The 57,126-nt window shown below is 46.5% G+C and carries 56 protein-coding genes and 1 pseudogene (2 of these 57 cut by a window edge); 26 read left to right on the top strand and 31 right to left on the bottom strand.

Going from position 1 to position 57,126, the window contains the following annotated elements:
* Window positions 1-456, top strand: partial view of a CsgG/HfaB family protein gene (locus L865_RS0101080; protein WP_028771528.1) — the 3' portion only. Its footprint begins 345 nt before the window's first position; only the last 456 of its 801 coding nucleotides appear in the window; its start codon lies off the left edge, out of view; the stop codon is at window positions 454-456.
* A 66-nt stretch (window positions 457-522) separates the two neighbouring features.
* On the opposite strand, the gene L865_RS0101075 is transcribed toward L865_RS0101080, so the two are convergent.
* Both L865_RS0101075 and L865_RS0101070 read right to left on the bottom strand, forming a co-directional pair.
* Window positions 523-1,098, bottom strand: coding sequence for a TetR/AcrR family transcriptional regulator (locus tag L865_RS0101075; RefSeq protein WP_028771527.1), 576 nt, complete (start codon window positions 1,096-1,098; stop codon window positions 523-525).
* A 33-nt stretch (window positions 1,099-1,131) separates the two neighbouring features.
* Window positions 1,132-2,550 (bottom strand): coniferyl aldehyde dehydrogenase, encoded by a 1,419-nt coding sequence (locus L865_RS0101070; RefSeq protein WP_028771526.1) that lies wholly within the window; start codon window positions 2,548-2,550, stop codon window positions 1,132-1,134.
* Between the two features lie 232 nt (window positions 2,551-2,782).
* Between L865_RS0101070 and L865_RS0101065 the strand changes: the two genes are divergently transcribed.
* Entirely contained in the window at window positions 2,783-3,214 is a 432-nt protein-coding gene (locus L865_RS0101065) for a universal stress protein (RefSeq protein WP_028771525.1), read from the top strand.
* Window positions 3,215-3,216: 2 nt separating this feature from the next.
* Here the strand turns inward: L865_RS0101065 and L865_RS0101060 are convergent, their stop codons facing one another.
* Window positions 3,217-3,804, bottom strand: coding sequence for a TetR/AcrR family transcriptional regulator (locus L865_RS0101060; protein ID WP_028771524.1), 588 nt, complete (start codon window positions 3,802-3,804; stop codon window positions 3,217-3,219).
* Window positions 3,805-3,934: 130 nt separating this feature from the next.
* Here L865_RS0101060 and L865_RS0101055 point away from each other — a divergent pair, with 130 nt between their 5' ends.
* The 4 genes from L865_RS0101055 (at window position 3,935) to L865_RS0101040 (ending at window position 7,198) form a co-directional block, all read left to right on the top strand.
* Window positions 3,935-4,990 (top strand): alkene reductase, encoded by a 1,056-nt coding sequence (locus L865_RS0101055; RefSeq protein WP_028771523.1) that lies wholly within the window; start codon window positions 3,935-3,937, stop codon window positions 4,988-4,990.
* Between the two features lie 251 nt (window positions 4,991-5,241).
* On the top strand, window positions 5,242-5,688 hold the full coding sequence (locus L865_RS0101050; RefSeq protein ID WP_051484369.1) for a hypothetical protein: 447 nt from the start codon (window positions 5,242-5,244) through the stop codon (window positions 5,686-5,688).
* Between the two features lie 88 nt (window positions 5,689-5,776).
* Complete coding sequence (locus tag L865_RS0101045) at window positions 5,777-6,472, top strand: HupE/UreJ family protein (protein ID WP_028771521.1); 696 nt, start codon at window positions 5,777-5,779, stop codon at window positions 6,470-6,472.
* Between the two features lie 30 nt (window positions 6,473-6,502).
* The gene (locus L865_RS0101040; protein ID WP_051484368.1) at window positions 6,503-7,198 is read left to right on the top strand and encodes a hypothetical protein; all 696 of its coding nucleotides are present in this window, start codon (window positions 6,503-6,505) and stop codon (window positions 7,196-7,198) included.
* Between the two features lie 103 nt (window positions 7,199-7,301).
* Here L865_RS0101040 and L865_RS0101035 read toward each other — a convergent pair whose 3' ends face one another.
* From L865_RS0101035 to L865_RS22810, 4 genes are read right to left on the bottom strand one after another with little or no spacing between them, the layout of a single operon-like run.
* On the bottom strand, window positions 7,302-8,060 hold the full coding sequence (locus L865_RS0101035; RefSeq protein WP_028771519.1) for a sulfite exporter TauE/SafE family protein: 759 nt from the start codon (window positions 8,058-8,060) through the stop codon (window positions 7,302-7,304).
* A 19-nt stretch (window positions 8,061-8,079) separates the two neighbouring features.
* Window positions 8,080-8,634: a DUF924 family protein gene (locus L865_RS0101030; protein ID WP_028771518.1), complete on the bottom strand. Its 555-nt coding sequence runs from the start codon at window positions 8,632-8,634 to the stop codon at window positions 8,080-8,082.
* Window positions 8,635-8,644: 10 nt separating this feature from the next.
* On the bottom strand, window positions 8,645-10,159 hold the full coding sequence (locus L865_RS0101025; protein WP_037470263.1) for a PH domain-containing protein: 1,515 nt from the start codon (window positions 10,157-10,159) through the stop codon (window positions 8,645-8,647).
* Complete coding sequence (locus L865_RS22810; protein ID WP_051484367.1) at window positions 10,140-10,874, bottom strand: PH domain-containing protein; 735 nt, start codon at window positions 10,872-10,874, stop codon at window positions 10,140-10,142. Before L865_RS22810 ends, L865_RS0101025 begins: the two co-directional genes overlap by 20 nt.
* A 199-nt stretch (window positions 10,875-11,073) precedes the next feature.
* On the opposite strand from L865_RS22810, the gene L865_RS0101015 reads away from it, so the two are divergent.
* From L865_RS0101015 to torR, 4 genes are all read left to right on the top strand, one after another.
* The gene (locus tag L865_RS0101015) at window positions 11,074-11,379 is read left to right on the top strand and encodes a winged helix-turn-helix domain-containing protein (protein ID WP_037470332.1); all 306 of its coding nucleotides are present in this window, start codon (window positions 11,074-11,076) and stop codon (window positions 11,377-11,379) included.
* A gap of 223 nt (window positions 11,380-11,602) precedes the next feature.
* Window positions 11,603-12,385, top strand: coding sequence for an ion transporter (locus tag L865_RS0101010; RefSeq protein WP_051484384.1), 783 nt, complete (start codon window positions 11,603-11,605; stop codon window positions 12,383-12,385).
* Window positions 12,386-12,510: 125 nt separating this feature from the next.
* Complete coding sequence (locus tag L865_RS0101005) at window positions 12,511-13,248, top strand: TorF family putative porin (protein WP_028771514.1); 738 nt, start codon at window positions 12,511-12,513, stop codon at window positions 13,246-13,248.
* 223 nt (window positions 13,249-13,471) lie between these two features.
* The gene (torR, locus tag L865_RS0101000; protein WP_028771513.1) at window positions 13,472-14,182 is read left to right on the top strand and encodes a two-component system response regulator TorR; all 711 of its coding nucleotides are present in this window, start codon (window positions 13,472-13,474) and stop codon (window positions 14,180-14,182) included.
* On the opposite strand, the gene torT is transcribed toward torR, so the two are convergent.
* The gene (gene torT / locus L865_RS0100995; protein WP_245608369.1) at window positions 14,179-15,261 is read right to left on the bottom strand and encodes a TMAO reductase system periplasmic protein TorT; all 1,083 of its coding nucleotides are present in this window, start codon (window positions 15,259-15,261) and stop codon (window positions 14,179-14,181) included. The genes torR and torT overlap by 4 nt on opposite strands.
* A gap of 218 nt (window positions 15,262-15,479) precedes the next feature.
* Between torT and torS the strand changes: the two genes are divergently transcribed.
* Window positions 15,480-18,509, top strand: coding sequence for a TMAO reductase system sensor histidine kinase/response regulator TorS (torS, locus tag L865_RS0100990; RefSeq protein ID WP_028771511.1), 3,030 nt, complete (start codon window positions 15,480-15,482; stop codon window positions 18,507-18,509).
* A 98-nt stretch (window positions 18,510-18,607) separates the two neighbouring features.
* Here torS and L865_RS0100985 read toward each other — a convergent pair whose 3' ends face one another.
* On the bottom strand, window positions 18,608-18,805 hold the full coding sequence (locus L865_RS0100985; RefSeq protein ID WP_028771510.1) for a hypothetical protein: 198 nt from the start codon (window positions 18,803-18,805) through the stop codon (window positions 18,608-18,610).
* Between the two features lie 275 nt (window positions 18,806-19,080).
* Between L865_RS0100985 and L865_RS25380 the strand changes: the two genes are divergently transcribed.
* Together L865_RS25380 and L865_RS0100970 are read left to right on the top strand one after the other, a co-directional pair.
* Window positions 19,081-19,221 (top strand): hypothetical protein, encoded by a 141-nt coding sequence (locus L865_RS25380; protein WP_157577380.1) that lies wholly within the window; start codon window positions 19,081-19,083, stop codon window positions 19,219-19,221.
* A gap of 326 nt (window positions 19,222-19,547) precedes the next feature.
* On the top strand, window positions 19,548-19,883 hold the full coding sequence (locus tag L865_RS0100970; protein WP_157577378.1) for a hypothetical protein: 336 nt from the start codon (window positions 19,548-19,550) through the stop codon (window positions 19,881-19,883).
* Window positions 19,884-19,966: 83 nt separating this feature from the next.
* Here L865_RS0100970 and torD read toward each other — a convergent pair whose 3' ends face one another.
* The 4 genes from torD to torE are packed head-to-tail and all read right to left on the bottom strand — an operon-like array spanning window position 19,967 to window position 24,497.
* On the bottom strand, window positions 19,967-20,602 hold the full coding sequence (torD, locus tag L865_RS0100965) for a molecular chaperone TorD (protein ID WP_028771508.1): 636 nt from the start codon (window positions 20,600-20,602) through the stop codon (window positions 19,967-19,969).
* Window positions 20,599-23,091, bottom strand: coding sequence for a trimethylamine-N-oxide reductase TorA (gene torA / locus L865_RS0100960; protein ID WP_028771507.1), 2,493 nt, complete (start codon window positions 23,089-23,091; stop codon window positions 20,599-20,601). Before torA ends, torD begins: the two co-directional genes overlap by 4 nt.
* Window positions 23,092-23,106: 15 nt before the next feature.
* Window positions 23,107-24,285 carry a pentaheme c-type cytochrome TorC gene (gene torC, locus L865_RS0100955; protein WP_028771506.1) on the bottom strand — a complete coding sequence of 393 codons (1,179 nt, stop codon included), beginning with the start codon at window positions 24,283-24,285 and terminating at the stop codon, window positions 23,107-23,109.
* 41 nt (window positions 24,286-24,326) lie between these two features.
* On the bottom strand, window positions 24,327-24,497 hold the full coding sequence (gene torE / locus L865_RS0100950; protein WP_028771505.1) for a trimethylamine N-oxide reductase system protein TorE: 171 nt from the start codon (window positions 24,495-24,497) through the stop codon (window positions 24,327-24,329).
* Window positions 24,498-24,794: 297 nt separating this feature from the next.
* Between torE and L865_RS0100945 the strand changes: the two genes are divergently transcribed.
* Window positions 24,795-25,169 (top strand): hypothetical protein, encoded by a 375-nt coding sequence (locus L865_RS0100945; RefSeq protein WP_028771504.1) that lies wholly within the window; start codon window positions 24,795-24,797, stop codon window positions 25,167-25,169.
* A 106-nt stretch (window positions 25,170-25,275) separates the two neighbouring features.
* Here L865_RS0100945 and L865_RS0100940 read toward each other — a convergent pair whose 3' ends face one another.
* Window positions 25,276-25,767 (bottom strand): MarR family winged helix-turn-helix transcriptional regulator, encoded by a 492-nt coding sequence (locus L865_RS0100940; protein ID WP_028771503.1) that lies wholly within the window; start codon window positions 25,765-25,767, stop codon window positions 25,276-25,278.
* A 350-nt stretch (window positions 25,768-26,117) separates the two neighbouring features.
* On the opposite strand from L865_RS0100940, the pseudogene glnD reads away from it, so the two are divergent.
* Window positions 26,118-28,673, top strand: a pseudogene (gene glnD, locus L865_RS22805) ([protein-PII] uridylyltransferase); the annotation flags it as partial.
* 59 nt (window positions 28,674-28,732) lie between these two features.
* Here glnD and L865_RS0100930 read toward each other — a convergent pair.
* From L865_RS0100930 to L865_RS0100920, 3 genes are all read right to left on the bottom strand, one after another.
* Window positions 28,733-29,059 carry a DUF2956 domain-containing protein gene (locus L865_RS0100930; RefSeq protein WP_028771502.1) on the bottom strand — a complete coding sequence of 109 codons (327 nt, stop codon included), beginning with the start codon at window positions 29,057-29,059 and terminating at the stop codon, window positions 28,733-28,735.
* Window positions 29,060-29,162: 103 nt separating this feature from the next.
* On the bottom strand, window positions 29,163-30,530 hold the full coding sequence (gene hutW, locus L865_RS22800) for a heme anaerobic degradation radical SAM methyltransferase ChuW/HutW (protein ID WP_037470262.1): 1,368 nt from the start codon (window positions 30,528-30,530) through the stop codon (window positions 29,163-29,165).
* A gap of 118 nt (window positions 30,531-30,648) precedes the next feature.
* Window positions 30,649-31,182, bottom strand: coding sequence for a dihydrofolate reductase family protein (locus L865_RS0100920; protein WP_028771501.1), 534 nt, complete (start codon window positions 31,180-31,182; stop codon window positions 30,649-30,651).
* A gap of 132 nt (window positions 31,183-31,314) precedes the next feature.
* Here L865_RS0100920 and L865_RS0100915 point away from each other — a divergent pair, with 132 nt between their 5' ends.
* Window positions 31,315-31,875, top strand: a complete 561-nt coding sequence (locus L865_RS0100915) for a TetR/AcrR family transcriptional regulator (RefSeq protein WP_028771500.1) — start codon at window positions 31,315-31,317, stop codon at window positions 31,873-31,875.
* 295 nt (window positions 31,876-32,170) lie between these two features.
* Here the strand turns inward: L865_RS0100915 and L865_RS0100910 are convergent, their stop codons facing one another.
* The 6 genes from L865_RS0100910 to L865_RS0100885 form a co-directional block, all read right to left on the bottom strand.
* Complete coding sequence (locus L865_RS0100910; protein WP_028771499.1) at window positions 32,171-32,980, bottom strand: heme ABC transporter ATP-binding protein; 810 nt, start codon at window positions 32,978-32,980, stop codon at window positions 32,171-32,173.
* Between the two features lie 2 nt (window positions 32,981-32,982).
* Window positions 32,983-33,999: a FecCD family ABC transporter permease gene (locus L865_RS0100905; protein WP_028771498.1), complete on the bottom strand. Its 1,017-nt coding sequence runs from the start codon at window positions 33,997-33,999 to the stop codon at window positions 32,983-32,985.
* Between the two features lie 21 nt (window positions 34,000-34,020).
* Window positions 34,021-34,929: a heme/hemin ABC transporter substrate-binding protein gene (locus L865_RS0100900; RefSeq protein WP_028771497.1), complete on the bottom strand. Its 909-nt coding sequence runs from the start codon at window positions 34,927-34,929 to the stop codon at window positions 34,021-34,023.
* Between the two features lie 45 nt (window positions 34,930-34,974).
* Complete coding sequence (locus L865_RS0100895; protein WP_028771496.1) at window positions 34,975-35,388, bottom strand: ExbD/TolR family protein; 414 nt, start codon at window positions 35,386-35,388, stop codon at window positions 34,975-34,977.
* Window positions 35,388-36,140, bottom strand: coding sequence for a MotA/TolQ/ExbB proton channel family protein (locus L865_RS0100890; RefSeq protein ID WP_028771495.1), 753 nt, complete (start codon window positions 36,138-36,140; stop codon window positions 35,388-35,390). Before L865_RS0100890 ends, L865_RS0100895 begins: the two co-directional genes overlap by 1 nt.
* A gap of 131 nt (window positions 36,141-36,271) precedes the next feature.
* Window positions 36,272-37,018, bottom strand: a complete 747-nt coding sequence (locus L865_RS0100885; RefSeq protein WP_028771494.1) for an energy transducer TonB — start codon at window positions 37,016-37,018, stop codon at window positions 36,272-36,274.
* 284 nt (window positions 37,019-37,302) lie between these two features.
* Here L865_RS0100885 and L865_RS0100880 point away from each other — a divergent pair, with 284 nt between their 5' ends.
* The 5 genes from L865_RS0100880 (at window position 37,303) to L865_RS0100860 (ending at window position 43,279) form a co-directional block, all read left to right on the top strand.
* Entirely contained in the window at window positions 37,303-39,354 is a 2,052-nt protein-coding gene (locus tag L865_RS0100880) for a TonB-dependent hemoglobin/transferrin/lactoferrin family receptor (RefSeq protein ID WP_028771493.1), read from the top strand.
* A gap of 133 nt (window positions 39,355-39,487) precedes the next feature.
* Window positions 39,488-39,997: a heme utilization cystosolic carrier protein HutX gene (gene hutX, locus L865_RS0100875; protein WP_037470261.1), complete on the top strand. Its 510-nt coding sequence runs from the start codon at window positions 39,488-39,490 to the stop codon at window positions 39,995-39,997.
* Window positions 39,998-40,032: 35 nt separating this feature from the next.
* Window positions 40,033-40,581: a heme utilization protein HutZ gene (gene hutZ / locus L865_RS0100870; RefSeq protein ID WP_028771491.1), complete on the top strand. Its 549-nt coding sequence runs from the start codon at window positions 40,033-40,035 to the stop codon at window positions 40,579-40,581.
* 176 nt (window positions 40,582-40,757) lie between these two features.
* Window positions 40,758-42,671, top strand: a complete 1,914-nt coding sequence (locus L865_RS22795; RefSeq protein WP_425423590.1) for an ABC transporter transmembrane domain-containing protein — start codon at window positions 40,758-40,760, stop codon at window positions 42,669-42,671.
* A gap of 89 nt (window positions 42,672-42,760) precedes the next feature.
* Window positions 42,761-43,279 (top strand): lipocalin family protein, encoded by a 519-nt coding sequence (locus L865_RS0100860; RefSeq protein WP_037470260.1) that lies wholly within the window; start codon window positions 42,761-42,763, stop codon window positions 43,277-43,279.
* Between the two features lie 60 nt (window positions 43,280-43,339).
* On the opposite strand, the gene L865_RS0100855 is transcribed toward L865_RS0100860, so the two are convergent.
* The 3 genes from L865_RS0100855 to L865_RS0100845 form a co-directional block, all read right to left on the bottom strand.
* The gene (locus L865_RS0100855) at window positions 43,340-44,938 is read right to left on the bottom strand and encodes an AMP-binding protein (protein ID WP_028771489.1); all 1,599 of its coding nucleotides are present in this window, start codon (window positions 44,936-44,938) and stop codon (window positions 43,340-43,342) included.
* A 264-nt stretch (window positions 44,939-45,202) separates the two neighbouring features.
* Window positions 45,203-46,675, bottom strand: a complete 1,473-nt coding sequence (gene ccoG / locus L865_RS0100850; protein ID WP_084632433.1) for a cytochrome c oxidase accessory protein CcoG — start codon at window positions 46,673-46,675, stop codon at window positions 45,203-45,205.
* A gap of 193 nt (window positions 46,676-46,868) precedes the next feature.
* Window positions 46,869-48,275, bottom strand: a complete 1,407-nt coding sequence (locus L865_RS0100845) for a sigma-54 interaction domain-containing protein (protein WP_051484382.1) — start codon at window positions 48,273-48,275, stop codon at window positions 46,869-46,871.
* Between the two features lie 522 nt (window positions 48,276-48,797).
* Here L865_RS0100845 and L865_RS0100840 point away from each other — a divergent pair.
* Window positions 48,798-51,458 carry a TonB-dependent receptor plug domain-containing protein gene (locus tag L865_RS0100840; protein WP_084632432.1) on the top strand — a complete coding sequence of 887 codons (2,661 nt, stop codon included), beginning with the start codon at window positions 48,798-48,800 and terminating at the stop codon, window positions 51,456-51,458.
* A gap of 58 nt (window positions 51,459-51,516) precedes the next feature.
* Here L865_RS0100840 and L865_RS0100835 read toward each other — a convergent pair whose 3' ends face one another.
* Entirely contained in the window at window positions 51,517-52,056 is a 540-nt protein-coding gene (locus L865_RS0100835) for a thioredoxin family protein (protein WP_028771485.1), read from the bottom strand.
* Between the two features lie 133 nt (window positions 52,057-52,189).
* Between L865_RS0100835 and L865_RS0100830 the strand changes: the two genes are divergently transcribed.
* Complete coding sequence (locus L865_RS0100830; RefSeq protein ID WP_028771484.1) at window positions 52,190-52,804, top strand: LysE family translocator; 615 nt, start codon at window positions 52,190-52,192, stop codon at window positions 52,802-52,804.
* A gap of 72 nt (window positions 52,805-52,876) precedes the next feature.
* On the opposite strand, the gene L865_RS0100825 is transcribed toward L865_RS0100830, so the two are convergent.
* Window positions 52,877-53,197, bottom strand: a complete 321-nt coding sequence (locus tag L865_RS0100825; protein WP_028771483.1) for a DUF3144 domain-containing protein — start codon at window positions 53,195-53,197, stop codon at window positions 52,877-52,879.
* 124 nt (window positions 53,198-53,321) lie between these two features.
* Window positions 53,322-53,873: a type II secretion system protein gene (locus L865_RS0100820; protein WP_425423589.1), complete on the bottom strand. Its 552-nt coding sequence runs from the start codon at window positions 53,871-53,873 to the stop codon at window positions 53,322-53,324.
* A 194-nt stretch (window positions 53,874-54,067) separates the two neighbouring features.
* Between L865_RS0100820 and ung the strand changes: the two genes are divergently transcribed.
* Together ung and L865_RS0100810 are read left to right on the top strand one after the other, a co-directional pair.
* Complete coding sequence (gene ung, locus L865_RS0100815) at window positions 54,068-54,730, top strand: uracil-DNA glycosylase (protein WP_037470259.1); 663 nt, start codon at window positions 54,068-54,070, stop codon at window positions 54,728-54,730.
* Window positions 54,731-54,882: 152 nt separating this feature from the next.
* Entirely contained in the window at window positions 54,883-55,461 is a 579-nt protein-coding gene (locus L865_RS0100810) for a hypothetical protein (protein WP_028771480.1), read from the top strand.
* A 14-nt stretch (window positions 55,462-55,475) separates the two neighbouring features.
* On the opposite strand, the gene L865_RS0100805 is transcribed toward L865_RS0100810, so the two are convergent.
* On the bottom strand, window positions 55,476-55,943 hold the full coding sequence (locus tag L865_RS0100805) for a copper resistance protein NlpE (protein WP_028771479.1): 468 nt from the start codon (window positions 55,941-55,943) through the stop codon (window positions 55,476-55,478).
* A gap of 222 nt (window positions 55,944-56,165) precedes the next feature.
* On the opposite strand from L865_RS0100805, the gene L865_RS22790 reads away from it, so the two are divergent.
* The gene (locus L865_RS22790; protein WP_051484356.1) at window positions 56,166-56,975 is read left to right on the top strand and encodes a substrate-binding periplasmic protein; all 810 of its coding nucleotides are present in this window, start codon (window positions 56,166-56,168) and stop codon (window positions 56,973-56,975) included.
* Between the two features lies 1 nt (window position 56,976).
* Here L865_RS22790 and L865_RS0100795 read toward each other — a convergent pair whose 3' ends face one another.
* Window positions 56,977-57,126 carry the end of a 5-formyltetrahydrofolate cyclo-ligase gene (locus L865_RS0100795; protein WP_028771478.1) on the bottom strand. 477 nt of this gene lie beyond the right edge of the window, so the window shows 150 of its 627 coding nt (coding positions 478-627); the start codon falls outside the window, past its right edge — the gene reads right to left on this strand; its stop codon occupies window positions 56,977-56,979.

The following is a 57,126-nucleotide window of genomic DNA, read 5'->3' as shown; positions in this document are numbered from 1 at the left end:
AAACAGCCAAAACAGGCCAGCGACAAAGTGGTGCCACAGTTGACCAATGCTAGGTTGTTATTAGAAGGCGGCATTATCAGTTATGAAACCAATATCAATACCGGCGGTGCTGGGGTTGAATATTACGGTATTGGCGCCTCTGAAATGTACCGTGAAGATCAGGTTACCATCTATTTGCGTGCGGTTGATGTGCATACTGGTAAGGTGCTGATGTCGGTATCGACCACTAAACGGGTGTTTTCTCAGGAGATGCGGGCTGGCCTAATCCGTTTCACCAGTTTAAACCGCTTAGCTGAAGCTGAAGTGGGTTTCACCACCAATGAGCCAGTGCAGTTTTGTGTGCTGCAGGCGATTGAGCTAGCGGTATCAGAGATCGTCGATAAAGGTGTCGCATTAGGTTATTGGTCTCCCGCGACTGAGGTGCAAACAGAATCGACCTTAGGCGCGTCATCTTAGACGTTGCTCAACATTAGTAAAAAAGCCCAGTGAGCAAGCTCATTGGGCTTTTTTATTGGTTCCTTTTCAGGCTACAGGCCGCATTGATTGCCAGAATAGTTGAAAGCTAGCTTCGCGGTGTGGTTCATCTTGCCAAAGCTCTGGATTGTCTAAGAAAAACCGCGTGGTCGCAATATATTGACCATGGCAGCTTTCGCGCATCAGCGCTAATGGGTGTTTAGCTAACAATCCTGCCTGTTGCCCTTGTTTAATCAGCTGTTCAATAAAGCTTAAGATACCTGTCATAGCTTGCTCTCTAACCTGGTGAGCAACCGAGGGCGACAGCGAGTATTGACTAAAAAACTCCTGCTTTAACGGGTTCTCCATGGCCCAGCCAATGGCACCCAGCCACAAGGTTCGTGCGTCGGCTTGTAAATCGCCACTGGCTTGCAAATTGTCGACCATGGCGTCAGCAAACTGCTGCTTTATTGACAAATATAAGTGATTCATCAGTGCATCTTTCGATGCAAAATGATGAAACAAGGTCCCTGTTGCTACCCCTGCTTGGCGCGCGATTGAGGCGGTAGATGTAGCATAAAATCCCTGCTGTACAAAGAGTTCAAGGGCAGTATCGAGTAAGGCCTGTTTTTTATCTTTTGCCATAGTTTATTTACTTCTTTAACGGTGACACAGCGCTTAGCGCACGAAAAACTTCATCAACATTTGTTGCAGTTTATTGCCATAAGGTGGATGAACTATCTTACCTGTATTGAGCTTACCGCGTTGTAAAATGGTTTTGGCATGGCTCATGGTGAGGAAACCTTCTTTACCATGATAATGCCCCATACCTGACGGACCGATCCCGCCAAATGGCGCATCGTCAGCAGCCACATGAAATATGGCATCATTGATACATACGCCGCCGGAATGAGTTTGGTTGAGGATCTGTTGCTGTACCCCAGAATCGAAACTCATGATATATAAAGCCAGCGGTCGTGGGCGTTGATTTACATATTCAATGGCTTGAGGTAGACCGTCGTACTCGATAATTGGCAGTATCGGGCCAAAGATCTCATCTTGCATCACCAACATGTCATCATTGACACCACTGATAAGTTGGGTGGGCATTTTTCGGTGAACGGCGCTTTGAGTTTCATTGCTCGCTGCGACCACCGTCGCGCCTTTGTCTTTCGCATCTTGCAGTACCGCTTGCAGTCTATCAAACTGGCGTTGATTGATAATGGCGCCGTAATCGTCATTATTAGCGACTTGGCCATACATGCTGGTAAATTTGGCTTGGTAGGCTGCAATAAAACTTGCCGTTTTTCCTCGTGGCACCAGTACATAGTCTGGTGCGACACAGATTTGTCCCGCATTGAGGCACTTACCATAAATCAAGCGTTCCACCGCTGTCGCTATCGGCATATCTTCGGCGACTATCACCGGTGATTTGCCCCCAAGCTCTAACGTGACCGGAGTGAGGTTATCTGCGGCAGAGCGCATTACGTGACGGCCTACGGTGGTTGAGCCAGTAAATAACAAGTGATCGAACGGCAGCGCTGAAAATGCCGCAGCAACATCGGCTTCACCTTCAATTACCGCCACGCTATCTTGCTCAAACACTTCTTCGAGCATTGCGATGAGTGCTTTGTTGGTTTGCGGTGTAAATTCAGACAGCTTCAACATGGCTCGGTTGCCGGCTGCAATAGCAGTGATTAACGGGCCCACTGAAAGCATGACCGGGAAATTCCACGGCACAATAATTCCTACTACTCCAACTGGTTGATACTGAACCTTTATTTTTGCAGGTGCCAGCAGCAAGCCGGCATGGCGACGGCTAGGTTGCATCCACTTTTTAAGATGTTTAAGACTGTAGTTAATGTTATTGATGCAGGGCATGATGTCGGAAATCATGCTGTCATCCACCGACCGGTGACCATAGTCTTGTTTGAGTGCGTTGGTGAGTTTGTCTTGATGGGCAATCAGCGCCTGCTTTAGCGCTTGAAGTTGAGCGACACGCTGCGAGTATTGCGGCGCTGGGTCAGCTTGAAATGCTTGACGTTGGCTCTGCAAAATAGCGGTTAAGGTTTGTTGAGCTTCAACGGGCATATTCATAGCATCTCCTGAAAATCTTATAACCAATATTGACTAGACTGACTAGTTAGTCGGTTTATATTAAGCGACAAATAGCTTGTGGTCAAATTTAGATCAATTTGCACTAATTTTATGCGCCAAGATCATAATTTTGTCACTTATATCGGCTACAATTACATTGAATCAAAGAGTACTGTCTGGGGGAGACGGCGGAAACTCTAGCAATCAAACCACTATGGTCTAGGAGGTTGTTATGCGTACAGGTCAAATACTATGTCCTACTGACTTTTCAGAAACTGCATCACATGCACTAAGGTATGCGGTTGAAATGGCAAACTTTTATCAAGTAGGTTTTAGACTGCTGCACGTCGTTGAGCAGCCAATCGGTGATGAAGGTTTTCAGATATTGGCAATAACCCCAGAAGAGCTAGCGCAAAGCATGGAAGCGGAAGCAGCTGAAAAAATGCAGCAGCTGCTGGCACAACTCGATAGTGAACTCACCATAGAAACAGTGGTACGCCGCGGCGATCCTGCTGAGCAGATCATCAACGAAGCGGTGGACAGCAAAGCGGGTATGATAGTGATGGCAAGCCATGGCCGCAGTGGACTATCTCATTTTTTACATAACAATGTGGCTGAAGCTGTGGCTAACCGAGCGGCTTGCCCAGTATTGGTTGTCAAATAAGTCTAACGATTGGCGCAAATATCCTTGAGCAACTGGTCGGCCAGTTGCTCGAGCTCGCAAGCCTTAGGGTGTGTGTGGGCAAAGGTGCGTAAGCCATATATTCCCATCACAATATAGCGACCCAGATGTTCAGTATCTTTGCTTGGGCTTATGTCCCCTTGCGACTGAGCCAAGGCGATTTGCGCTGCGATTGCCTGTTGCCACGTGGTGAGATGTGAGCAGATAACCTGTTGGACTTCTTCATCTTGCTCGGCAATTTCATTCAACGCTTTGGTGAGTAAACACGCCTGATTAGTGTCACAGCTAAGGCACTGACTCACAATGAAATCGAGGTAGTGTTTTAGATTAATAATCGCCTTGTTATCCGCATCAAAAAACTGTTCAAATTCGCTATTTCTGTCGAGGCGGTATTGCTCCAATGACGCCAGCAGCAAACCACGCTTATTTTCAAATGCGCAGTAGATAGAACCAGGGTGTAACCCCGTTGCTTTAGTGAGGTCTTGCATGCTGGTCTTGCTATAACCTTTAGCTAAGAACGCGGTCATTGCTGAACGCAACACTTGCTGTCTATCAAATTCGGCTTGGCGCATAAATTTATGTTGGCTTCCTATGGTGGCTTAAAGGCGATTGTACTTAATTTTGAATGTTTGTTCAAAAAGTACTTGAATGATCATTCAAGTAAGTTTATCTTGAATGAATATTCAAGAAAGGGACAGCACCATGACGCAGCAACTATTTGATTCATACCAACTCAATGACACCTTAACGCTTAACAATAAAATTGTGATGGCACCACTGACTCGCTGCATGGCCGATGATGATTTGGTGCCGACAGCAGCAATGGCCGCTTATTACGGTCGCCGTGCACAGGCTGGACTGATTATTTCTGAAGCGGTGGTGATCCGCCCAGATGCGCAGGGATATCCCAATACTCCTGGTTTGTTCACCCCGCAGCAAATTCAAGGTTGGCGTCAAGTGACTGACGCGGTTCATGCTGGAGGCGGTAAGATATTTGCTCAACTTTGGCACACAGGTCGTGTGGCTCACCCGCACTTTTATCAAGATGTCACCGGTTATGATGCGGTTATGGCACCTTCGGCAGTCGCAGTGGAAGGCAGTGTGCCGCGCATGCGTGAGTTAACTTATCAAACCCCTACACCAGTTAGTCATGAACAAATTGCTCAGTTAGTGGCTGATTATTCTCAAGCTGCAGCAAATGCCATAGATGCTGGGTTTGACGGTGTCGAGATTCATGGTGCCAATGGCTATTTAATTGATCAGTTTTTGCATCATGACAGCAATCGTCGAGAAGACGAATATGGGGTTACACCAGCCAACATGGCGCGTTTCCCTCTTGCTGTGGTTGACGCTATTTGTGAGCGAATTGGTGCCGATAGGACGGCACTGCGAGTATCGCCGGGCGCGTATTTTAATATGAGTGGTGATAGCCGCGACCGCGAGGTATTCGACTACTTACTTCCTGAGTTAGAGCAACGTAACTTGGCATATCTACACATTGGTATTTTTGATGATGCGATGGAGTTTGACTATTTAGACGGTAGTGCGTCTAGTTATGTGCGTAAACACTATGCAAATACCTTAATGGGTGTGGGCAGCTACAGTGCTGAAACAGGCGCTGCCGCTATTGCCAATAACCAGTTTGATTTGTTGGCTATTGGCCGGCCGTTTATTGCCAACCCTGATTACGTTGAGCGAATAGAGCAAGGTTTGCCAGTGGTTAGTTATAGCGAAGAGATGCTGACTTCACTGGTTTAATGTTTGATTGAATGGTTTTTTCACCTCGTTGATCCTCATCATCAACCCTTTGCCACCGACTTGCGCTGTCGCTAGTCAGTGGCTTTTTTGTTATTAAGCATTCGATGAATCTTTGTTTAGTAACTAGTAGTTAAGTTAATTATCTGTTTTAATCTTGGCTCGCATGTTCGACGTCAAATTCATTTTTGTAGGTATTTATCATAACGTCCCTAAGGCAATCTAACCGAGAATTTCGGTCAAAGAGATCAACGATGATGCTAACGTTATTGTTAGTGGTATTGTTGTGCCAATTACTGGCGACGGGAATGAAATTGTCATTGCAGTATCCCAGTGGTGAGCACCCGCTAGGCAGCGAAATTAGCCATCATCACAGCCATGAGCTAGGCAATAGCCATGAGCGGGATAACAGCCATGAGCGGGATAACAGCCACAATACTCAACATCATCACCCCATCGCCTTCAATGCTGTCCAGTCAGTCGATACCTTGGCAGACTTTACCACTAAAACGTTAGATGCTGCCGGTGAACAGATAGAACATGAGCACCAAAACCACTCTCACATGCCATCACATCCACCGATGGAAGTGCAGTTTGTCAGTTTGTTTGCCCAAATCGACATAATAAAAATTGTCGATGTAGCCCAGCATTATCGTCGCGACCCGCCGCCCGTTCGTCCGCCTTTTATCCAATTAGTTTAAATCTATTTTCGATAGCTAGAACCCTAGGTTCTATCTGCAAGATATTGCTATGCCTAACACGGCATAGACTAATTGGAGTATTAAATTTATGAGCCGTTCTTTAGCGACTGCCGTTATGGCATTGCTGACGCTGCTGTGTCTGTTGACCTCATGGTCCATTGCCGCCCACGGTGTCGATGAGACTACTGGGCAATTTCTCACCGTCAACCAAGGCGTGGCCATCGTGCCATTTATCTATATTGGCGCCAAACACATGGTGACAGGTTATGACCACCTGCTGTTTTTAGTGGGGGTGATTTTCTTTCTGTTTCGTGGCAAAGATGTCTTGCTGTATGTGAGCCTATTTACTGTCGGCCACAGTATTACTTTGCTTTTTGGGGTGTTAAATGAGGTGCAGCTTAATGCCTATCTCATTGATGCCATTATTGGTTTTTCTATTGTCTATAAGGGGTTTGATAACTTAGGTGGATTCCGGCGAATGTTGGGGTATCAACCCAACACTAAGTTGGCGGTCATTATATTTGGCTTGTTCCATGGGTTTGGCTTGGCAACCAAAATTCAAGAGTTTCATTTGCCGCAACAGGGGCTGGTGAGCAATATTCTCGCTTTCAATCTCGGTGTCGAAATTGGCCAGTTTTTAGTGTTGGCTGTGGTGCTCATTGGCATGAGTTTTTGGCGTCGCCATCGCAGTTACCTGACTTTTTCTGTGGCGACTAACACGCTACTGATGAGTTGCGGCTTGATGTTGGTGGGCTTTCAGCTAACCGGCTATCTACTGAACTAAGCTAACAAGCAATTTGCAAAGGATAATATTATGAATTCGATACACCAAGAACAACACTCTCACATCCCGGTACACACAACCGCAACGCTAATCAAAGCCAGTATCATTGCCCTTTTGGTGGCCATAGTTGTGTTGCTGGTGGCCATTTTGCCCGCTGAGTACAATATCGACCCAACTGGCCTTGGAAAAGTGGCTGGATTGACTCAACTGGCCCAAGCCGAAGAGCAGCCAGCAACCGCTTCCCAAGTAGACAAACCCGCCGCGCTAGCAAGTACCTTGGTACAGTCTCCCACAGCATCGACAAAGCTGATGGCAAATGAAGAAGCGCCGTTACTGTTTGCCAAACCAGCAACTCACTTGGCCGATGCCCCTAGTGTGGCGGACATCAAAGCAGCGCGGCAAACAACTGGGGTACGCACCGATACAGTCAATATTACTATTGCTGCAGGTAAAGGCTTGGAATATAAGTTGTTGATGGATGCAGGGATGCATTTAACTTACCAGTGGCGCAGTGATAGTGCAGCACTGTATTTCGATTTTCATGGCGAGCCTCAGGGAGATAAAACCGGTTATTATGAGAGCTTTTCACTCACCACAGCCAAAGAGATGAAGGGGTCGTTGACCACACCGTTTGCTGGCTCTCATGGATGGTATTGGAAAAACAAAACCGACAAAGCAGTGGTCGTTACTCTGACCACCACAGGAGACTATCGCGTTAAAGGTTAGTGGCTTAGCAGCTAGCTATTTAAAGTACTCACAGCGCTATTGGTGGCCAGTACGCGCCGATAGCGTTGCGGGTAATTGTTTAAGGTCGCATTAGGGCAGGCGTTTAGGACAGCATTGCCGCCACAGTGCCGCATAAGGTCATAATAAATAAAAACCACTTTAAGGTATCAGCTTTGACTTTAATGGCCATTTTGACCGCCAGATGGGCACCAATCATGGTACCCGCTGCGAGTATCAAGCCCGGTAGCCACAAAATGAGGTCTTCAACAATAAATATCACCACCGAGGCTAAGGTAAATACCAAAGTACACAACACTTTGAGTGCATTGGCTCTAACTAGATCGTAGCGTAAAGAGCCAGCTAAAGCCGCGAGCAATACAAAGCCAACTCCGGCTTGAACAAATCCGCCATAAATACCCGCAATTAATAACCACCACCAGGAACTCGGGGTATCTTTTACGCGTTTGTTGGGTGTACCGAGTTCAGGTGAGATAAGCGCTGGGCGCACTAATATAACGGTGGCCATTGCCAGCATAGTGCCCAGTAATAGTGGTTTAATCCACTCAGATGGTGCGTACGCTGCGGCTATAGCACCAATAATGCCGCCCACAATGGTGGGCAGCAAAATAGGCCCGGTATCTTGGCTATCAAGTTTGCCATGTTTTTTAAAGCCAAATAACGCGGTGACCGATTGCATCAATACCGCGACTCGGTTGGTCGCATTCGCGACCTCTGCCGGCATGCCCATTACCATTAAAGAGGGTAAGGTGAGGTTAGAGCCGCCCCCTGCAAGGGTGTTAATGATTCCGGCTAAAAAGCCGGTGACAAGAAGCAAGCAACCATAGGAAAAACTGACATCCATATACTGCTCTCAATTTTAGTTAGAAGCTTGATCCCGGTTGCGATAAAAACACTAGCTCATCTTCGGTAGAAGGGCGGTTAAGAATGTGGTTGCGATGTGGATAGCGGCCAAAACGATCGATGATGGCCTTATGGCGTCGCTCAAACTCTAAGTTGCCCTTAGCGGCATCACGGCTAAATAGCACCATGGCAATTTCATGAATTTTGACCGACTCACTGTGCATGTAAGGCATATAAAGAAACGGAACTTGATTTGGCTTCAGCTCTTTATCTGCACCTTGAGTGACCGCTTCTTGTGCTAAGGTTAGCGCCATAGGATCGGCGGCAAATACACCTGGCGTGTCGCGATAGATATTGCGACTAAACTGGTCGAGCACAATGATCTCTGCCAATCGACCTTGTGGTGTGGTGCGCCAATGATAGAGTTCAGCCTTTTTTGCTTGCTCAAGCAGTCGTCCAAAACGTTGGCTTAACTGTTGATCAAACGCAGTGTCTTTCACCCACCAAAGCTTTGGATCTATTTCATCAAACCAAAATTGAATAATGTCATCTGGGGTGTATGGCAAATTCGTCACAGGCGATCTCCTATATCCAGTTATTGTGGTCTTGCTTGGTTAAATAAAGCGCGCGCTCTGCAATATAGCGCGCATCAGCCAAAGGGATGTAGGGAATAGTTTGCTCGCCGCTGGCTAAACCTAAGGTAATGGTGGCGAGTTGTTTTTTCCGTTGCCCTTTAGTTTGGCTTATTTCAACATGCTGTACTTTACGCAGTGCCACTAAATTCCAGTTTTGACTGAGCATACCGCTGTGTATCCAACAGTCATCACCTTGCAGTAAAAAGCCCCACTGACGATAACGCAAGTACAACCCCAGTACAAACAGTGCTGCCACCGTAGCCATGACTTCTGTAACGGGATTAATGCCGATACCCAACATATTCACTAGTACAATCACAGGCGGTAACCACATCCGGCGCCAAAACCAGCCAATATCAATGGATTGATACTGTTTTGGTAATGATTTCGCTTGAGCACATAGTCCGCTAAGCCGCGGTAGCAGCGTATCGATTTGGTCGCGACTCATACTGGGGATCAACATATGTCGCTGATTGACTTGCTCAATTTCGTTGCCTTGAACTTGTTTGAAGCTGACGGTCCAAAGCTTGAGCAGTCGGCCGATGAGTGGCTGGTGAAAGCGTAGCAGTTGCACTCGAGGCAGGCCGAGAGCATCGTTTTGTTTGGCAATGATGCCGCCGGTGCGGTGCACGGTTTGCTGCTTTAGGCTGAGCTGGTAGGGGTGGTATTTTAAAATCGCTGCGGTAATGGATATCAGCGATAGCAACAAGTAGATGATGATGAGACCCACTAAGGTGATAGCTACCTGGCCTAAAATACTGATGGCCGCAACTTGATCGTACCAAGCCTGAAGTTGCAGCAATAGCGGACTAAACTGTGATGACTCCCAATCTAGCTGTCCCAATATGGAGCCGGAAATCACCGAAAACCAGATTAGGTTGTTTTGATAGAGCCCAAATAAGATTAGATCCTTTACACTTTTTTGCACCACAGGCGTTTGCTGATTGTGCTGGCTGGTTGGGCTTTCAATGTCGCTGCCGTCAACTGCGCTAGCAGGCTGCTGTTTTTGCTCAAACAGTCGCTGTTTGAGCTGTAAGGCTTGCCGATAGTTAACTGCGGCTAGCACGGCTTCATCTTTTTTCGAGCCGGCGGTCTCAACCACTAAACTGTATAAGCCCATAGGTCGGAAATAGAGTGGCTGCTCCAGGCGAACATTTTGAATTCTGTTGAGGGGAATTTCGTGAGTACGTTTGAATACCAGCCCTTGGTTAATGCCTAGCTTGCCGTCATGCAGCCGGTAGCGATATTTGAGCCATTGGGTAATTGCAAAGCTCAACGTTAGCAGTATTACCGCGACAATGGCGACTATTATCCAAGGTGAGTCAAAGCCTTTTTGCCAACCGGTATAGACTACAGGGATCAGGGCGTAGCCATTACTGAGCATCGCTTTTATGGTGCCTAGGCTAAAACTGATAATTGACCAGGGTGACAGTGCTGACCACTGGCTAAAGCGGCTTGTTGTCATCGTCACTATCCTTGTTACTGTCCTTGTCATCCTGAACGCTTGGCTCAGTTGCTGGGGCATTCATTGTATTGCCTGCTGACACCTGTGCCTTTGGTGGTGGCATGTGGGTTGGTGATTGAGTGTCAGACTGGCTCGTCAGCTCATTATGCTGTTTCTCTGCCAGAGGCAAATTGGTTTTTTGTCGTAGCGCCGCTTTTGCCAGTAAGTGCTGGCGCATGGGCTCAGCACTTGTGGTGTTGATGCCGGGTAAACTAATTTCCGCATGGCCGCTACCGGCACTAAAACACTTTAAAGTATGTTGGGCAAAGTGACGCTCTATCGGGCCTTGGCTTAAGGTGACGTGTTGCAAACGACTATAAGGTAGCGCCGTTTTTTTGCGCCAAATTACGCCTTTTTGCATCACAAGCTCATCTTCAAAAACACCAAAATGAATGGATTTAGCGTGGCAAAAACGCAGGTAGCTTATGCAGCCCAAGACAATAAGCATGAGGGTGACTATTGCCAGTAACACGAGTATCGGTACGTTAATCAGCACAGGTACCACAACCGCAAGGGTTAATAGTGGCAGCGCGACTATCAGGTTTTCAGTATTGACCTGCTTGATATAATCTTGGTCGACAGCGATTAAAGGTAACTGGTCAAAACTCAGCCATTGTTGCTGTGGTTGCGGTGTCTCATTGGCTCTTGGTGGGGTCGGCATCGACTCACTGTGCATATGTAGCGTCCTTTTCTGCTTGCCTTAAACCACTATATCAGCATTAAAAACAAGGATGCCATAGGCAGACATATTGGCTAACAATATCTTTGCGACGCTCAGGTAGGACGGCGAACGGTGATTAACATTGTGGCTGATAACTGCTAAATTAGACGCTATATCAATACTATAATTGGACTGTCAGCGCGTGAACACCCTGATGCAACACCCAACGAAACAGAAAACCGCCTTTCTGCGTAAACTGTATTTAGCTAATCTTATCGCCACGCAGCCACACAACTTGTTGTCGTTAAACAAGCTTACGGGGATGCCACGCAGAACCTTGCAAGACGCCATTGCTGCCTTTGCTGATATCGGTATCGAGTGTCAGTTTGTGCAGCAGGGCGAGCGTAATAACGCCGGTTTTTATCAGATCAATGCTTGGGGACCGATTGATCCTCAATGGCTATTGGCGCATCAAGATAGTTTGCAGCAGTTGTTTGCGCCCGTTGACGATGCGCAGTAATAAACAAGATTAAACTTGCTTCACATACTCCCAAGGCAATTGTGTTCAGGCCTTGGGTTAAGCGATACTTAAGTCTATTTTGTTAGCGTAACGCCCTTGCGGCAGAACGTGATTGTCATCCCCCCTTTATTTATTACCCACTACTACCTTGGTTAAGGAGAATATCGTGCTGGCGAATGTTTCTGGCATTCAGGAAAAACTCAAAGTGATTGATAGCAGTAAAATGTTTCAAGGCTTTGTTATTTTTGTGATTATTGTTTCAGCTCTATCTATTGGTGCGCATACCTATCATCTACCTTCATGGATGGAGCAAGGGCTATCGCTGCTTGATATTGGCATCACCGTATTTTTTGCCATCGAAATTGTGATTCGCTTCTTAGCCAGTGATGGACCGAAGAAGTTCTTTAAAAATGGCTGGAATATTTTCGATACTATCATTGTTATTGGCAGCCTAATTCCTGCTGGTGGCTCAGCCGTATTGCTTGCGCGTCTATTACGTATTTTCCGCGTACTGCGTTTGGTATCGATGATCCCTGAACTCCGTATGCTGGTTAATGCGCTACTAAAAGCCATTCCACGCATGGGCTACATCGCGTTATTAATGTTTGTTATTTTCTACATTTACGGTGCTATCGGTAGCATGTTATTTGCCCACATCAACGACTTTTTGTGGGGGGATGTATCGGTGGCGATGCTGACCTTGTTTAGGGTATCGACCTTCGAGTCCTGGACATCGGTGATGTATGAAACCATGGCGGTTTATCCACTGAGCTGGATTTACTACCTGAGCTTTATCTTCTTAACCGCATTTGTGTTTCTCAACATGATGGTTGGCGCTGTGCTTGATGTTATGACCCAAGAAACCGCTGTGATGCGTGCTGAAGAGGAGCAAGATGAAACTGAGCAGCAAGATGCCAGTGACAAGCCTGCCAGTGCAGCTGATGTTGCTGAGTTGAAAGCGCAAATCGCCGAGCTAAAAGGCTTGCTGACGCAAAAGGCCAGTTAGTTAAGGCTGTTCATATCCTTTCATATAGTTAGTTTATCGGTTCATATCTACTCCCAAGTTCATTAATAACTTGGGAGTAAGCTTTCCCCCATACAAAAAAACGTTTATTCGATGGGGTAAAGATGATGAACAAATCCGTAACGGCACTGCTTACAAGTGCTCTGTTAGCCACAGCAATACCGGCCAGTGCCAACGATGATAGCCAGCTATTTGGTGGGCAAATCAGCGGCAATGTAAAAATGGCCACTGACTATGTTTTTCGTGGCGAGTCAGAAACCATGGATGGCGAAGTGCCCGTGGTTCAGGGAACGCTAGGTTGGAGTAATGATGACGGTTGGTACACCGGAGTATTTGCTTCAAATATTAAGTTTGCCGACCCCAATCTAGAGATTGTTACTGCGCCTTATATTGGTAAAGCTGGCGAGTTCGGCAACAGTGGCTTTACCTATGATGTCATGGTGTTCTCCTACCTTTATGCTGGCGCATCTTATTCAAACTATACAGAATTGTGGATGAAAGTTGGCAAGCAGTTTGGTCAAGCCCATGTGCAGCTGGAAGTCACGCCGACACTAGATGATTGGTTTGGGGTGTCTGGTTGGCAAGGGGTTAACTATGCTATCCACCCTAGCTATGATTTTAACAATGGGGTTAAAGTCTCAGGCTCGTTTGGTTATCAAGACTTAGATGGCGAAGGGGCAGAGGGCTGGACTCACTGGAACTTAGGTGTTGAAGCCCAGTATGTTGGCCTTAATTTCGACCTTCGCTATCACGGAAGCTCAGTTGATGAGAGCCATCTTGTCTACGGCAGTCAAACAGAGATTTTTGACGACCGCGTGGTATTCGGCGTCAGTAAAAGCTTCTAATCTTATTGTGAATAGTCAGTGTAAAGCCAGCATGTAAGTGTTGGCTTTTTTATTGAACGATGACCTAAGTTTAGCTATCGGTACAGTGAAAAAATCACCCAAGCAGTATATTATGGAGCGCTAAAGCCTAGGATTTAGGCTAGGTGACTGTCAGCGTCACCACAGTGTGGTAAATGTAAGCCGGATTAATCAATAAAGTGTTAGGCAAAACATAGGGTAAGTTATGGGCTATCGAGTGCTAGTGGTTGATGATGAAGCGGTAATTCGCGCCAGACTTAAAGGTTACTTTGAGAAGGAAGGTTATCAAGTTGTCGAAGCACAAGATGGTGAACAAATGTGGCAGGCTTTCGAGGCACAAGCCATTGATTTAGTCATGCTAGATATCAACTTACCGGGTACCGATGGTTTGAGTTTGGCACGGCAACTGCGCAGCAAAAGCGATGTGGGGATCATACTGGTAACCGGCCGCGATGAAACCATAGATAAAATAGTGGGTTTAGAGATGGGCGCAGATGACTATGTGACTAAACCCTTCGAGTTGCGTGAGTTGTTAGTCAGGGTGAAGAACTTACTGTGGCGTATATCGTTAGTGAAAAAGGCATTAGCCGAGGCCAGTCAGCCAGCCGATGCAGATGACAATATTATCGCGTTCAATGACTATGTATTGGAATTGAACAGTCGTCAGTTAACCTGTAATGGTCAGCCTATTAAGCTAACCAAAGCGGAGTTTGAGCTACTGACCGCTTTCTCTTTACACCCACAACAAGTGTTATCGCGGGAGCGTTTGATGTTGCAAACCAGCCATCGCGATCAAGATGTCAACGATCGCACTATTGATGTGATCATTCGTCGCCTACGTAACAAGTTAGCTGCAGAGCTGTTTGTGACTGTGCATGGCGAAGGCTACTTATTTGCCGCAAAAGTGAAGGACTAGTCGCCGCTATTGACGCGGTATAGTGGGTAATAATCTGCCGGTGCCAAGCCTTGGCTCAACACGTCCTCACTGATATGGTCGATACGCTGCTGATTAATACGTGGGCCGATATCACCAAAGGCCGGCTCTCCCTGAAGTTCACGAACCGTCACATCAATGGCGAGCTTACCCTGTAGTACCACACTGTCATCGTTACTGTACGCAATACGCTTGCGGTAGATCCCGCGTAACACTGCGGGTGATAAATAACTGCTTAATAGCTGCACTTTTTGTTGTAACTGACGTTGCTGGACAATGGCGACCGCTGCCTCTATGGCCACCGCGCTACCTAATATATAATCTGGCGTTGCACTGGCAAGTAATTGATTAATTTGGTCTCGGTATAGGTTGCGGTTATTGTCAGTATGATGCACTGACATGATTTTCACCGTACTTTCAGCCAAGGCCGCTGTTAAGCCTTGCTCGACAAGATCGCTGCCACCTTGTTTATCTGGGCCTGTAAATAGCGCAACCTGACTATTATCTGCTGCATGTTGCCGCAGATACTGACCCGCGTGATAACCCATTTGGTACCAATTAACGCCGATCCGAGTGTTGATTTGTGGGTGGTTGACTCGATTGACTAAAGCTATCACTGGTTTGTTGATTGGTGGCTGGTATCGGTCTAGTAAATCGGGCACGACGCTGCCTAATAAAATTGCATCAAATTGATGCTTTAAGCAGTAATCTAGCTGGCTCAATTGCTTGTCGACTTGATAATAACCACCGGCTTCAAATAGCTGCATATCAAGCTCAAGGGCTTTTGCTTGCTGGACTAATCCGTAATTGATTCCGGTCCAATAGGTGTCTTTAAGGTGGGGCATTAACACGCAGATACGCCAATGTTGTTTAGCCGAGGTCAACGGCGTGTATTGTAATTCGCGAGCTTGCTGTAACTGCTGATCAAAAGGGTGACGTTGTTCAACCGGCCAGGTGTTTGCCGCTGTGGGTGTTACCAGCAAAGCAAGTAATACAATCAATGAGCGTTTAAACAACTTACCCATAAATAACAACTTACCCATAAATAACAACTTAGCCATAAATGTGGCATCCCTATCAATGACAGCAATGAATGATGAATACAGATCAGTATAACAATCTAGCCACTGCCTAAGCCGCAGGAATAGTAAGGTATTGGTCTATCGCAGCAATGATTGACTAGCCGTAAAGTTACTGGGTAAAAAACACGTGTAGCCAGTCAACTTCTTATACTGATTGGTATAATATTGTAACAGCTTAACGTAAAAGAGTGATCGCCTTGTCGCTACCGCAACTGTCTTTGTTTGCACTTCCCTTATCTCGCAAAAGCTTGATTGGTCGACTACTGCTGGCATTTGCCTTATTAGCGGTGTTGTTATTGCTGCTGATTAGTTTAGGCAGTGTCAGTTTGCGCTGGGTACAACAAGCTGACAAATATCTGTATGAACAAGCGTTGCCAGCCTCAGAGGCGGCGCGTAAATTGGTGCTGTCGAGCAATGCGCTGGCTGACAATGCCAAGCAACTTGGTTTGTCAGATGAAGAAGCGCAGCGACAACTTGTGGGGCGCAAGTTATCACTTAATAGCGCTTCGATGCTGGCCGCTATTCGCGCGCTTAAAGCCAATGATGTCGATTTTGATGTCAGCTTGGCACAAAGCGCAGCCGAAATTATTGCCGATCTCACCCAGCTCGGTGAGCTAGTGGGTGAGCGTATTCGCAGTGCGTATCAATTGGAGTTACAGGGCGAGTCATTGGTGGATGCCGCCGCAGACAGTACCCGGCTGTTACAAGCTGAGCTGGCAATTGTAGATTCAACTATTTTGTCAAAGTTAAGCTTAGCCTACCCGCAAGCGGTAGGGGAAGCACAGACGGCTGCGTTATTGGATAGCTTGATAGAGCAAGATCTTGACCGTCAAGAACAGCTCAATCGGGGCTTAAAAATCATTCATAATGTGGCGTTGCTGGGGCAAATATTTCAGTCTCCTGAGTTAGATTCCGGCCTCATTGCTGGCATAGAGCAAGTTGAGGTTGCCCAAGGTGAATCGCAGCCCTTAGCACTAGTTGGTGCCGACTCAAGTTTACGCTACTTAAATTCGTTGCAGCAGCTCAGTAGTATTATTCGCGATCCGGTGAGAGCCAAGGCATTGCAAAGTACCATCACCGAACTTTTACAGGTGCCACAAAGCTTGGCATTACAACAGCAACATAATCAGCTCTACCGTGCCCAAGAATTGCAGCTGCAAACCCTGATGGACAAACTTAGTCGCTTGAATCAGGCGGTAGACAGTGCCATGCGCAATCAAGCCTCTGAGGCTGATAATGCTCGCCAAGCCTATTTGCAGCAATTACGTTGGGCTAAGTGGGGGTTATGGGTGACAGGACTTTTGATTTTACTCGTCATTGCCACTGTGGTGTATCGGGTGATTTACCGAGGCATCGCCCTTAAGCTCGATGCCGCCACCAAAGCCTTAGCTCAGTTAAGCTTAGGCAATACCAATGTCACCATTGATACCCAAGGTGACGATGAATTAGCAGCGATGGCTAGCACCATTAAGGCGTTTAAACAAAAAACCGACCATAACCTTAAACTACAAGCACAGTTGCGGGATACCGCTGCCGAGTTATTCGAACATAAACAAGCGCTTGAGGCCAAAGTTGAAGAACGTACTTTGGCACTTGCTCAGGCTAACGAGCAGTTAGATAAAGAGGTTAAGGGTCAAGAAATCGCGCGGGAGATGGCCGAGCAAGCCAATCAAGCTAAGTCTCTGTTTTTAGCCACTATGAGCCATGAGATCCGTACCCCTCTCAACGGGCTATTGGGCACGTTGACCTTGCTTGGCCATGCTAATTTGCCCGCCGCACAACAGCAGTTGTTGGCGCTATCACAATATAGCGGCACCTTGCTGCAAACAGTGCTGAATGACATTTTAGATTTCTCACGGCTAGAACAAAGCAAATTGGCCAATGAGCCGCGAGCAGTGGAACTCAATCAGCTACTAGATGAAGTGACTGCGATTATGTTGGCCGGTGCAGGGCTAGCGGGATTAACCCTGCGAGCTAATCATGACAACCTGCCTAAGTGGGTGTACCTCGACGGCCCCAAATTACGTCAAGTATTGTTTAATCTGCTGGGCAATGCGATTAAGTTTACCCCCCAAGGCCGCATAGAGTTGTCGGTGATGCAGCAGGGACAAAGGCTGGAATTTACTGTTACTGATAGTGGCATTGGGATTGACCAACAAGCCATGAGTCAGCTGTTTAAAGCCTACAGTAACGAACCCTCTAAAGGCCGCGATCGTGGTACTGGATTAGGCTTGGCGATCAGTAAGCAGTTAGTGCACCTAATGGATAGTGACAGCCCATCGCAAAACCATGGTTTGTGGGTGCGCAGTGAGGTGGGTAAAGGTAGTTGCTTTGGCTTCTCTTTGCCGCTAATTGAGTGCCAAGGGCCGCAAACCGAGCAAGATGAGCAGGTACAGTTGGTCGAACCCAAGCGGGTACTGGTGGTTGAAGACAATAAGATCAACGCCATGGTTGCTCAAGGATTCTTGGCCCATCTTGGCCATGATTCGGTGTTAGTGGGCAGCTGTCAGCAAGCACGTCAATGCTACACCGCAGAATGTGCCGCGCAATTCGATGCCATTATGTTGGATATTCAATTGGGAGATGGCTCCGGCTTAGATTTGCTCAAACAATTACAGCAAGTCAATCAACATGCTCAGCTTAGTACCCAAATCGCCGCATTTACCGCGCAGGTACAACCTCAAGATATGATGCGTTATCAGCAGTTGGGGTTCGATGAAGTGTTAATGAAGCCTCTCGATATGCAGGCATTGCAGAACTGGCTTGGGCGCGGCAAAGCGCTTGCTGATGTGACCGATGTGACCGATGTGACAGGCGATGGTGTCGATATACTTCGCAGTAATGTTGAGGTACGACAAGATGACGCGCTGTTAAATGAACAGCCGCAATCTCTATACGCAAACTTACTGGATTTAAGCCAGCTTGAACAAGATGAGCGGTACTTGGGTATTGACGCCATAGAGGAGATTTATCAGCTGTATCTTGTCTCTAGTGAGCAACATATTGCCAGCCTAGCCAGTGGTGAGAATGACTATCTTAAAGTTATCCACGCCCTGAAGGGCAGCAGTGCTAGTATGGCTATGCTGCAATTAGCGCAGGAGTGTAAACAGGTTGAGTTACTCGGCCTTAATGCACAGCAATATGTGAGTGAGCAACATGAGCGGATTTGCCAAGTTTGGCAGCAGTCAATGCAAGCGTTAGCAGCTTGGTTAGCAGATAATAGATAATGAGCGTATAGCTTTGATTAATAAGCTTGGTAGAGTTGCAGGCTACTGCTAAAAAGCCATCTACTCCAAGCTTAATAGGGTAGTTTACATATTACCGGTTAGCATTTCGCTAGGCATTGTTGGCGTTTTTGCTCACATACTTGTGGTGAGCTCCATGGTGTAGCAGTACAGTAGCCGTAGCCACGATTACAATCTACCGCACATTGAGAAATTTCTGCGACCACAGAAGTTGATGCCATAGACATCCCAAATCCCATAGAGATAGCAACCAGGGCAAACTTAAGTTTATTTTTCATTATTCATCCTTACGTATTATTCAATCTATCGCTCTTCAGTGAGCAACAATCAACCTAGCAAGCTGCTTTTTAGCTGACAACACAGGTGCGAGTAAATCATCATGATTGCTTTGAAACGTATCTGTTTATTCTTGGCTTTTTGAAGAAATACTCGGTTAATCTAGTACTTTAAGTTAATTGCGTAGCTGTTGAGGCATAGATAGGATCCATTCATCGATATACTAAGGTCGTCATTGCCCTGTACGTCGGCTGAAATTAAAAGGAATTAGGGATTAATGGCTAACTTATTAAAACTTATACTGCTACTTGGTTTAGCGCTGCTGGGTTATCAGCAGTGGTTTGCCCCACTGCCGCTGCAAACATACTCTTTTACTAATGTGCCGGTCACAGTGGCGATGTTATACCAATCAGTATAAACATTTAGTCACTCAGCGAGAGTTTAGCGGTTCTGAGGTAAGGCAACGAGTGAAGAGCATAGTTATTCTACGGTTAAGCTCGTTAACACAGCATCAGAATCGCTAAAACTCGCCATTGTGGCGCGTTTTAGGCTGCCTGCTTCTGCGTTGAATAATTTCACAAGGGAACAACCATTGTTTCAATCATTCGCCTTGAATTAGTTTGCCCAAAGCGCGCTGAGTAGATCAAATTCTTATACTGATTGGTATTAGAAGGTGCCCACATTAAGCGAGACACCGATAGCCGTACGGATATTGAGTCAATCATTTCACAGGGTAAGTTCACCATGGCCGCGTTGTCAGTGAGCTCTGAAATGGAGAAGTTCGAACAAGCTGATATGGAGTTTATCGCTGACGATTTTGATGAGTTCGAGCTGATAAGCTCAGCTTATACAGGCTTGAAAAACGGGGCCGCGACTGAGATTGACCGTGGTTATATCTCTCATAATGGCAAGCGTGGTTATCAAATGACATTACAATTCTCTAATGGCGAAGATGAGATCACCATGCAGCAGCGCATTTTTATCGTCAATGACTATTTATTGGTCTTTATCGGTGGCTACAATAGCACCCAGCAGCAACGAACTGTGTCGCAGTTTCTTGATTCAATTAGTTTTGGCTAACGGTGGTATTTAAGCAAAGGCCAACCGCTATTTAGGGTTGGCCTTTTCAGTGGAGATACGGTGATACAAACCGTGTGTAAGTACTACAACTCGCCTTGCATCCATTGCAGATCTGATTCCACCCATGACTGAGTCAGCCGTGCTAGTGGAAGGTAGAAACTGCCTTGATCGACTTCTGCAACTTTATTGACAAAATTGGCCAGCCAATTTGCCAGGTTATGTTGCACAAACTCGCACTGCTGCGCTAAGTCTTGGTTCACACAGATGTGTGCAACGTAGGCAAGCATTACCGCAATGTGATCAGCTGGCTCAGGAAATTCACTCTGAACCTGCAATTGGCTCTGTTTGAGAAATTGACTCATTTGCTGATGCTGCTCACCAAACAGTAATGGTTGGTCATCATCGCTGCTCGCTTGTTTTTGTAAGTACAAGCTGGCGTAGGGTGAGGCGCTATGCTTGGTGCCCACCAAAAATAAGCCGCAGTAATCTGCTGCCAGTTCTAGCAATGCTTTATCGGATGTCAGTGTTTGCAGCTTGGCGACAATCATCTCAACATCATGACTAAAGCTAGGCTCACTGCCGAGCTGTTGCCAAAATGCCATTGCCTGAGCACTGGTTAGCTCATGCAATATTTGATGATCGACCTCTTTGGCAAATAAGGACGACAGTAGCTGATAGATACTGGCTCTTGCTTGGTTCACTGATTGTTGTTGGCTCATAGTGCAATCTCTACTGGGCCGCTAAAAGCACTCACTTGAGGTACTTTGCCGCGATACTTTTCAAACTCAACTAAACAGGTATAGGCAGCACATGCCTGTGCTAATTTAGATGTACCGATATCTTGGGTTAGTGTATTGGGGTCGCCGTAACTACACAAGGCGCCAATTTCTGCTCCGCCTTCTTTGCTGCCATCTTCACCAACTGGGCCATACCAAGCGCCTTCGTGGATACGAATCACACCTTGCGGGAAGTTATCAGAGACTACGGCTCCGGCAAGCAACTGACCACGGTCATTGAAAACCCGCACGATATCCCCTGATTGAATGCCGCGTTGTTTGGCGTCAATTGGGTTAAGGTAAACCGGCTCACGGCCATTAACGGCATAAGACTCACGGTAGGCTTCAGATTCACACATTTGTGAGTGCAAACGTTTATCTGGATGGCAAGACTGCATCCACACCGGGAATTTATCCGAGCCTGGGCCACCATGACAGCGCTCAGATTTCTCCATCCAAGTAGGATGACCTGGGCAGTCGTCATAGTTGTATTGGGCTATCTTGCGGCTGAAGATCTCAATTAGCCCGGACGGTGTGCCCAGTGGGTTAATCTCAGGATCTTCCCTAAATGCGGCATGACGAGTCCAAGGCTTACCTTCACCAAAGTGCACATAACCTTGTTTCCAGAAGGTGTCAAAGTCAGGCATGTCGAATTTTTCAGCATTGGCTGCCTTGCAGTCATTGTATAGATTAGCTATCCATTCACGTTCAGTCAGGCCGCGTGTGTACTCCTTCTCTTTGCCAAGAAGACGGGCAAAGCGAGTGAAGATCTCAAAATCAGATAGACTTTCAAATAATGGCCCCACCATTTTCTGCATCGCTAAAATGCCACGGTTGGCATAGCTACCATAAACATCAATGTCGTTACGCTCAAAGGTGGTACAAGCTGGCAATACGATATCTGAGAATCGGCAGGTAGCCGTCCAGTTCATATCAATGGTCACCACGCACTCTAGCTTATGGAAAGCTTGCTTCATGCGATTGCGATCTTGGTGATGGTTCCACGGGTTGTTGCCGGAGAACACCATCATTTTGATATCTGGATAGGTGACCTTGCTACCATTGGCATCGATAGTTTTACCAGGTTCCAAAATGGCATCAATCCAACGTGCTACTGGAATGGTGCTGCTGGTGCCTTTAAAGTCATTGTTATCGAAAATGGGCTTTTGGCCTTCATCTAAGTTGCGCGGGAATGCGCCTGGCGCGGCGGCGCCTGATGATGGCACACCGATACTTGAGTAATGGTGACCATAGCTAATCCCCCCACCGGGTAGTCCAATTTGGCCAATCATGGTGGCCAGTACAGCCGCCATCCAATAGGGTTGTTCGCCATGTTGCTGACGTTGAATGCACCAGCCCATTAGCATTTGAGTGCGATCTTGGGTCATCACTTTAGCGAGATCGCGAATGATTTCTGCCGATACGCCGGTAATGTCTGATGCCCACTCTGGGGTTTTTTCGATGCCGTCGGTTTCACCTTGAAGGTAAGGTAAGAAGCGATCAAACCCAAGGCTATAGCCGTCTATGAAGGCTTTATCATGTAGATTTTTGGCTACCATTTCATGGGCAATACCTAACATTAAAGCCACGTCAGTTTGCGGGTTAACGTATAGCTGTTCGCAACCTAAATATTGCTGAGTTTTAGTCACAACCGGATCAATACTGATCACCCGTATTTCGCCTTTGGCCACTTTATCCTTTAGTTGAGCAAGGTAAGCGTAAGACTCATGGGTCTCAGCATTCCAACCCACCTGCAAGTTTTTGTAAGGATCATTGGACCATAAAATAATGGTTTTGCTGTTTTCTAAAATCAGCGGCCATGAGGTACCCTGAGCGTACACTTCGGTTGAGCCCAAAATATAAGGCAAGATGGTTTGCCCTGCACCAGTAGAGTAATCCCCGACTTTTTTTACAAAGTTACCGTGCATGCCAACAGCACGTTGCATATGGCTGGTACTTGAGTGCAGCTGGCCGGTTGCACGCCAACCAGTTTGCCCGGCGTGTAAGCCTGATGGCCCATATTTGGTTTGTACTTCATCCAATGAGTCTTTAAATAGCGATAGCGCTTTGTCCCAAGTGACGCGTACAAACCGGAAATCACCGCGCTGCGTCGTATCACTTTTGTGGCCATTCAATAGGAAGTCTAAACGCACCATGGGGTAACGTACCCGTGATGGGTTGTAGACTAAGCCCTTAACACCATTGATCATGTCTGTCGGGTATTTATCGCTATCAAAAGGTTTCACCTCGGCAATAACCCCGTTTTTGCGCTTCATTTTGAACGCGCCAAAGTGCGAACCTGTGGTCAGCCAACCATCGCTAGCTCCGGCGCCGCTGGCTGCTAGGGCATTAAGCGGGGCCAATACTGATGAGCCACTAAGCACAACGTAAGAAGTGCCGACTAAGCCTTTTAGAAAATCTCTTCTGTTCATAATACGTTGTCCTAATTAGTGCGCTGACTTATCAAAGGTTGATGAATGCTCTTGCAGATACTTCTGCACCAGTGCTTGGGTATCTTGGTCCATGTTGACGAAGGCAATCATGCCTTGGAACATGCCTGGCCAAGTGTTGGCGTCAAAATGGGCGGCATCGGGTTGGGTATGACACACACTACACGCGGTGTTATAAGTGCCGCGAGCATAATCCCAAAGCGGCTGTAGATCGCTCAGTAGGTAGTCAGTATCAGTCCAGATAGCCGCTTCAACACGTTGCCATTTTAGCCCTGTCATTGGGTCTTCTTGCTCTTCAAATGTGGTGATAACTCCCTCTTCAAGTGCGGCATCTTTGGTGAGCTGTGCACTTAAAATATTAAGACCGAAGTCATAGTAGATAACCCGTCCAGCACCAATTTTCTTGCGCCAGCCATCAATGCCAATCTTGGCGCGATTGCCTTTGATTTCGAGGACTTTAACCTTGGTCGCAATGTTTAAGGTGCCCGCTTCAACGTCGGTTTTTTCATTGAAGTAAAGGGGTTTAGTGAGCGCAGTAAAGTAGCTTTGGTCGACCTGCAAACTACTGACCCCTGAGCCAACTTGGCCAATGAGTTCAGGTGCGCGGGCTGTCCCCATGTCGGGTAGCTTATGGGCAATCCCTTTGTGGCAATCGATGCAGCTCTGGTCAAGCTCGGCTGCACGTTTCATCTGCTTTTGCGCCAGCTGCGACATATCTTCCCATTTCATGGAGTCGTAGTTGTGGCAGTTTTTACATGCTAATGAATTGTCTCTATCGAAACGTTTCCATTCACGACTGGCCATCTCTAAGCGCTTGTCTTCGAATTTCTCTGGGGTGTTGACGGTCTGTAGTAACCAACCCCATACATCGTGAGACGCTTCCATTTTGCGGCCAATCTTACGGCTCCACTCGTGAGGAACGTGACAGTCTGGGCAAGTCGCCCGTACACCAGAGTGATTAGACCAATGCACAGTTTCTTGTAGCTCTTGGTAGGGCTTACTCTCCATGCTGTGGCAGCTAATGCAGAACTCTTCAGTATTGGTCGCTTCCAGCGCGGTGTTAAACCCACCCCAAAAGATAATGCCCATTAGAAAAGCGGAAATACTGATTGAGCCCAGTGTTAGATATTGAGCTGGTTTGTTTAGTGTGCGCCAGATGTTGATAAGCCATCTCATAATCGCATCCTCTTAATAAAATATAGTGACTGATTGCAGGGCTAGTGGGCGACAACGCCACCAAAGGCTTGAATCATCCAAATGATGAATCCATAGGCGCTGACAAAGCTGGCGCTGAGGACGGGAAATAAAATGAAGATGATGAAGCCTAGGGCCTTCAACTCATCAGATTTATTGCTAAGCGATTGACTCGCAGATTGTTGCTTGGCCATGGTGCTGACTCCGGCTCAATGTTCAATTTCGATGGCGCCATTATAGGTAGCAGATGTGAACAGCGATGGCAGTGGCGATGAATGGAATGCGACAACTTATGACAAAATATGAATGGATTTTTATAGTGAATTTTTTCTGTTTTAAATCAGTTGTATACATTGTTTTTGGGACAGGGTTTTACCAATCAACTCGTGAGAGGCAGTGCTTTTCTATGAAAAATCAAATTAGTTCCTCATTATTGCTAGCCGGCAAACCCCGCTAGGCTTGCGAGTTTTTGTATACCTGTAGGAACCGCCATGCCATCAACAGACCTCACTTGCCGACTTGCATCGCTGTGTGCCGATATTCGCCGAGCTTTAAATCAGGAGGTTATCGACTATAACGAAGTCGCGCTCTACGCTGAGTTTGCCCTGAGCCGCGCCTATGAAATGCTGTTACTGAACGGTGGTGACTTTGCACTGCAACAAACCGAAGCGATCATTGAGCGGGCACTACAAGTGATGCCCTGCTTAACGGACTTTTTAGCCGAAGCAGAGCAACTGCTGTGTAAGTTAGGCAGTGTTAACGGCCAGGCTGAACTTGCCGATGTTTGCGCGCAGATTGTTGAGCCGTTATTGCATATTAAAGTGATTGCGATGAGTAAGATGAATAAAAGCGAGTATCTGATTTAACACAGCATGTACTTACGCTGTTTTTAACGTGCAGTCCCGCCGTTCAAACAGTGGGTTCAGCACGTTAAATCAGCAACAAAGCTGCAATTGATAGGGGTTATGGCGCCTAAGGGATAGGCTTACTGTTGCAAGCCTGCAAAGGGTTAATTTCTAGTACTGGGGCAGCGTCTAGCTCGTTGGCATCCATCATGGTTGCAATGCGTTGCATTGAAGAAAGCAGTAAAGTTTGCTCCCACTCGGGCAGGACTTGAAACTTTTGAATAAAGTGCTCTTGTAAAGGTTGCGGCGCATCAATCAGACTGGCATGGCCCTGCTCAGTTAAAAAAAGGCTCACTCTGCGTTTGTCTTGATCACTGCGGATGCGTTGTATTAATGCTCTGCTTTCTAGCCTATCTAAAATATTGGTGACGGTGGCAGCGCTCAGATTAATATTTTTGGCTATCTGACTGGCGGTGATCGCCTCTATATGGGCTATTTGCTGCATGATAAGCAACTGTGGCCCAGTTAACCCTGATAGCTTGTTCAATTGTTTCGAGTGCAAATCAATGGCTCTAATCACTTTTCTTATAGAGACAAGTAGCTCTTCATGTTTTTCCATTGGCGATAACATCAGACTTAAAAAAGTTAGAGTACATGAATATTATCGCGATTGGCAACTGACGTTTGACCTGCTGGTTAGTGTTTGTTGATGTGAGTTAGCACGCCGATTTATCACTGTTTTTATCGATAAAATAAGCGTTTTACCTAGGCCTACAGCCAAGGCTAATATTGACATGTACAAAAAAACACCTCAATATTAGTTAGAGTTAAAACTATTTTAATTCTAACTAATTGTGCCTGTACCACTGCAGAACATGTTCAGCATTGTCGCTTATTGATTGCTGTCGATTAGGGTTAATTAACGAGTTTGAGCAGCAACATGGCAAACGCTTAGGAATACTAAATTAGATGCGCAATGGTTCAACTGACACTCAAGCACCTTCGTTGAAGTCGCAAGTAGAGGCGTTTGATCAACAGCTCAATGAACTGTTTTTGACCGAATCTATCCAGTCATTAATGGCGAAGCGGTCCGACTTTTTCGATAATCTTCTCAGCCAGTTATGGCAAGATTTTGGCTTGCATCAATACCCCATAGCCCTAAATGCGGTCGGTGGGTTTGGTCGTGGCGCGCTGCATCCTAAATCAGATATTGATATCACCATCTTATATGACGGTAAATTGAGTATTGAAGCGGAAATTCAACTGAGTGATTTTCTCACCCGTCTATGGGATTTAGGTGTAGATATTGGTCAGTCGGTACGCTCAATTAAAGAGACCATCACCTTCGCCCAATCCGACATCACCATTGCCACCAACTTACTCGATATTCGCGTTATTTGTGGTTGCCAGTCTTTCGCCGCCAATGTGCTTAGCAAAATAGGCAAAGAAGGTATCTGGACCATGAAAGACTTCTATGATGCCAAGCTCGAAGAGCAAGAGACACGGCATAAAAGAGCGCGTAATACCGCTTTATACTTAGAGCCCAATATTAAGAATAATCCCGGCGGCATGCGAGACCTGCATACCATTGATTGGTTGGCGCAAAAACACAATCAAACGCCGCTCGACCAACAACAGTCACTGGCTCAGTACCTGTCGGCAGAAGAGATTTTTGAACTCTCTGAAGCCTATGATTATATTTGTCGAGTCCGCTGGGCATTACACGTCACAGCCAAGCGTGCCGAAGAGAAACTGTTGTTCGACCATCAGGGAGAAGTGGCGCAGTTTATGGGCTTTGGTGGCCAAAACAATCAGCTAGCCATTGAAAATATGATGCGCCAGCTGTTTAGGGCCATGACTCGTGTGCGTGAGTTTAATCAGATCATTATTGACTCACTGACCTTCACCTTAGGTTTTCATTCTCGACCGGTTGCTAGTATTGAAATTGATGAATATTTCAGTATTAAAAACGGACTCATCTCGGTGAATTTCGACCAAGCATTTATTGATAAACGTCAGGTGATGCGCTTGTTTTACCTGCTTGCAGACCATCAGCAAGCGCAAGGGATCGCCCCTGGCACCTTAAGATTGCTTAGACAAAACAGGCGTCGGTTGTTAGGCGAGTTGATTGACTATCAAGGTTGTAGGGAAGAGTTCATACGCCTAATTACCCATAAAAATGGTTTGAAACTGGCATTTAGTTTGATGCATCGCTACGGTGCGTTGGCGTCCTACAGTGCCCATTGGCGCTGGATTGAAGGTAAGATGCAGTTTGATATGCATAACGCCTACACGGTAGATGAGCATGCGTTTAGGGTGGTGCAAGCGCTTGATGGTTTTTGGGATATTGGTAATGAAACCTTGCTGGTTAACCAAGTCTGTAAGCGTGTCAGAGATAGAACAGGGCTTATTTTAGCGGCGTTGCTGCATCATATTTCCGGTCAGCAATCGATTGATAAAAATGAGCTCAGTGCGATTCAGGCCAAAGAGTTTGCTAGTCAGCATACAGAAAAGAAATCCACCATAGATTTAGTCTATTGGCTGGTGGCCAATCAAGACTTGTTAGTCTCGGCGATTCAAACCGTCGACATTGCCGACCCCAATGTGATTAAAGATCTGGCCAAGCAAGTGGGCAATGAAGATAAGCTCAATGCGCTGTACTGTTTTACCGTTGCCGATATGATGGCAACCAATGAAGAGTATTGGAATGATTGGCAAGAAGCGCTGCTGAACAAGTTGTATTTAGAGGTACGAAAAGCCCTTAAAAGCGGCATTGAGAACATTTTCGAAACGAGGGTGTTGCTTAGAGAAAATAAGGCGACAGCCAAGCAGCAGCTACTGGCACAAGGTGTCGAAGAGGTCGATGTTATTGCACTATGGTCACGATTACCGAATCACTTTTTTAGTGCAAATACTGCCAGCTCCATCGCGCTGATCTCCCATCAGTTGTTGCGCAACATTGAGCAGAATATTCAAGTGTTCTTTGTGCAAGATACCGCAGAAAACTACACGCAACTGATTGTTTATACAAATGATAGAAATAACCTCTTTGCCGATATTTTTAATGTGCTGTCCGCGGCCAAGTTGAGTGTTAAAGATGCGCAAATAATGAAAAGCAAAGACGGCAATGTGTTAGAGATCATTAAACTGCTGGATGCCGACAATCAGCCCATTGTTGAACCCATGCGTTTGCAGCGTTTAAAGAAAAGGGTCACGGAAGTTATTGTTGATGGCAGTAAAGTCAAGTTAGCGGCGAGTCCACGGTATGTGCGCAACTTTGATAGTGACCCCGAGATTGATCTGTTAGAGAGCACCCGCAAAAACAAAGTATTGCTGAAGATAAATACCTTAGATAAACCCATCTATATGCAAAGTATTTGCTCTGCCTTTTCTGCATTGGACTTAACGATTCACTCAGCAAAAATTACCACACTGGGTGAGTCGACTGAAAACGTGTTTTTGCTCTCCAATCGTGATGAAGAGCCGATGACAACCAAAGAGAAACATCATATTAAAGGCGCAATCAATGCCAGCTTGATGGCGTTACCGTCGTAACTTTGGCTGCCATGACACTCAGGCGAACACTAGCTTAATAAGGTCCAGCAGATGAAGCCTATCCAGCTAATCAGTAATAGTCCCCAAGGCAGGTAGCGGCTTTGGGAGTTGTTGTTGCTCACCTCGACTGAGGTCTCAACATCTTCTTGGCTACGCGCTTTGGCTTTAATGGCCTGTTTACGCACTTTATCTCTCTCGCGGGCCTTACCTTTTTGTAGCTTCTTATATTCAGCAATGCCTTTTTCAATGCCCTGGGCGATCAGTTTAGTTTGCTCTTTAGTCTGCCCAGGTTTTTGAGTTGCCTTGGCAACCTTGAGTGCTTCATTCTTGGTTTCGTTAGAAGTTGTTTTAGCCATGTTGTTGCGAGTTTAACGCCTGTTTTAGCGAGTCGATAAGCGCACTATATCAGGTCTAGTGACCAAAATGCAGTGCGCTATTTTACCCGCTGATATTGCGCTTTTAGGCGGCTAAATCTTGTTTTAGCGGATTGGCTGCGAGAAACTCAAATAAGCCTGTTTGCAAATTGACATTCCAAAAACGGCCCGCCAAAGTCAAACTAAGCAAAGGTGAGCTAAAATCGGTGAGGCCATTGTGCTGCCACTGTTCAAATAGTGGGGTTAAGTGCTTAGCTAGCTTGGCTGGAAGCAAGCGGGTATCGAGCAAACCGGTATCTAATCCACGTTTGATAACCGCATCGAGCGCGGCTGAAGGGTTAGGGGGCATGATCATTTGCGGCACCTGAGCTGGGACAGTTTGCACAGTGTCAGGTGTACTATTATGTGCTTGATGCCATTGCTTTAAATCGCGACCATTCATACAGCCATGGCCATGAATACTGCCACCGGCTCCGGCGCCAAACGGCAGGATTTCAATACCGCTTTTCGCTAAGGTGTTATAAATACTGCGCTCTCTGGCATCTCTGCGCCAATGGCAGCTCGATAGTCTTTGCCAGTTATGAGCTTCGAAGTGGTTCGCGCCAATGGCGTACATATTGGCGCGAGTTTGGCTATCGGCTTGATATTGGCTATTGGCAGGCGCTATCACCTTACCTTTGCCCTTGGCATGATCCATTCGTGAGCCAGACAAACCAATTAATTGATATAGGTCGACACCATGCACACCCGTGTCAATGACCGCCTGCAGATCTTGCTGCCAAACGTCCATGGTCTGCCCAGGTAAGCCAAAGATAAGATCAATGACCACACTGGCACTGGGGTGCTGACTCAGTTCTGCTAAGCGATTCAGTAGCACTGTTTTGTCGTCGAAACGGCCGGCGGCAATGCGCACATCGGTATCGAAACTCTGTACTCCAAATGAAAAACGATTGAAGCCACTTTGATTGGCTGCCTGCCATTTGTCATCGTCAAAGCCGTTGAGCCTACCCTCAAGGGTTATCTCCACATCGTCGACCAATTTAAATCGCTGAATAGCTTCACCTAGTCTGAAAATTTCATCGGCCTGCATGTCAGTGGGTGTACCGCCGCCAACGTAAACAGTGTCGAACGCTCGACTGTTGCCCAATGGGGTATCAGCGGCAATACGCAGCTGCTCAACGAGTGTATCTACATAGCGGCTGACTTTTTCTGGGTTGGTGCCATTTTCAAAAAAGTTACAGAAACTGCAGCGTTTGCGACAAAAGGGCAGGTGGATATATAGCGCCCGCTGCGTGGCTTGGCTAGGTTGCTGCCACCATTGTTGCCATTGCTGACTGTCGAGTGTAAGTGGTCGACTATTGCTGCGTCCTGCGTGGGGAGCACTCTTCACTTTAAAAGCATGTTGCAGCGGGTCGGGACTGTTAATTCCCGTCATTGTGGGGGTAAATTGCATAGCAACCTCATGGTAATCTCTAACCCCGTAATGATAATCATTATCAAGTAAAAAATTGTTGCTATGGATCAAATTTCAACTAAGAAGAGTGTAAATCTGTGTCAATTTTGGCCGGTAATTATCGTTGACGGGTGTAAGTGTTTTTCACGATATAATCGAGTAATGGTTCGGCACTAACATGACGAAATTTCAACGGTTGTATTAGCTCGCCAAACAAGGGAGTACCGGCACCGAGAAGCACAGGAATAGTGGTAATAATCAGTGTGTCGATAAGATCGTGTTGTAAGAATTGTTGAATGACATTGCCGCCGTCAATATACAAGTTGTGGCGACCTTGCTGATGAATATCGTCCAGCACTTGCTCAAGAGGGCCATTAACAATAAAGACCTTACCCTCAAGTTCAGCAGGTAGCGAAGTTAAGCTATTACTGAGAACATAAACCGGTTTGCTGTAAGGCCAGTCGATGCCAAAACTCAACACCACTTCAAAGGTATTTCGCCCCATAACTAGCGCATCAACACTGTCCATAAATGCGCTAAAACCCAAATCATCATTTTGCGGATTCGGAATATCGTGCAGCCAGTCCAAATTATCATCTTTGCCGGCAATGAGACCATCAAGGCTGGTAGCGATATAGACAGTGTTAGTCATGGTATTTCCTCTTTTATATTGATGATGGTGATGCACTAATCGCGTCACAGTTATCGTTTAGGCTTGTATTAACTGTGGTGATAACTTAAAATTCTACAGTGTAGAAAAATGGTATTTTATCGAGACATTATAATGACTGTCAACACCAAGAAACGTGGGCGACCTTCAGCGGCAGGCCAGCCTCTCAATCAGCAACGCATATTGGAACACGCCAAGCAACTTTTGCTAGAGCAGGGCAAAGTGCCCAGTATTAGGCAGTTAGCCGCGCAGTTGCAGGTCGATGCCATGGCGATCTATCACTATTTTGACAACAAGAATTCGTTATTAGAGGCATTGGCCATCTCATTAGTTGACGAAGTAACGTTTGATGCAACAGCTGAGGATTGGCGGGCAGCACTGCTGCAACTGTGTCAGCGCTATCTTGTGCTACTCGATAAGTATGCCGCTTTATTGGAAACCTTATTAACCATGAAATCCACTGGACCTGCCGAGGTGTTTTCCCGTCAACTTGGGCAAGTGCTGCGGCCGTTGCAGCTTGGTGAGCAGCAATTTAACGATCTCCTGTGTTTACTTGCTGATTACTTGCATGGTTTTGCTTTAGCAATGCGCAGCGACACAACCGGCAAATTAACGGTTGAGCAAATTCAAGGGCCCATTACGTTAATTTGCCGTGCTATCACACTAGAACACTAATACCAATCAGTATAAGAATTTGATCTACTCAGCGCGCTTTTTGCAAACTAATTCAAGGCCGGCTAATTCAAAGTGAGTACTGAAACAATGGTTGCTCCCTTGTGAGGTTATTCAACGCAGAAGTAGGTAGCCAAAAACGCGCCAGAATGGCGAGTTTTAGCTGTTCTGATGCTGTGTTAACGAGCTTAACCGTAGAATAACTATGCTCTTCACTCGTTGCCTTGCCTCAGAACCGCTAAACTCTCGCTGAGTGACTAAATGTTTATACTGATTGGTATAAGCTTGTTTTGGTTGGCTAAAATAGCAAAGGCGTTGCGCTATTAGGTTGGTTAACGACAACGGGGTCATAGTGCCAAACTTGGCGAATAGTCGCCGGGGTTAACGTTTGCTCAGGGCTGCCATCTTCTACCACTTGGCCTTGCTCTAGTATCACTAAGCGGTCGGCATAGCGTGATGCTTGATTAAGGTCGTGAAGCACCACGATCACCGCATACCCTTGCTCATGGGCCAAGCGTTTTGCGAGCGATAACACTCGGTGTTGCTGGGCTAAATCCAGCGCCGATGTTGGCTCATCGAGTAGCAAGATAGGTGATTGGGGGGCTTGGGCCAATTGGGTTAACACCCGCGCGAGCTGTACTCGCTGCTTTTCACCCCCTGACAGCGTTGGGTAACTGCGGTCTTTTAAATGCAGTAGATCCACTTGCTCAAGTTGTGACAGCACCAATTGCTTGCCTTGTTGCTGACTGAGGCTAAGGGGGTAAAGTCCCATCTCCACCACCTCATGCACTTTAAACGGGAAGGTTAGCGATGCATGTTGTGGTAATACTGCCATCGATTTTGCAAGTTGCTGTCTATCCCATTGTTCAAGCTTAGCGCCAAACACATCAATGGTGCCATTATCAGCTGCAACCTCTTGGCATAAACTCTTCAGCAAGGTCGATTTACCTGCCCCATTGGGTCCGAGTAAAGCGGTGACTTGTCCGGCTTGAATATTGAGGTTGATATGACTCAATACCGTTTTTTGACCGATGCGCACCGATAGTTTATTGACTTGCAGTACTGTCTTACCTGAGGGCTCGACGTTAGGTGAGGTTTGATTTGTCATTGCTATATCAACCTATGACGCTGCTTGAGCAGTAGTAGAATAAAGAAGGGGGCACCTAGCAGCGCAGTGACTAAGCCCACAGGCAGCTCAGATGGCGCCACCAAAGCGCGTGCACCGATATCGGCTAAAGCTAAAATCGCTGCACCTAGCATGGCACTGAGTGGCAGTAACTGCTTGTGATCTGGGCCTACCATCATGCGCACTAAATGCGGCACCACTAGGCCTATGAAGCCAATAATTCCGGTAGCAGCCACAGCAATTCCTACACCAATGGCACACAGTACAATGAGTTTAAATTTGAGTTTATCCACATCCAGCCCTAAGTGACGGGCTTCAGCCTCGCCAAGCAACAGGGCGTTGAGAGCTTTTGCATTGCGGTTAAACTGCCAGCTGACCAAGGCCAAGGCAAGCAGACTGAGAATCACATAATGCCACTGCGCGCCAGCAATCGAGCCCATTTGCCACAGGGTGAGATCGCGCAGCGCCATATCATCGGCCATGTATGTTAGCAGGCCAATCCCCGCTCCTGCGAGTGCAGCAATAGCAACCCCAGATAACAGCAGAAGCACCACCGAGGTACCGCTTGGACTGCTAGCCAGTCGGTAAACCGCCAATGTAGTTAATAGTCCGGCCACAAAAGCCGACAGTGCCACCATGTACTCACCACCTTGGGGGATAAGTACAATGCAGATTGCGGCGCCAAGCGCAGCGCCGGATGAGACCCCAATAATGCCAGGGTCGGCCAATGGGTTACGGAATAAGCCCTGCATTACCGCGCCGCATTGTGCTAACACTGCGCCAACAGCCAATGCCAACAAGGTGCGCGGCAAGCGCACGTTGTTGATAACCAACTGCTCATGGGGAGCAACACTACCCACTTCTAACTGCGTGGCCCAATTGACAACCGCCTGCAGGCTAACGGTAGGGCTTATTTGCAGTGGACCTATGCTGACAGACATCAAGCTTGTGATCACCAACGCGCTCAGTAATCCAGGCCACAGCCAACGACGATTATCCATGATGTTTCCTAAAGGTTCAGTTTAATACTGTTTAACGTTGATGAAGTCGCTGGCGAGCTTATCGGCGGCTTCAATAGCGCTCAGACCTAAACCACCCAATAGGGCTTGTGGTTTAAGTGCTTGGATTTGCTTATTTTCCCCCGCTGGTGTGTGTGCCAGTAAAGGCATAGCTTTGAGTAGATCACCAACAGGATCATCTACAGCTTTGTCTGAACGATTAGAAATAAGAATCACATCTGGGTTGAGGGCTAAAATGCCTTCTTGTGAAACGGACTTATAACCACTAAATCCCGCTATGTTGTTGCCACCGGCTAATTTAATGATAATGTCAGCGGCGGTTTCATCGCCTCCTACGCGGGCTGGTCTGTCTGCTTGTAACAGCAAAAACAGTACTTTGGGTGCATCACCTTGTTGGGCGATTTGCTGTTGCTTTTGCGCTATATCTTTAAAAGACTGCTTAATGTTGTTTTGCAATACTTCAGCCTCGCCTTGGCGCTGCAGTAACTGACCAATTTGCTCGATATTGCTCAGCAGCTGCGATTGAGTATTGGCGTGTGGCAGCTGTACAACATTGACTTTGGCACCACTGAGTACATCTAAGGTAGCTTTCGGGCCCATGGCATCAGTGCCTAGCAGTAGGTTTGGCGATAATGCCAAGATGCCTTCGGCACTTAGCATACGGTGGTAGCCAAGCTTGGCAATATCATCATGTCCTTGAGGTAAGTGACTGGTGGAATCCACAGCCACTAGTTCATCAACAGCATCGAGCGCTACAACCAGCTCTGTGACCCCTGCACCAGCACTGACCACGCGTTGCGGTGATTCATCGGCTACGGCGCAACTACTCAATAGCATCGCGGTGACAAAACCCAACGCAGATACTAGCTTAGGTTTAAGACTGTTGGACGTAAGGAAAGATGGGTTGTGCATAGGGTTCTCCAAAAATAAGTCGATGTCGGTCACTTAGTGCTTAGCCTAAGGTTCCATTAAAATTTGGGTGTCGCTGATTTGCTGGCGTTGCAATAGTGCCAACACATTCATCAGTGGCTGTACGGGGGCGGATTTGTCAGCGGCTACCACTACTTTAATGTCTGGCTGCGCGTCAAAAGCCTTAATAAACTCCGCTTCAAAATCATCAAAACTGTTAAATTGTTGGCCATCAATTGCCCAATGGGGTTGCTCCACTAAGATATTGATAGCGATATGCTTATCTTGTGAAAGCGCACTGAGCTCAGAGTCTGCTTCTGTGGGAACCTCAACAGGCAGCGTCAGCAGCTGGGTATTAGCCGTCAGTAGTAAGAACACTAACACGATAAAAATGATATCGATTAAGGGGGTGAGGTCGATGCCCAAAGAGGTTGAGGACTTGTCGGTATTAGCGCTAATCATTAGGCTTGCCCTGCCAAGGTTTGGCCGCTGGCGGAACGAGAACTGCAGCACTGGGCTTGCTCACAGGTTGCGGCTTTTGAGCAAATTTGAGCGGTAGTATCACGACCGATACTCAGTGCGCCGTCAAAACCATCAAGCCACAAATTAAGCAAATTAAGCGCATGGGCCAACTTCTCACAGCGTCGTTCCGCCCAAAGGGTAAATAGATGAGCTAAGGTGATGGCTGGAACCGCAATAATTAGGCCTGCCGCAGTCGTATTCATCGCCAGACCTAAGCCTGAAGCGAGTTGAGCCGGGGTGACTGGGCCATCTGATACACCTAGCTCACCAAACATTTCAATCAGACCAAGTACCGTACCGAGTAAACCCAGTAGTGGTGTGACAACCCCAATAATCTGCAGGATCTTTAACCCTGATAGCAAGTGGCCTTTTTGTCTGACTAACCATAAGCTAACGATCTCCTCACGCATGGCACGAGGTTGATCGCTATGACTCAGCAGTAGCGCGGTACCTTGAGCCAACATGCTGCGACCTTTGCTGATATTGGTCATTAACTGTTGCTGTTCTTCTGCGGTTGCCGAACGTGCCTGGGCACGCAATTGCGCCAACCATTTGTCTCGTTTGGGAAGTTCAAATAGCACTAGTGCTAAACGTTCTAAAGTGATTAATAGCGTAATGAAAGCACAGATAAACAGTGGCCAGCTTAGGTAGCCCAGTTGCTCTGACCATTGTTGATATAGTGGTTGCGACATATTTTCTATCCTTTGCGATGAAGGTCATCGCCTTGGTAAATCAAATTGGGTGTGGTTATCCCTAAACTGTTTGGCATCACTATTTGATGCAGCCTAACTCCGAGTTAGGTAATAGCGTTTGCGCCACTTGGCTAATTAAGGGCAAATTTAATTGGTACTCTGACCGTGTAGGCTAAAGCTGTTTGTGGAGAAGGGGCGGCAAATTGCCATTGCTTTACCGCAGCTAACGCCGCCTTGTCTAACAATCGATATCCAGAACTATCTACTAGTTCAAGTGAGAGTTGTTCGCCGAGTTGGTTGAACATCACCTCAATGGTGGCCGTACCCTGTAATCCGCGCTTACGTGCTTTTTTGGGATAATGAGGTTGGGCTGGTGGCGCAGCAAAGGTGGGCTGCTCAATGACCACGTGTTGTTGCGACACGCCTTGTTTAGCCTCACTTTGATTCTGTTCGTGAGCCGGTTCAGTATCGGCTTGGCTTTCAACCATTGTGTCTGGTTCTGGCTTGTTTTTAGCCACTTGAGTCTGTTGTGGTTTGGCTTCAGTTGGCTCTGTTTTGGGGACTTCAGGTTTCTTAACTGGCGGCTTTTCTGCTACTGGCTTAGCTTGTTTGGCTTTTTCAACAGCCTGGGGTTTGCTCGGTTTTTCTATTGGGGAGGTTGATTGTTTTACAGCTTGGTCGTCAGTCACTGCTGGCTGCGAAGGTGTTGCCGCAGTAGCTTGGCTTGCGCGCATTGCAATAGAGACATTGACAGTTTGCATTCCCATTGCGCTGCCTGCACTTAAGGTGAGGTCGGGCTCACTATTTTGTGACGCAAGTACCACTCCTTGCAACAGGACAGTGATACAACCAAAAGCAAAATATCGTTTAGGAGTCATGAGCAACTATCTTAGCTAAAGTCACAACAAACCAAATTTTAGTCCTTAAATTCAGTATGTTAATAATCAATCCAATCCATCATCCAATGGCTGTTTTAACATTAAGTACCGCTAGACTATACGAATAGAAATGAGATCGCAAATGATAATGATTTTCATTTGATCTATATTTTGTTCTCAGGTAAAGTGCCGGAAATAATGATAACGGGTGCCGAATCTTCACGCTTAATGGACTAAATGAGTCGACGTAAGCTACCCCTTTTTGACCATTTGAGGATTGAAACATGACCAAGAAGCCGATAGTTGTCGCCATTGCAATGGCAATAAGCGCGAGCGCAGTTGCTGAGCAAACCACAACAGTCACTGAATTTGACCAAGTACTTGTGACGGCAACCCGAGTCACTGAAAAAACTTCTGAAACTAGCCGCAGTGTGGCTGTTGTGACCGAAGAGCAGCTACAAGAGTCTCAACCCGCATCGGTTGCTCAAGCTTTGAAAAACGAAGCTAATGTCAACGTGACTAACGGCCCTCGTGCGTCGTCGCAAGGGGTTGAAATTCGTGGCTTAGGTGGTCAGCGGGTATTACAAACTATTGATGGTGCTAGACAAAACACCAACTCAGGCCATCGCGGCACTTATTTTATGGATCCGGAGTTACTCAGCTCTGTTGAAGTAGTACGTGGCCCTGCCAGTAGCTTGTGGGGCAGTGGTGCTATTGGTGGCGTGGTGGCGCAAAACACCAAGTCGGCTCAGGATTTCCTAGAGCAAGATGACACTTTTGGTGGTTACTTAAAGCAAGGTTTTGAATCCAATGGCGACCGGTTAAAAACCGGTGGCGCCATCTATGGCTTAACCGACCAAGTCGGTGAGGGCAGTATCGATTGGCTCATAAACGGTAGCTACTACGATAGCAATGATATCAAAATAGGTAATGACCAAACCCTTGAAAACAGTGCTTCTCGTGGCAGTAGTGGTTTGGCGAAGTTAGGCTGGGAGCCAAGTGATGATCAGCGCTTGCAACTTTCTGCACGCTTTTCAGATATCAACGAGCTTGTGCCAAGCAACCCGGCAACTGAAGTCGGTAGCTCGGTGCCACTGGTACGTCGTATGACGACAGACACCAATGTCACTTTAGACTACAGCATCAACCCTACTGACAATGCATACTTAGATCTCAACGCGACACTCTATTGGAATGGCACAGATTACGATGAAGACCGTGTCACCAAAAATCAATTTGATAGCACTAAGTACGAAACATTAGGTTTTAGCCTTAACAATAGCTCTGATTTTGGTATGACAAAGCTGACCTATGGTGTTGATGGTTACCAAGACACCATAAAAACAGTCCGGGATGACAGTGGTCAAGCCGGAGAGCGCCCAGACAGTCTAGATGGTGAAACCACAGTATGGGGTGCATTCACCCGTGCCGATATCGCCCTATCTGACAGCTGGGCTGTTGATGCTGCTGTGCGTTACGATGCCTTTGAAAATCAGAACAACAACCTAAACGCGTCTAGTGATGACAATGCCTTATCACCTTCTGTGGGCTTAACTTGGAAGACCACCCAATGGTTAACCTTAAGTGCGCGCTATGATGAAGCCTTCAGAGCGCCGAGTATTGAAGAGATGTACTCTACGGGTACTCACTATTGTATTCCTTCCATTCCAGGGTTCTTGCCAGACGGCTTATGCAACACCTTTGAAATCAACCCTGATCTGCAAGCTGAAAAAGCGCAGAACAAAGAGATCAAAGCAGATTTTCGTTTTACGAAGTTAGCGGGTGATGATGAGCTGGCGATGACCTTGAGTGTGTTTAGAAACGATGTTGACGACTTCATTGAACAGTCTGTATCTAACCCGCTAATGGGCATTCCAGGCCTTGAACAAACCACCTCGTGGGACAATGTTGATGAAGCGCAGTTGACTGGTTTTGAGTTTTCAACTCGTTATCGCTTTGAACAAACTCGCGTCAACCTAAACTACGGTCAAACCGAAGGTAAAGATAAGGCTAGTGATGAGTACCTGTCTAATATCCCAGCTAAAAAGCTTGCCATCGATCTATCTCAAGGCTTGATGGAAGGTGATGTCAAAGTGGGTACTCGCTTTACCTATGTGGCTGAGCAAGACCAGCTACCTGAAGAAAACCTCAATCAGTATGACGCTTACAAATTGTGGGATGTCTACGTAGCTTGGGAACCAGCAGTGGGGACATTTGAAGGCTTAAGAGTAGATTTTGCAATAGAAAACATCGGTGATGAGGAATATCGCCAAGCGTGGCAAACCTTGTATGAGCAAGGCAGGAACTACAAATTGTCGGCGCGCTATAACTTCTAAGTCAGCCAGTTTGGCCGCTTAGTGAGTGAATAACATTGGAGGTTTTCTTGGCATGTTTGCTGGAAAACCTCTAAGTCATTGTTAAGCAGTCAGTCTTTTTAGGCTGATGCTATTACTATTTTGGAGATATTCCATGTCTGTAACCGTTGCACAAATTCAGCAATACATCACCAATAACCCAGCGGCTATGCCAGCGCAAATTGCCACAGAGCTTAATGTGAGTGAATTTGCAGTGGTGTCCGCACTGCCGACAGAGCAGGTTGCTCTGCTGCCTTTAAGCGAAAAAGATGCCTTGTTAGCAGACCTTCCTCAGTGGGGCACCATGACCACTATTGTGTCTGCTTCAGGCAGCATTTTTGAATTTAAAGGCGCGTTTCCAAAAGGCAAGTATGCCCATGGTTACTACAACCTAATCACCAAGGGTGACGGTCTTCATGGTCACTTGAAACTAGATGACATCAGTGCCATCGCGCTGATAAGCAAGCCTTTTAGAGGCACAGAGAGTCACTCTATTAACTTCTTTGGCGCACAAGGTGAAGTGGTATTTAAGGTTTACCTAGGCAGAGATAAAAAACGTCAGCTGCTACCAGAGCAAGTAGAACGTTTTGCGGCGTTGCGCCAATCGGCAAGCCTAGCCGCTTAAATTACTGTGTGAGCAATATTAACGAGGATAACAACATGACTACGGAAAAAGAGCAGCGCCTGCGAGATAAATTACTGCCAGAAATTGAAGCGTTCAAGCAGGAGCGCCACTCACTGCAACTGGCCACCCAAGATGCGGAAGGTGTGCCTAATGCCAGCTATGCGCCGTTTGCTGTTGCTGATGATGGTTTTTATATTTTAGTCAGTGAGCTGGCTCGTCATGGAACAAATTTGAAAGTATCTGACAAGGTGTCGGTGATGCTAGTTGAAGATGAAGCTAGCGCTAAAAGTGTATTTGCTCGCAAGCGATTGACCTTTGATGCAACTGCACATTTGGTTGATCGCAATAGTGAAACCTTTAGCAAAGGCGTTGATTTATTGGCTCAGCGTTTCGGCGCGATGATAGACAATTTATCCACCTTAAAAGACTTCAATTTGTTCAAGTTGTCACCGCACCATGGGCTTTATGTGAAAGGGTTTGGCCAAGCCTTTAGTCTATCAGGTAACGAACTATTGGACGTGGATTGGAAGCGCGATGGGCATCATGGCACACCAAAATCTGAACTTGCAGATGTGGCCAATTAACGCACTAGCCTAAGGTGCGTTAGCGAGTTTATTTAAACTAACGACAATAGGGTGAAACCCCGCACATATTTCTATACAAATTATTGCGACATAAACAATGCCCGCCCTTGTGCGGGTTTTGTTATTCTAGTGCTTATAACGGGTATAGATCTCGATTCTATCTTTAAGGAATAACTTTGAGTGATTCTACAGCCTCTGCACAGCCGTTAGCGGATAAAGCGGCAACAGCAGACAAAATCCATTCTTCTCCAAGCGCGAAACAGCGCGCTATTTTACCATGGATTGGTGCATTTCTAAGGCCTTATCGCTGGCGCGTAGTGGCTGCGATTGTGTTTTTATTTATTGGCTCTTTGGCATGGTTGTCGCTGGGTCAAGGTGTACGGCTAATGGTCGATGAAGGCTTCTTGGCTGACAACGGCGCTAGGCTCAATGAGATTATTTTACTGGTCATCGCGATTACCGCATTGAGTAGTTCGGCCATTTTTTGTCGTTTTTATTTGATGACTTGGCTTGGCGAGCGTGTCAGTGCCGATATCCGTTTGCAAGTCTACGATCACTTATTGAAATTATCGCCGGGGTTTTATGCCAAGTTGCGAACAGGTGAAGTGATTTCACGCTTTACAGCCGACTCGACTTTGCTGCAATCGGTGGTGGGGCAAAGTTTATCGATGGCTTTGCGTGCCAGTGTTACCGTGATTGGTGGCATCACCATGATGGCATTTACCAGTTTAAAGATGACGGGACTGGTGCTTTTAGCTGTGCCTATGGTGTTAGGGCCTATCTTTTTCTTTGGTCGCAAGGTGCGAGATCTATCCCGTAAAAGCCAAGATAAAATGGGTGACTTAGGCGCCTATGTTGATGAAACATTGCATGAAATTCACACCGTGCAGGCTTATTCTCATGAGGATAAAGATCGCGAGTTATTTAACGACCGTATAGAAGCTATCATGTCAGCGGCCAGTGGACGGATTAAATACCGCTCTATCCTTATCGCATTGGTGATGTTTTTAAGCATACTTGCCATTGCATTGGTCACTTGGGTCGGCGCCCATGATGTGATGAGTGGCAATATTAGTGGCGGTGAGCTGTCTGCATTTATGTTTTATGCGGTAATGGTAGCCGGCTCTGTAGCCACCATTAGTGAAGTGATTGGTGAAATTCAACGCGCGGCAGGTGCCACGGAACGATTGATAGAACTTGTTGAAACACCTATTGATATTCCTGTTGTTGCCCAGCCGGCAGCGCTACCCGCCAAAGTACGCGGCGAGCTACAAGTGCAGCAGATTAACTTTAGCTACAACAATATGCAGCATGCCCTTGAGGGGAGTGCCGACCAAGGACGCCCACCAAGTCGTGTTATCCATGATTTGAGCTTGCATATTACACCTGGCGAGCGAGTGGCATTAGTGGGTGCCAGCGGCGCAGGCAAAAGTACATTGTTTGAGTTACTGCAGCGTTTTTACGTGTTGGACAGTGGCCACATAGCGTTAGATGGCATTGATATCGCCACCTTGTGCCCGCAAACGCTGCGCCAGCAATATGCTTTGGTGCCGCAAGAGTCAGTTATTTTTGCGACCAGTGTGTTAGAGAACGTACGCTATGGCCGCTTAGATGCGAGTGAAGAGCAGGTTAAACAGGCTTGTGTTGCAGCAAGAGCGGATGAGTTTATTACTGAATTCAGTGACGGCTATCAGACCTATCTCGGCGAGCGAGGCGTGCGTTTATCCGGTGGTCAAAAGCAGCGTATTGCGATTGCTCGGGCCATTTTGGCTGACCGTCCTATCTTGTTACTTGATGAAGCAACCAGCGCACTTGATGCCGTTAGCGAGTTAAAGGTAAAACAGGCGCTTGATACATTAATGGTTGGCAAGACCACCTTAATTATTGCGCATCGCTTAGCAACGGTCATTAATGCCGATCGGATTCTAGTTATGGATAAAGGCCAGCTCGTTGCCAGCGGCACGCACCAAGAGTTAATGCAAAGTAGCAGTCTGTATCGTGAGTTCGCCAGTCTACAGCTATTAACCGACGATGGTGACCAGCTTGCCAATAAGCCCGCTGACGATTTAGCAGAGAAAAATGTGTCCTAATAGTTGATTTAGCTCACTAAAATAATGAACCTTTTGTTGGCATAGCACGTACAATTAAGCAGTCATTAAGCTCAGTTGAGGAAGCCATCATGGCAAAGTGGATAGGTATCATCATGTTGTTATTGTCGGGGTGTACCAGTTTACCCGACGATATTACCCCAGTAGATAACTTTGAGTTGCCAAAATATTTAGGCACTTGGTATGAAGTTGCTAGGCTAGATCATAGTTTTGAGCGCGGAATGTCGGCGGTAACTGCGACCTATTCCATGCGTGAAGATGGCGGTGTTAAGGTGCTTAATCGCGGCTTCATTGATGCCGAGCAGCAATGGGACGATGCCCAAGGTAAAGCCTATTTTGTTGACGGCACCGATGTGGGCCACTTGAAAGTGTCTTTTTTTGGTCCTTTCTACGGTGCCTATGTGGTGTATGAACTCGATGCCGAGTATCAGTACGCATTTATTACCAGCTATAGCCGCGACTATCTGTGGTTTTTGTCGCGAACTCCCACAGTGGACGAGGCATTAATGGCGCGCTTTAGTCAGCAAGCCAAGCAGATGGGCTTTGCCAGCGAGCAGATCATCTGGGTCGATCAAAGCCGCAACAACTAACATGAAACAGGGAGCGAAAGCTCCCTGTTTTTTTATTGCTATTTAGCCCAGACCACAGGACTACTTTCTTAGTTCTCGGCGCAAAATCTTACCGACGGTCGACTTGGGTAAGCTGGCAACAAAGTCGATGATTTTAGGCACCTTATAAGCGGTAAGTTGTTCACGACAATAACCTTCTATTTGCTGTTTAGCTGTCGCTTCATCGCTATTAGGGTCGCTCAGTACAATGACCGCTTTCACTGCTTCGCCGCTGTGTTGATCGTCGACTCCGACAACCGCACATTCCAATACCGCATCATGGTTAGATAAGATATCTTCGACTTCATTGGGGTAAACATTAAAGCCTGAAACAATAATCATATCTTTCTTGCGATCGACAATCTTATGTAGGCCATCAGGCGTGGCCAGTGCCACATCACCGGTTTTAAAATAGCCGTCTTGGGTCATCACTTTGGCGGTCTCTTCAGGCTTGTTCCAGTAACCTTGCATAACCTGTGGTCCGCTGACAGCCAGTTCTCCAATCTCTCCGATTGGCACTTCGTTATCGTCTAAATCGAGGATCTTAACTGAGGTTTCTATAACCGGTTTGCCAATGGTACCCAGCTGCTCCAGCCCAGGGGCATTAAGCGATACCACCGGCGAGGTTTCAGATAAACCGTAACCTTCACTAATGGTACAGCCAGTAGTTTGCTGCCACATAGAAGCTGCCGCTTGGGTTAGCGCTGTGCCGCCGGAAATAGTGACCTTAAGGTGGCTAAAATCAAGGGCTTTGAAACTGGGCTGGTGGCAGAGGCCAACAAACAGGGTATTGAGGCCGGCAAAACCAGTAAACGGGTGCTGGCTAAGGGTATCAATCAAGCCTGAAATATCACGGGGATTTGGGATCAACACTGAGCAGCCACCTTGCTCAAAATACAGTACCAAATTCACCATGAATGCGTAGATATGGTACACCGGCAGCGGCGCAACAAACACCTCTTCACCCTGAACAAGTCGCTCGCCAATGCGTGATTTAATTTGCATAGCGTTAGCAATCAGATTGCCATGGCTGAGCATCGCGCCTTTAGACAGCCCGGTGGTGCCGCCGGTATATTGCAGCACTGCAAGATCGGATAATGTCGCTTTTACTGGCTGGTAATCTAGTGATAGGCCGGTGTCGATAGCATCCATTAAACGGGTAAAGTTGACGCTACCTGTTTCAATGTCTTGCGCTGCATGCATATCAAGCGCATGGGTGGCAAAAACATAGTCAATGTCGGTGCTGGCGACGACATCTGTTAAGGTTGGCAGCAGATCAGATAATACAATCAGTGCTTTAGCACCTGAGTCATTATATTGGTGAATAAGCTCTCGAGGCGTGTATAGCGGGTTGGTGTTGACTAAGATCATACCGGCGCGCATGGCGCCGTAGGCTGCAATGGCAAATTGGGTAATATTAGGCAATTGAATTGCGACTCTATCACCTTTCACTAACTCGGTATGCTGCTGAAGATAGGCGGCAAAGGCACGAGATAGACGCTCAACTTCGGCAAAGCTGGTGGCCTTTTTTAAACAGGAATAGGCTGTTTTGTCACCATAGCGCAGTGCTGATTGTTCGATCAGATCAATCATCGATTCATATTGGGTCATATCGATGCTTGTATCGGCGTCATAGGCCATAGTCTACCTCGTAAGTTAATATTATTGTTGTCGTTGGCGTAATTTGAACTACGATATTTATTTTCAAACAGGTGTTTAGATTAGAGCTAAAATTCACCATAGGTCAACAGCTAATATGCACAGTGCAACTGGTAAGATGAGTCTGGTCGGCACGGGGAAACAGCCGGTGTAAAAGCTGGCCAGAGGCTTAATTCAGGCCAGCTAGTTAGCACAATGGCCAGTGCATATCACTTGTCGGTGTATGCACTAGCAGTGAGGATAGTTTTATGGACGATAGAAGTTAGTGTCTTGGGCAACCTGTTGGCTGTAGTCACTAATGTCTTGCACTATGAGGGTCAGTTTACTGAAGCCGTGGCTATCCATTGGCGCGGCTTGCACTATGGTGACGGGGTAGGTGAGTTGCTCACCAGCCTTAATAAACAACTGGGTATCTGCGTTAATCACATAGGTTTGTTTCGCCGTGGTAGCCAGCTCATAGTGTCGATCTTGTTGGGTTTTATTGCGTATCTTCAAGGTGTAACTGTTTTCTATTTGGGCGTCGCTATTTTCGCGATAAAGGGCCTGCCTGTCGCGAAGAATATTAAGCTCAATTGCCGACTTTTGTTGCAGATCGACAGCAAAAATAGCTATGAACGCAGCAAAGGCAAGGCCATAGCCAACAAACTTCAATGACATAAATCGATTCACTTTTATGCCCGCCATCTCGTTTTCACTGCTGTAGCGAATTAAGCCTTTGGCATAACCAAATTTGGTCATGGTTTCATCGCACGCATCGGCGCAAGCACCGCAGTTAATGCACTCATATTGCAAGCCATTGCGAATATCTATCCCGGTTGGGCATACATCTACGCATAGGTGGCAATCTACACAATCACCAAGCTCAGTGGACTGATTACGCTTGCGTGGGCCACGAGATTCACCCCGCTGCGCATCATAAGTTACCGCAAGCGTGTTGGCATCATACATTGCTGATTGAAATCGGGCGTACGGGCAGCAGTGCAAACACATCTGCTCGCGCATCCAGCCAGCATTAAGATAAGTACAGGCGGCAAAGAACCACACCCAAGCGCCAACCCAAAAGGAAGTACTGAAACTAAATACATCGACATAGAGTTCAGTTGCTGGCACAAAATAGGCGATAAAGCCGCAACCGGTAAGCAGGGCTATCACACTCCAGAGCAGATGCTTACTGGTTCTCTTAAGCAGCTTTTTTTGGCTCCATGGCGCTTTGTCGAGCGCGTGGCGTTTATTGCTACTGCCTTCAATTTTCTCTTCTACCCATACATAGATAAACGACCAAGCGGTTTGCGGACACAGATAACCACACCAAATGCGTCCCCAAAATACCGTGATAAAAAACAACAAAAAGGCTGCGGCAATAAATACCCAGGCAAGTAAGGTAAAGTCTTGTGGCCATAAGGTGGTACCAAAAAAGCGAAACTGTTGCAGATCTAAATCAAATAAAATGGCTTGCTGGCCTTGATATTGAATGAATGGAATAGCAAAAAATAGCGCGATTAAAAGGCTATTAAAAATAGTGCGCAGTTTTTGGAAGTGGCCCTTTTGCGACTTGATGTGGATTTTTTTAGTTGTATCTAGATTTTTTACTTTAATGGCTTGCTGTTGATATTTTTGGTTCACCTTATTGCTTGCGGAAATAGCCACAGCATCGCTACTTTGTGCATTAAGGTGATATTTAACCTTGTTATTTTTGTGGTTAAAAGCTTGATTAGTCATTGTTAGGTTCCAACTGCTGACATGCCTAGTAAGTAAGCCTGTAATAGCAAAGTCGATACCAAGTTTTTAGTTATATAAGTTTATGATTATTAGCGTTTTTATTTTTAGTTGTTTATTGATAAGTCACGATATATCGTGATTTGGCGATATATCGTGATTTTGAGCGTGGTAGATCGAGGTTGAATAGTGTGGATTAGTCGCGCTTGATACCCAGCTTAGCCATTTTTGAACGCAACGTGCTTGGCGGGAGCCCAAGTGCATTGGCTGCACCATTTGGCCCAGAAATACGCCAGCCAAAGCGTTGCAATACCATTTCTATATGCAGCTTTTCAGCTTCTGCAAGCAGCAGGACATCGTCCGGTTGAGTGCTAGCCTGTGGTGTTAACTTTGGCAGGTGTAAAAGCTCGCCTTGGGCTAAAATACTGTAGCGTTCCAACAGGTTTTGCAGCTCGCGCACATTGCCAGGCCAGCCATAAGCGGCGAGATGTTTCAGGCTAGTCTTGCTAATGCCAGTGATTTTCTTTCCGAGCTTCTTATTGATATCTAACAAGATATCTTTCACTAACAAGGGTAAGTCATCTAAACGGTCCCGTAGTGGCGGCACATGGATTGGGAACACATTAAGGCGGTAGAACAGATCCATTCTAAACAACCCTTGTTCAACGCGTTTATTGAGATCATGGTGGGTGGCGGCAATTAAACGGATATCAACCTTAATACTGCGGCTACTACCAACACGCTCAAACGCTTGCTCTTGTATTACTCGCAGTAGTTTCGATTGTGCTTCAAGGGAGAGTTCCGCTACCTCATCAAGAAACAGGGTACCGTTGTCAGCCAGTTCAAAGCGGCCTTTGCGGCGACTTGATGCGCCGGTAAATGCGCCTTTTTCATGACCAAATAGCTCGCTCTCAAGCAGGCTAGGAGTGAAAGCGGCGCAGTTTACACTGATGAGTGGCTTATCAGCACGGTCGCTGAGTTGATGAAGGTTTCTTGCAACCAACTCTTTACCTGTACCATTCTCGCCGCTGATCAGCACTGTGCTATTGGTGTGGGCCACTAACTTTATCTGCTGGGCAACTTGCTGCATTTTAGGACTGTCACCGGAAAGGCTAACATCGCCTGTATGGCTGGCTAACTCGCTTAACAGGTAGTGGTTTTCGGTGGCGAGCTTTTCAGACAGGGCTTGGACCTGCTCTAACGCCTGACGTAATGAGTCCTCAGTTTGCTTCTGAATACTAATGTCACGAAATATCGCGACTACACCAATCAGTTTGTTGTCGCGATACACTGGGGTCGAGGTGTAATGTACTGGAAAGCTGCTGCCATCTTTGCGCCAGAACACGTCATGGCTGATCTCCCGCGCCAATCCATCATGCAAGGTGTTGTAAATTGGGCAATCTTCCTGCGGGTAATGGCTGCCATCTGCATGGCTATGGTGATGGCAATCATGAATATTTTTGCCAAGTAGTTCTGCGCTATCCCAGCCGGTCATCTTCTCTGCGGCCGGGTTAATAAATACCGCATTGCCGTTAAGGTCAAAGCCATAAATTCCCTCGTTAACTGCGTCGAGAATTAATTTATTTTCTGGCAAAAACTGCATGAGTTGCTGATTAGCATCGTTAGGGTGAGTGCTATCGATGCGCAAATTTGAAGTGGCCATACTGAGTCCAGCGAATACCGATTATGGAGCTAGTATAGTGGTATTAGACATAATTGGCGATATATCGCGAAAGGTGTTGGCTTGAATAGCCCATGTTGCGGTGCAGACATTGATTTAATTTGGTCACGGCAAGGTATTTGTTAACAATTGATGTTTAGAAGCAATATATTTTCCCAACTGGTCAGATCTTGCAAGGTCATTATTTGATGGTTATTTACACTGAACTCATGGTTTTTATTCATTATTTATTAGCGTGGTGGCGTAATTGTTTAAATTATCAACCTATACCTTAGTCTTGCCTGGCTAATTTAGCATTAGCTTTTATGATTCGTTTGCTATAAAAAAGTAAATGAAATGTTTAATTTCATTTCTGGGGAAGATCCTAATTGCTGTAAAAATCGCCGTTAAATAGAGCGAGTCAGTTAGCAATCGGGTCAAGATTCTTATAAACAAACGAGAATAATGATGACCTTTGACAACAATAACAATGCAACCAACATAAGTGCGCTCAGTTTAGCTATTTCTATGGCTTTATCTGGTGCGAGTTTCGCCGTTCAAGCTGAAGAGGAAGTTAGCTTGGAGGACGTAGAAAAAATCGCGGTGGTGGGCTCCAGAGCAACACCCAGATCTATCGGTGATTCACCGGTTCCCATCGATATCATTGGCGCCGACGAACTGACCAAATCTGGTAACTCAGACATGCTAGAGGTATTAAAGGGCTCAGTGCCATCACTTAACGTGCACTCAAATCCGATTAGTGATGCCGCCAGTTTGGTGAGGCCAGCTAACTTACGCGGCTTGTCTGCCGACAGTACTTTGATTCTGCTTAATGGTAAGCGTAGACATCGCTCATCGGTAATTACCTTTTTGGGCGGCGGTATTAACGATGGTGCCCATGGCCCAGATATTTCAGTGATCCCTAGTATTGCTTTAAAGCAGGTCGAAGTGCTTAGAGACGGTGCTGCAGCCCAGTACGGATCGGACGCCATTGCGGGCGTGATTAACTTTGTGCTTAAAGACAATGCCGAAGGCGGCAGCATTGAGGCCAAAGCCGGTGAGTATTATGAAGGTGATGGCCAAACCACTGAGGTGTCGGGCAACATAGGTATGCCACTGACTGAAAACGGTTTTGCTAACTTTAGCTTTCAATATAAAAACGCCGATCCCACCAGTCGCAGTGTGCAGCGTCCTGACGCACAAGCGTTCAATGATGCTGGATTAGAAGTTGCTGATCCTGCGCAGATTTGGGGCTCGCCAGAGATTAAAGATGATATCTCTATTTTTGCCAATTTTGGTATAGATTTAGACGATAAATCAGAAGCCTATATGTTTGGTAACTATTCTGAGCGTGATGTTAAAGGCGGTTTCTATTACCGTAATCCCAACAGTCGTGCGGGCGTATATGGCGGTAATGTACGCAGCGTCGGCGGGGTAAATATGTATCGCCCAGGCGATGATAACCCAAGCGGCCAAGAAGCCTGGGATAATGCGACCCCCACTGTGTTGGTCGGTTCACTCGATGGCCGCGACCAGCAACTCAATTGTCCATTGGTAGAAATTGGCGCTAATGGTTTACCTAATCAAGCGGCGCTGGATTCTCTGGCAGCAGCAAACTGTTTTGCATTTAACAATATGATCCCGGGAGGCTTCACGCCAAACTTTGGTGGCAACATCAAAGATAGCTCGCTGACCTTAGGTACCAAAGGTGAGTTTGAAATAGAGTGGCTAAGCGGCGTGCTGTATGATTTTAGTGCCAATATGGGCCGTAACGAATCACGCTACTTTATCTATAACACGGTCAACGCTTCGCTCGGTCCCGATACACCAAGAGACTTTAGTCCGGGTAAATACATTCAGTCAGAAACTAACTTCAATGCAGATTTCGTTAAATTTGCTGATTTTGGTTTAGCTGACGATGTGTCGATTGCTGCAGGTCTAGAGTGGCACGATGAAACATTTGAAGTGGTTGCCGGTGACGAGCCATCCTTCATTGCTGGGCCGTTAACAGACCAAGGTTTTGGTATTGGCTCCAATGGCTTCCCAGGTTTCCAACCTTCAGCAGCAGGCGAGTATAGCCGTAATAACTCCGCTATTTATTTGGATTTCTCGCTGCCGTTTACAGAGAGCTTGCTCGCTGAATTGGCAGTCCGTTACGAAGACTACGATAGCTTTGGTTCGACGGTAAACTACAAAGTGGCCGCCAACTACGCCATCACCGACAATATTGCGTTACGTGGCTCATACAATACTGGCTTTCGTGCGCCAACGGTAGGTCAGGCTAATGTGAGTAATGTGCAAACTAACTTATCCAACGGCCAGTTGGTTGACTCTGCGCTGCTGCCACCGACTAACCCGATTTCGGTGCAACTTGGCGGTACAGAGTTAACCCCAGAAGAGTCTAAAAGCTACACCTTTGGTGCGGTTTATAATCAAGGCGATTTCTTCCTAACGGTGGATTACTACAATATCCAAGTGGAAGATCGTATTAGTCAGTCTGAAAAAATCACCTTATCTGAAGCAGATAAAGAAGCGCTCAAACAAGCGGGTGTGCCCAATGTAGACGGCTTGTCGCAGGTAAGTTTCTTTACCAACGATTTCGATACCACGACAGAAGGTCTTGATGTTGTTGCCAACTACAGTGCAGATTTACTTGCAGGTGATTCAACGTTCTCACTGGCCTACAACTGGAACGAGACTCAAGTTGATAGTTATTCAGATATTACAGGTGACTTTAAAGTCTCTCGTTTAGAGAACGATTTGCCCAACCATCGTGCCACCTTTACTTGGGCGTCAAACTGGGATCATATTGGTCTGTTTACCCGGGTGAATTACTTTGGTGAATATCAAGGGGTTCACGTCGATTATGATGCCACTATCAACACCGGAGAAGCGGCAGTGACGGTTGATATGGAACTGAGCTACTTTATCAATGAGTCGTTTACGGTCTCAATTGGTGCGCAAAATATCTTTGACCAGCAAGCGACAGAAATTAACTTTACTGAAGAAGGTGCTGCGGCTTGTGGCGGTTGTGTTAATAACCAGTGGGGTGGTAAGTATTATGAAACCTCGCCATTTGGTTTTAATGGCGGCTACTACTACCTAAAAGGGGCGTATAACTTCTAATTGCTAAGCGGTTAGTTTTTACAACAAGCCCTGCACTTAGCAGGGCTTTTTATTGTCTTTATTGTACATAGGCGAGGGCTTGCTCAACATCGGTAATGGTTAAACTGCCTGGCAGCACTACACCATTGGGCGCATTCGGGCCATAGACACGGTTATAAGGAATACCTGACTGGCCCTGACTTTGCAAAAACGCTTCAATTCTAGGGTTGGGTTGACTTAAATCTCCGCGCATCAATATCACATGACTTTTAGCCAACTGCTGTACGATGACTTCGCGGTTTAGCACGCTGTCTTTATTGCGCTTGCAGATGCTACACCAATCGGCAGTCACATCGATAAATACTGTGTTGCCTTGCTTCACTAATGTGGCAATTTCTGTTGGCACCAAAGGTTGCCACTGCAACTTTTTATAGGCTTGAAAATCCTCTTTGGGGTAGACAAAGTAGCACACCGCGGCGTTGCAGCTACTAAAAATCAGCAATAACACGATCACTGCAGTTGGAATAGGCTGACCAGTCAATTTTTTATAGCTCAGCCATAAACTTAGCAATATGAGCAAAGCTAAGCTGATTAGACTGACAATAACGATAGCGCTCATAAGCACCTTGGTGTGTGGAAAAATGCTAGTGTAGCAAACAATAGCCTAAATAATTACTCTGCAGCTTTTGCTCAGTCACAAAAATCACGATAAGCTGGCGACCTTATTTTTAAGTGTAATAGGGAAAGTGTTAATGACATTGAGTGCATGGTTTGGGCTGCTGGCTATTTGTTGTTTGGGGGCGATGTCACCGGGACCCAGTTTAGCTATGGTGGTGCGTCATACGTTAGGTGGCGGCCGCGCTAAAGGCATTATCTGCGCATGGGCTCATTCTATTGGTATTGGCATTTATGCATTGATCACTTTGCTTGGGTTAGCGGTACTGCTCAAGCAGGCACCGATGGTTTTCAATGCGATTGCGATTTTAGGGGCACTCTACTTGGCTTGGATGGGCGTTCAAGCATTACGCTCTAAGGGCGGCATGTCTGAGAAGCTGCAAGCTGGCGAGCAAACCGATGCTTGGACTGCGGCGCGAGATGGGATCGCAATTTCACTGTTTAACCCTAAAATCATGTTGTTCTTTTTGGCTTTGTTTAGCCAGTTTGTCATGGTGGCAGATGATCTGTGGGGGAAATCACTGATCGTGTTGACGCCGTTAATTGTCGATGGATTGTGGTACACGCTTATCGCGTTGGTACTGTCTCACAGTGCGGTGTTGCCCAAATTACGCCAGCGTGCAGCGCTAATCGATAAGCTTTCAGGTGTGGTACTGATATTACTGGCGGTGCGAGTTCTAGTTACTCTCTAAAGCCAGGTTAGATGACAGAGACTAAAAAGCCATCAATGATGATGGCTTTTTTATTGGCTTAAGCGGGCGATATTATTGACCGTTAAAAACCTGTACAGATTCATCTTTCTTAGGTTCTTCTGCTGATCTTGGCGGGTTTTGAATGTGGTCATCTAAGTTGTCACTTAGCATATCGTGGTATTCTTTGGTGAACCACTCAAGTGCATTGTCTTTTTCAGCTTGTAGATCAGAAGACTTAATGGCTGCTTCAAACGCATTGAATCGTGACGCAGCAAAACGCATTGCCGTGCCCACTTTGCCAACATCTTGTTCTTGGTTGTTTAGCTCGTTTGCTAGCGCGATGAACTTATCGGCTAGTTGAAAAATCGTTGTCGCTTTCTGTTCTTCTGACATGCTTTACTCACTCTAAAATGACAAGTTTGATGTTATTTTCGTGGATGAATACTAACGTAATTCAGCAATGAATGAATCATCAATTTTAAGTTTATGGGATCTAACTCAAGATGAAGCTAATAACTTAGCTACTAGGGTCGTCGTCTGTGATCACAGTCCCGTCGCGCGAGTCATAGTAAATAGAGAGAGTCGGCAAGGGGTTATAAATATAGCGGCACTGATCTGGTGAAATATAGGTGGCACGATAGGTTGAGTCTTCGGCGTCAGTTGAGGTTGAGATGCTTGGTGCATCTTGCAACACCGTTTCCCACACCGAGATGCAATCGTTGGTGTTGTTAAGTCGAGGGCTGGACTCAAAGGGCGGGTAGTTTTGCGCAGGAAAGCCCCATAAGTTCATATCGAGTTGTCCTTCGCTTCCACCGGGGAAAATCTGCAAGTTATCGGCAGGTCCGGTATTGCCTAAGGTTGCCCATTTTACATTTGCCAGGGTGATGCCGCCGCTAAATGCCCCTCCCATACCTTGCACCGTGGCAACTTCGGCATCTTGTTTAATATTAATAAACTTAGGCAGGGCGACCACGGCTAATATGGCCAACACAATAATAACCACCACCAGTTCTATTAATGTAAAACCGTGCTGTGTTGCTTGCGATTTAGTCGGCATATTGAAACTCACGTGACATCCTGTAATTACTGACAAGAATATTAGTATAACACTGGTGTTTTCAATCAGATAGCCAAGCATTTAAATTATTTAACATTGGCGCTGCAAAGTTTGCGGTTAAGTGAGCGGGTTAGCTCGCTTGCATCGCTTGTTGACGGGCCTTAAGCTTGTGAGCATTGGCGGTATTGGAAACAACAGAGATAACAATGAAAGATTGGCAAAGCTTTATCGAGCAGCAGCAACAGCAAAGCTATTTTAAGCAGTTACAGGCTTTTGTCGCGGCAGAACGTGATGCGGGCAAAGTGATTTACCCGCCGCAATCTCAGGTATTTAGCGCCTTTGATGTCACGCCATTAGATAAGGTTAAAGTGGTGATTTTGGGGCAAGACCCCTATCACGGCCCTAATCAAGCTCACGGTTTATGTTTTTCGGTGCAAAAAGGGCAAAAAGTGCCACCTTCGCTGGTGAATATCTACAAAGAACTGGCGGATGATATCGACGGTTTTAATATTCCAAGCCATGGTAATTTAAGTCAGTGGGCAAACCAAGGTGTGTTATTGCTCAATACGGTATTGACCGTTGAGCAAGGGCAGGCGCACTCGCACGCTAAAGCCGGTTGGCAGGTGTTTACTGACCAAGCCCTGATGCTGCTCAATCAACAAACGCGGCCGATTATCTTTGTACTTTGGGGTGCCCACGCCATTAAAAAGGGCAAGTTAATCACAGCCTCGCAGCACCAAATAGTGTCGGGCCCGCATCCATCGCCACTGTCGGCTTATCGTGGTTTTTTTGGTTGCAAACACTTTTCTAAAATCAATCAGCTACTGAATAACACGCAACAATCAGTGATTGACTGGCGGTTAGATTAACGCTGCTCAAACTTGCCGTATCAGCGAAAGCTGATTATAGTTAATAGGGTTGGCAGTTCAATGGATGTACTGACTGCACTGGCTTTGTACAGCGAGTGAAATTTACCTGATTAATGGATTAACCTCCGCGTGATGGAGGAAGGTAGTGGCTTATGTTTTTTGCAATCAAGCGTGGATCATTAACCAAGTGGGATGGTCATAGTCATGTGGGCTTTATTGCCCCTGATGATGGCTCAGAGCCTCTGATGGTCGCAGCGAAACATATCGAACCCATAAATTACTTACCTAAAGTTGGCGACCGCGTTGCTTACCTTCGTACTTCTAGCACCCAACACCCCCTGCTCAGTGTTCGCGCACAAATAGATAACGGTGAACCGATTCGACTTAGTCGCTTTAAGCGCCAAGGTTTTGATGTTGATTGGTTATCAAGAATGAATCTGTTGTTGGTGGTGGTGTTGACCGTTGGGATGATTTTCTTAAGCCTTAATGTGGAATATAACCCGTTTGTTAGTGATCGAGTGCTGCCGCCAGCAGGGCTGTTTCCTGCCGGTTCTGAGCACTATGTGGGTAAAACTGATACTAGTGATATGGTGTTTAACTGCGAGGGTAAAACTCAGTGTATGCAGATGAGCTCTTGTGGTGAAGCGCGGCACTATGTGGCGCATTGCCCCAACATGCAAACGCAAGTGGGACAATCGTCCTGTTTAAGCTTGTGGTGCATCAATCCATAGCATGTAGAGATTGCTTAAGGCTGAACTTTTTCTAAGCGGTAATGCTCAGCCAATGCCCCGGTAATCCGATTGCCTTGTCTATCTAGCATAAACAGTTGGTTTTCACCCACTAAAAACAGTGGCTGTGACTCGCCTTCACCTAAACGAATAATATTGCCACGCCCAAGCCAAAATAATTTCCCTTCTGAGCTAAACACTTTATCGCCTTCGCCTAGGTACTGACTGCTCATAGTGAAACTATTGTCACGATTTAATTGCACTGTGGTGGCAATGCCTTCGCAACTTGCACAGGGAAGGGTGCCTTGATAGGTACCATTCCAGTCGAGTGCATTTTGGCTGGTATCGCCTACAGGCGTTAACTCGGCGGGTTGCAACCGAGTATTGCTGTTAACGTTATCGTTTGCAGCTAAGTTATTGTTTGGTTGAGCGCTGGTGCAGCCAGCAATCAAAAGCACGATTGAGATCAGAGATATTCGTTTCATAACGGGTAATAACCAAATGATATTCGTGCAGTTATCATCAGAATAATTACGCTTGTTGTCTAGTTTTTTTGGCTATCGTGGCTGAAACCGCACCAGCTAAACCCAGCATTTGAAGTAAACCTGACTATACTCAAAGTTCAATGACCAATTGTCGCTTTTGAGCTGAAATGATGGCAATTGAAGCACTCCTTCAACCCCGATTGGTGTAGGTGTCAGGTATCTATGTTACAAAGCGTGAAAAATGTTGTCTGTGAGCGTTTGTTTGTGTGGTGCAGCCTGTTGTTATTTATCGCTGTGCCTTGGAGTGTGCAAGGGACAGCTTTAAAGACCGTTTCTAACGACTACGCCCCCTTTTATTCGCAAAATATGCACTTAAATGGAGTGGTTTATCAGCTCGCTACAGAAGCGCTTACACAAAGCGGTTACCAAACATCGCACCAATTCTATCCCTTTGTTCGTGCTGCAGCGCTGACTCAAAATGGCTTAGCCGATGGCATCATCGGCTTATGGTATCGACAAGAGCGTGAGCAGTGGGCGAGCTACTCAGAGCCGCTGCTATCGGTCAATATCGTGTTGCTCAAGCGCAAAGATCGCAATATTAGCTACCAGCAATTACAAGAGCTCAGTTCTTACCGTATCGGCATCGGCCGCGGTTATGCCAATCCTGAAGTGTTTAAACAGGCCAAGCTCAAAACCGAAGCCGGTAGTTCCGATGAAGAAAATTTAAAGAAGCTGTTTTTAGGACGGGTTGATTTAGTGCTAATCAGTGAAGATGTTGCCCATCACTTCGTGGCTCTAGGCCCAATAGAGTATCGACAAGCGTTTGAGGTTGTTGGCAAGCCATTAAGTGTTGAGCTGTTCCACTTTGGGGTATCTAAACATCGCCAAGATCATTTGCAAATTGTCGAGCAGTTTAATCTGGCGCTAAACAACATGAAGAGTAGTGGCCGGGTAGGAGATATCTTGCGACTGCATGGCTTTGAAGAAAATGGCTATTGGAAAAAGGAGTTAGCGCGCCCATCACCTGATTAGTCTATTTAACAAATTCAAATACTTGCTGCGGGGTCACAATTAAAGGCAGTGGCACGTCCCAGTGAGCTTGATCGAGTTTGGCGACCTGCTGACAGTTATGTGCATAACCAACCGGCAGTGGTTTACCTTGTTGCTGCCAATTGGCTAACGT

Origin of the sequence: Shewanella waksmanii ATCC BAA-643, from assembly GCF_000518805.1 — a bacterium.
Classification (GTDB): Bacteria; Pseudomonadota; Gammaproteobacteria; order Enterobacterales; family Shewanellaceae; genus Shewanella; species Shewanella waksmanii.
This window is presented reverse-complemented; position numbering and strand designations above follow the sequence as displayed.

Excerpts from the sequence above, each read along its gene's own strand:
- L865_RS0101075 (WP_028771527.1), bottom strand. The coding sequence starts at position 1,098 with ATGGCAAAAGATAAAAAACAGGCCTTACTCGATACTGCCCTTGAACTC.
- L865_RS0100825 (WP_028771483.1), bottom strand. The coding sequence starts at position 53,197 with ATGTCAGAAGAACAGAAAGCGACAACGATTTTTCAACTAGCCGATAAG.
- L865_RS0100940 (WP_028771503.1), bottom strand. The coding sequence starts at position 25,767 with ATGGAAAAACATGAAGAGCTACTTGTCTCTATAAGAAAAGTGATTAGA.
- L865_RS0100900 (WP_028771497.1), bottom strand. The coding sequence starts at position 34,929 with ATGCACAACCCATCTTTCCTTACGTCCAACAGTCTTAAACCTAAGCTA.
- L865_RS22810 (WP_051484367.1), bottom strand. The coding sequence starts at position 10,874 with ATGCACAGTGAGTCGATGCCGACCCCACCAAGAGCCAATGAGACACCG.
- L865_RS0100890 (WP_028771495.1), bottom strand. The coding sequence starts at position 36,140 with ATGTCGCAACCACTATATCAACAATGGTCAGAGCAACTGGGCTACCTA.
- L865_RS0100830 (WP_028771484.1), top strand. The coding sequence starts at position 52,190 with ATGACATTGAGTGCATGGTTTGGGCTGCTGGCTATTTGTTGTTTGGGG.
- torD (WP_028771508.1), bottom strand. The coding sequence starts at position 20,602 with ATGAGCCAACAACAATCAGTGAACCAAGCAAGAGCCAGTATCTATCAG.
- torA (WP_028771507.1), bottom strand. The coding sequence starts at position 23,091 with ATGAACAGAAGAGATTTTCTAAAAGGCTTAGTCGGCACTTCTTACGTT.
- L865_RS0100860 (WP_037470260.1), top strand. The coding sequence starts at position 42,761 with ATGGCAAAGTGGATAGGTATCATCATGTTGTTATTGTCGGGGTGTACC.
- L865_RS0100910 (WP_028771499.1), bottom strand. The coding sequence starts at position 32,980 with ATGACAAATCAAACCTCACCTAACGTCGAGCCCTCAGGTAAGACAGTA.
- hutW (WP_037470262.1), bottom strand. The coding sequence starts at position 30,530 with ATGCAATTTACCCCCACAATGACGGGAATTAACAGTCCCGACCCGCTG.
- L865_RS0100915 (WP_028771500.1), top strand. The coding sequence starts at position 31,315 with ATGACTGTCAACACCAAGAAACGTGGGCGACCTTCAGCGGCAGGCCAG.
- hutX (WP_037470261.1), top strand. The coding sequence starts at position 39,488 with ATGTCTGTAACCGTTGCACAAATTCAGCAATACATCACCAATAACCCA.
- L865_RS0101065 (WP_028771525.1), top strand. The coding sequence starts at position 2,783 with ATGCGTACAGGTCAAATACTATGTCCTACTGACTTTTCAGAAACTGCA.
- L865_RS0100970 (WP_157577378.1), top strand. The coding sequence starts at position 19,548 with ATGGCCGCGTTGTCAGTGAGCTCTGAAATGGAGAAGTTCGAACAAGCT.
- L865_RS0100985 (WP_028771510.1), bottom strand. The coding sequence starts at position 18,805 with ATGAAAAATAAACTTAAGTTTGCCCTGGTTGCTATCTCTATGGGATTT.
- L865_RS0100930 (WP_028771502.1), bottom strand. The coding sequence starts at position 29,059 with ATGGCTAAAACAACTTCTAACGAAACCAAGAATGAAGCACTCAAGGTT.
- L865_RS0100945 (WP_028771504.1), top strand. The coding sequence starts at position 24,795 with ATGCCATCAACAGACCTCACTTGCCGACTTGCATCGCTGTGTGCCGAT.
- L865_RS0100855 (WP_028771489.1), bottom strand. The coding sequence starts at position 44,938 with ATGGCCTATGACGCCGATACAAGCATCGATATGACCCAATATGAATCG.
- L865_RS0101045 (WP_028771521.1), top strand. The coding sequence starts at position 5,777 with ATGAGCCGTTCTTTAGCGACTGCCGTTATGGCATTGCTGACGCTGCTG.
- L865_RS0100920 (WP_028771501.1), bottom strand. The coding sequence starts at position 31,182 with ATGACTAACACTGTCTATATCGCTACCAGCCTTGATGGTCTCATTGCC.
- L865_RS0101025 (WP_037470263.1), bottom strand. The coding sequence starts at position 10,159 with ATGACAACAAGCCGCTTTAGCCAGTGGTCAGCACTGTCACCCTGGTCA.
- torE (WP_028771505.1), bottom strand. The coding sequence starts at position 24,497 with ATGGCCAAGCAACAATCTGCGAGTCAATCGCTTAGCAATAAATCTGAT.
- L865_RS0101055 (WP_028771523.1), top strand. The coding sequence starts at position 3,935 with ATGACGCAGCAACTATTTGATTCATACCAACTCAATGACACCTTAACG.
- hutZ (WP_028771491.1), top strand. The coding sequence starts at position 40,033 with ATGACTACGGAAAAAGAGCAGCGCCTGCGAGATAAATTACTGCCAGAA.
- L865_RS0101005 (WP_028771514.1), top strand. The coding sequence starts at position 12,511 with ATGAACAAATCCGTAACGGCACTGCTTACAAGTGCTCTGTTAGCCACA.
- L865_RS0100835 (WP_028771485.1), bottom strand. The coding sequence starts at position 52,056 with ATGAGCGCTATCGTTATTGTCAGTCTAATCAGCTTAGCTTTGCTCATA.
- L865_RS0100845 (WP_051484382.1), bottom strand. The coding sequence starts at position 48,275 with ATGCAGTTTTTGCCAGAAAATAAATTAATTCTCGACGCAGTTAACGAG.
- L865_RS0100885 (WP_028771494.1), bottom strand. The coding sequence starts at position 37,018 with ATGACTCCTAAACGATATTTTGCTTTTGGTTGTATCACTGTCCTGTTG.
- L865_RS0100905 (WP_028771498.1), bottom strand. The coding sequence starts at position 33,999 with ATGGATAATCGTCGTTGGCTGTGGCCTGGATTACTGAGCGCGTTGGTG.
- torC (WP_028771506.1), bottom strand. The coding sequence starts at position 24,285 with ATGAGATGGCTTATCAACATCTGGCGCACACTAAACAAACCAGCTCAA.
- L865_RS0101040 (WP_051484368.1), top strand. The coding sequence starts at position 6,503 with ATGAATTCGATACACCAAGAACAACACTCTCACATCCCGGTACACACA.
- L865_RS22790 (WP_051484356.1), top strand. The coding sequence starts at position 56,166 with ATGTTACAAAGCGTGAAAAATGTTGTCTGTGAGCGTTTGTTTGTGTGG.
- L865_RS25380 (WP_157577380.1), top strand. The coding sequence starts at position 19,081 with ATGGCTAACTTATTAAAACTTATACTGCTACTTGGTTTAGCGCTGCTG.
- L865_RS0100880 (WP_028771493.1), top strand. The coding sequence starts at position 37,303 with ATGACCAAGAAGCCGATAGTTGTCGCCATTGCAATGGCAATAAGCGCG.
- L865_RS0100895 (WP_028771496.1), bottom strand. The coding sequence starts at position 35,388 with ATGATTAGCGCTAATACCGACAAGTCCTCAACCTCTTTGGGCATCGAC.
- L865_RS0100840 (WP_084632432.1), top strand. The coding sequence starts at position 48,798 with ATGATGACCTTTGACAACAATAACAATGCAACCAACATAAGTGCGCTC.
- L865_RS0101070 (WP_028771526.1), bottom strand. The coding sequence starts at position 2,550 with ATGAATATGCCCGTTGAAGCTCAACAAACCTTAACCGCTATTTTGCAG.
- L865_RS0100805 (WP_028771479.1), bottom strand. The coding sequence starts at position 55,943 with ATGAAACGAATATCTCTGATCTCAATCGTGCTTTTGATTGCTGGCTGC.
- L865_RS0101010 (WP_051484384.1), top strand. The coding sequence starts at position 11,603 with ATGTTTCAAGGCTTTGTTATTTTTGTGATTATTGTTTCAGCTCTATCT.
- L865_RS0101035 (WP_028771519.1), bottom strand. The coding sequence starts at position 8,060 with ATGGATGTCAGTTTTTCCTATGGTTGCTTGCTTCTTGTCACCGGCTTT.
- torT (WP_245608369.1), bottom strand. The coding sequence starts at position 15,261 with ATGGCTAAGTTGTTATTTATGGGTAAGTTGTTATTTATGGGTAAGTTG.
- L865_RS0101015 (WP_037470332.1), top strand. The coding sequence starts at position 11,074 with ATGCAACACCCAACGAAACAGAAAACCGCCTTTCTGCGTAAACTGTAT.
- ung (WP_037470259.1), top strand. The coding sequence starts at position 54,068 with ATGAAAGATTGGCAAAGCTTTATCGAGCAGCAGCAACAGCAAAGCTAT.
- torR (WP_028771513.1), top strand. The coding sequence starts at position 13,472 with ATGGGCTATCGAGTGCTAGTGGTTGATGATGAAGCGGTAATTCGCGCC.
- ccoG (WP_084632433.1), bottom strand. The coding sequence starts at position 46,675 with ATGACTAATCAAGCTTTTAACCACAAAAATAACAAGGTTAAATATCAC.
- L865_RS0101050 (WP_051484369.1), top strand. The coding sequence starts at position 5,242 with ATGATGCTAACGTTATTGTTAGTGGTATTGTTGTGCCAATTACTGGCG.
- L865_RS0100810 (WP_028771480.1), top strand. The coding sequence starts at position 54,883 with ATGTTTTTTGCAATCAAGCGTGGATCATTAACCAAGTGGGATGGTCAT.
- L865_RS0101060 (WP_028771524.1), bottom strand. The coding sequence starts at position 3,804 with ATGCGCCAAGCCGAATTTGATAGACAGCAAGTGTTGCGTTCAGCAATG.